Annotated in this window: 47 protein-coding genes, 1 tRNA gene and 1 pseudogene (2 of these 49 cut by a window edge); 17 read left to right on the top strand and 32 right to left on the bottom strand. The window is 70.1% G+C overall.

Going from position 1 to position 57671, the window contains the following annotated elements; genetic code table 11:
- The 8 genes from IE273_RS25475 to IE273_RS25440 all read right to left on the bottom strand — a co-directional run.
- Positions 1-1107, bottom strand: partial view of an aldehyde dehydrogenase family protein gene (locus IE273_RS25475; protein WP_189817493.1) — the 5' portion only. 435 nt of this gene lie to the left of the window's left edge; only the first 1107 of its 1542 coding nucleotides appear in the window; its start codon is at positions 1105-1107; the stop codon falls past the left edge of the window.
- Between the two features lie 368 nt (positions 1108-1475).
- Entirely contained in the window at positions 1476-3041 is a 1566-nt protein-coding gene (locus IE273_RS25470; protein WP_189817492.1) for a long-chain-fatty-acid--CoA ligase, read from the bottom strand.
- 140 nt (positions 3042-3181) lie between these two features.
- Positions 3182-3475: an acyl carrier protein gene (locus IE273_RS25465; protein ID WP_229887510.1), complete on the bottom strand. Its 294-nt coding sequence runs from the start codon at positions 3473-3475 to the stop codon at positions 3182-3184.
- A gap of 411 nt (positions 3476-3886) precedes the next feature.
- On the bottom strand, positions 3887-4258 hold the full coding sequence (locus IE273_RS25460) for a nuclear transport factor 2 family protein (RefSeq protein ID WP_189817491.1): 372 nt from the start codon (positions 4256-4258) through the stop codon (positions 3887-3889).
- Between the two features lie 187 nt (positions 4259-4445).
- A complete protein-coding gene (locus tag IE273_RS25455; RefSeq protein WP_268257518.1) occupies positions 4446-5285 on the bottom strand; it encodes a helix-turn-helix domain-containing protein in 840 nt (279 codons plus the stop codon).
- A gap of 76 nt (positions 5286-5361) precedes the next feature.
- A complete protein-coding gene (locus IE273_RS25450; protein WP_014668945.1) occupies positions 5362-5532 on the bottom strand; it encodes a hypothetical protein in 171 nt (56 codons plus the stop codon).
- Positions 5533-5571: 39 nt separating this feature from the next.
- Entirely contained in the window at positions 5572-6570 is a 999-nt protein-coding gene (locus IE273_RS25445) for a bifunctional lysylphosphatidylglycerol flippase/synthetase MprF (protein WP_189817489.1), read from the bottom strand.
- 44 nt (positions 6571-6614) lie between these two features.
- Positions 6615-6705, bottom strand: a tRNA-Arg gene (locus IE273_RS25440).
- Between the two features lie 671 nt (positions 6706-7376).
- Here IE273_RS25440 and IE273_RS25435 point away from each other — a divergent pair.
- The 3 genes from IE273_RS25435 (at position 7377) to IE273_RS25425 (ending at position 10288) form a co-directional block, all read left to right on the top strand.
- Positions 7377-8144, top strand: a complete 768-nt coding sequence (locus IE273_RS25435) for an AfsR/SARP family transcriptional regulator (protein ID WP_189817488.1) — start codon at positions 7377-7379, stop codon at positions 8142-8144.
- Between the two features lie 122 nt (positions 8145-8266).
- Entirely contained in the window at positions 8267-9379 is a 1113-nt protein-coding gene (locus IE273_RS25430) for an FkbM family methyltransferase (RefSeq protein ID WP_189817487.1), read from the top strand.
- A 135-nt stretch (positions 9380-9514) separates the two neighbouring features.
- Positions 9515-10288: a thioesterase II family protein gene (locus IE273_RS25425; protein ID WP_189817486.1), complete on the top strand. Its 774-nt coding sequence runs from the start codon at positions 9515-9517 to the stop codon at positions 10286-10288.
- An 83-nt stretch (positions 10289-10371) separates the two neighbouring features.
- Here IE273_RS25425 and IE273_RS25420 read toward each other — a convergent pair whose 3' ends face one another.
- A complete protein-coding gene (locus IE273_RS25420) occupies positions 10372-13446 on the bottom strand; it encodes a type I polyketide synthase (RefSeq protein WP_189817485.1) in 3075 nt (1024 codons plus the stop codon).
- Between the two features lie 55 nt (positions 13447-13501).
- Positions 13502-13720 carry a hypothetical protein gene (locus IE273_RS25415; protein WP_189817484.1) on the bottom strand — a complete coding sequence of 73 codons (219 nt, stop codon included), beginning with the start codon at positions 13718-13720 and terminating at the stop codon, positions 13502-13504.
- Between the two features lie 250 nt (positions 13721-13970).
- Between IE273_RS25415 and IE273_RS25410 the strand changes: the two genes are divergently transcribed.
- Positions 13971-14378 carry a lipocalin-like domain-containing protein gene (locus tag IE273_RS25410; RefSeq protein WP_229887509.1) on the top strand — a complete coding sequence of 136 codons (408 nt, stop codon included), beginning with the start codon at positions 13971-13973 and terminating at the stop codon, positions 14376-14378.
- Between the two features lie 204 nt (positions 14379-14582).
- On the opposite strand, the gene IE273_RS25405 is transcribed toward IE273_RS25410, so the two are convergent.
- Entirely contained in the window at positions 14583-14831 is a 249-nt protein-coding gene (locus tag IE273_RS25405; RefSeq protein ID WP_189817483.1) for a hypothetical protein, read from the bottom strand.
- A 621-nt stretch (positions 14832-15452) separates the two neighbouring features.
- Between IE273_RS25405 and IE273_RS25400 the strand changes: the two genes are divergently transcribed.
- From IE273_RS25400 to IE273_RS25380, 5 genes are all read left to right on the top strand, one after another.
- The gene (locus IE273_RS25400) at positions 15453-16301 is read left to right on the top strand and encodes a phytanoyl-CoA dioxygenase family protein (protein ID WP_189817482.1); all 849 of its coding nucleotides are present in this window, start codon (positions 15453-15455) and stop codon (positions 16299-16301) included.
- 1 nt (position 16302) lies between these two features.
- Positions 16303-17547, top strand: a complete 1245-nt coding sequence (locus tag IE273_RS25395; protein WP_189817481.1) for a radical SAM/SPASM domain-containing protein — start codon at positions 16303-16305, stop codon at positions 17545-17547.
- A 2-nt stretch (positions 17548-17549) separates the two neighbouring features.
- Positions 17550-17978, top strand: coding sequence for a hypothetical protein (locus tag IE273_RS25390; protein ID WP_189817480.1), 429 nt, complete (start codon positions 17550-17552; stop codon positions 17976-17978).
- Between the two features lie 16 nt (positions 17979-17994).
- Complete coding sequence (locus IE273_RS25385) at positions 17995-19974, top strand: carbamoyltransferase family protein (protein WP_189817479.1); 1980 nt, start codon at positions 17995-17997, stop codon at positions 19972-19974.
- Positions 19975-20068: 94 nt separating this feature from the next.
- A complete protein-coding gene (locus IE273_RS25380; protein WP_189817478.1) occupies positions 20069-20437 on the top strand; it encodes a VOC family protein in 369 nt (122 codons plus the stop codon).
- 416 nt (positions 20438-20853) lie between these two features.
- On the opposite strand, the gene IE273_RS25375 is transcribed toward IE273_RS25380, so the two are convergent.
- From IE273_RS25375 to IE273_RS25290, 18 genes are all read right to left on the bottom strand, one after another.
- The gene (locus tag IE273_RS25375; RefSeq protein WP_189817477.1) at positions 20854-21432 is read right to left on the bottom strand and encodes an HAD family hydrolase; all 579 of its coding nucleotides are present in this window, start codon (positions 21430-21432) and stop codon (positions 20854-20856) included.
- A 163-nt stretch (positions 21433-21595) separates the two neighbouring features.
- Positions 21596-22801 carry a DegT/DnrJ/EryC1/StrS family aminotransferase gene (locus IE273_RS25370; protein ID WP_229887508.1) on the bottom strand — a complete coding sequence of 402 codons (1206 nt, stop codon included), beginning with the start codon at positions 22799-22801 and terminating at the stop codon, positions 21596-21598.
- Between the two features lie 212 nt (positions 22802-23013).
- Positions 23014-23388, bottom strand: a complete 375-nt coding sequence (locus tag IE273_RS25365) for a VOC family protein (protein WP_189817476.1) — start codon at positions 23386-23388, stop codon at positions 23014-23016.
- A 103-nt stretch (positions 23389-23491) separates the two neighbouring features.
- Positions 23492-25009 (bottom strand): AMP-binding protein, encoded by a 1518-nt coding sequence (locus IE273_RS25360; protein WP_189817475.1) that lies wholly within the window; start codon positions 25007-25009, stop codon positions 23492-23494.
- 2 nt (positions 25010-25011) lie between these two features.
- Positions 25012-26355, bottom strand: coding sequence for a methylaspartate mutase (locus IE273_RS25355; RefSeq protein WP_229887507.1), 1344 nt, complete (start codon positions 26353-26355; stop codon positions 25012-25014).
- A complete protein-coding gene (locus IE273_RS25350) occupies positions 26318-26821 on the bottom strand; it encodes a cobalamin B12-binding domain-containing protein (RefSeq protein ID WP_189817474.1) in 504 nt (167 codons plus the stop codon). Before IE273_RS25350 ends, IE273_RS25355 begins: the two co-directional genes overlap by 38 nt.
- A 209-nt stretch (positions 26822-27030) precedes the next feature.
- Positions 27031-27975, bottom strand: a complete 945-nt coding sequence (locus tag IE273_RS25345) for an NAD-dependent epimerase/dehydratase family protein (RefSeq protein ID WP_189817473.1) — start codon at positions 27973-27975, stop codon at positions 27031-27033.
- Positions 27976-28294: 319 nt separating this feature from the next.
- The gene (locus tag IE273_RS25340; RefSeq protein WP_189817472.1) at positions 28295-29197 is read right to left on the bottom strand and encodes a sugar phosphate isomerase/epimerase family protein; all 903 of its coding nucleotides are present in this window, start codon (positions 29195-29197) and stop codon (positions 28295-28297) included.
- A complete protein-coding gene (locus IE273_RS25335; protein ID WP_189817471.1) occupies positions 29194-30789 on the bottom strand; it encodes a condensation domain-containing protein in 1596 nt (531 codons plus the stop codon). The genes IE273_RS25340 and IE273_RS25335 overlap by 4 nt, the downstream gene beginning before the upstream one ends.
- A gap of 78 nt (positions 30790-30867) precedes the next feature.
- Positions 30868-31629, bottom strand: coding sequence for an ABC transporter permease (locus tag IE273_RS25330; RefSeq protein WP_189817470.1), 762 nt, complete (start codon positions 31627-31629; stop codon positions 30868-30870).
- Between the two features lie 2 nt (positions 31630-31631).
- Entirely contained in the window at positions 31632-32408 is a 777-nt protein-coding gene (locus IE273_RS25325) for an ABC transporter permease (protein ID WP_189817469.1), read from the bottom strand.
- Positions 32405-33376: an ABC transporter ATP-binding protein gene (locus IE273_RS25320; protein ID WP_229887505.1), complete on the bottom strand. Its 972-nt coding sequence runs from the start codon at positions 33374-33376 to the stop codon at positions 32405-32407. Before IE273_RS25320 ends, IE273_RS25325 begins: the two co-directional genes overlap by 4 nt.
- The gene (locus tag IE273_RS25315; protein ID WP_189817468.1) at positions 33373-34659 is read right to left on the bottom strand and encodes an ATP-grasp domain-containing protein; all 1287 of its coding nucleotides are present in this window, start codon (positions 34657-34659) and stop codon (positions 33373-33375) included. Before IE273_RS25315 ends, IE273_RS25320 begins: the two co-directional genes overlap by 4 nt.
- Positions 34649-34891 carry an acyl carrier protein gene (locus IE273_RS25310; RefSeq protein WP_189817467.1) on the bottom strand — a complete coding sequence of 81 codons (243 nt, stop codon included), beginning with the start codon at positions 34889-34891 and terminating at the stop codon, positions 34649-34651. Before IE273_RS25310 ends, IE273_RS25315 begins: the two co-directional genes overlap by 11 nt.
- A gap of 76 nt (positions 34892-34967) precedes the next feature.
- The gene (locus tag IE273_RS25305) at positions 34968-35690 is read right to left on the bottom strand and encodes a hypothetical protein (protein ID WP_189817466.1); all 723 of its coding nucleotides are present in this window, start codon (positions 35688-35690) and stop codon (positions 34968-34970) included.
- Positions 35680-36735 (bottom strand): GNAT family N-acetyltransferase, encoded by a 1056-nt coding sequence (locus IE273_RS25300; RefSeq protein WP_189817465.1) that lies wholly within the window; start codon positions 36733-36735, stop codon positions 35680-35682. Before IE273_RS25300 ends, IE273_RS25305 begins: the two co-directional genes overlap by 11 nt.
- The gene (locus tag IE273_RS25295; RefSeq protein WP_189817464.1) at positions 36732-37784 is read right to left on the bottom strand and encodes a glycosyltransferase family 9 protein; all 1053 of its coding nucleotides are present in this window, start codon (positions 37782-37784) and stop codon (positions 36732-36734) included. Before IE273_RS25295 ends, IE273_RS25300 begins: the two co-directional genes overlap by 4 nt.
- Positions 37781-39265 (bottom strand): GMC oxidoreductase, encoded by a 1485-nt coding sequence (locus IE273_RS25290; RefSeq protein WP_189817463.1) that lies wholly within the window; start codon positions 39263-39265, stop codon positions 37781-37783. Before IE273_RS25290 ends, IE273_RS25295 begins: the two co-directional genes overlap by 4 nt.
- Before the next feature lie 447 nt (positions 39266-39712).
- Between IE273_RS25290 and IE273_RS25285 the strand changes: the two genes are divergently transcribed.
- Both IE273_RS25285 and IE273_RS25280 read left to right on the top strand, forming a co-directional pair.
- A complete protein-coding gene (locus IE273_RS25285) occupies positions 39713-41902 on the top strand; it encodes a PfkB family carbohydrate kinase (protein ID WP_189817462.1) in 2190 nt (729 codons plus the stop codon).
- Positions 41903-42110: 208 nt separating this feature from the next.
- Positions 42111-43223: a helix-turn-helix transcriptional regulator gene (locus IE273_RS25280; protein WP_189817461.1), complete on the top strand. Its 1113-nt coding sequence runs from the start codon at positions 42111-42113 to the stop codon at positions 43221-43223.
- A 252-nt stretch (positions 43224-43475) separates the two neighbouring features.
- On the opposite strand, the gene IE273_RS25275 is transcribed toward IE273_RS25280, so the two are convergent.
- Positions 43476-44465: a methyltransferase gene (locus tag IE273_RS25275; RefSeq protein WP_229887503.1), complete on the bottom strand. Its 990-nt coding sequence runs from the start codon at positions 44463-44465 to the stop codon at positions 43476-43478.
- A 242-nt stretch (positions 44466-44707) separates the two neighbouring features.
- Here IE273_RS25275 and IE273_RS25270 point away from each other — a divergent pair, with 242 nt between their 5' ends.
- Positions 44708-45313 (top strand): class I SAM-dependent methyltransferase, encoded by a 606-nt coding sequence (locus IE273_RS25270; RefSeq protein WP_189817459.1) that lies wholly within the window; start codon positions 44708-44710, stop codon positions 45311-45313.
- Positions 45314-46405: 1092 nt separating this feature from the next.
- A complete protein-coding gene (locus IE273_RS25265; RefSeq protein WP_189817458.1) occupies positions 46406-46702 on the top strand; it encodes a helix-turn-helix transcriptional regulator in 297 nt (98 codons plus the stop codon).
- A 130-nt stretch (positions 46703-46832) separates the two neighbouring features.
- On the opposite strand, the pseudogene IE273_RS25260 reads toward IE273_RS25265, so the two are convergent.
- Both IE273_RS25260 and IE273_RS43775 read right to left on the bottom strand, forming a co-directional pair.
- Positions 46833-46925 (bottom strand): annotated as a pseudogene (locus tag IE273_RS25260) (IS5/IS1182 family transposase); the annotation flags it as partial.
- 105 nt (positions 46926-47030) lie between these two features.
- Complete coding sequence (locus IE273_RS43775) at positions 47031-48077, bottom strand: LuxR C-terminal-related transcriptional regulator (RefSeq protein WP_229887501.1); 1047 nt, start codon at positions 48075-48077, stop codon at positions 47031-47033.
- 499 nt (positions 48078-48576) lie between these two features.
- On the opposite strand from IE273_RS43775, the gene IE273_RS25250 reads away from it, so the two are divergent.
- The 4 genes from IE273_RS25250 to IE273_RS25235 all read left to right on the top strand — a co-directional run.
- Positions 48577-50217 carry an alkaline phosphatase D family protein gene (locus tag IE273_RS25250; protein ID WP_189817457.1) on the top strand — a complete coding sequence of 547 codons (1641 nt, stop codon included), beginning with the start codon at positions 48577-48579 and terminating at the stop codon, positions 50215-50217.
- Positions 50218-50674: 457 nt separating this feature from the next.
- Positions 50675-53599, top strand: coding sequence for a helix-turn-helix transcriptional regulator (locus IE273_RS25245; protein ID WP_189817456.1), 2925 nt, complete (start codon positions 50675-50677; stop codon positions 53597-53599).
- Between the two features lie 110 nt (positions 53600-53709).
- Positions 53710-53883: a hypothetical protein gene (locus tag IE273_RS25240; RefSeq protein ID WP_189817455.1), complete on the top strand. Its 174-nt coding sequence runs from the start codon at positions 53710-53712 to the stop codon at positions 53881-53883.
- A 155-nt stretch (positions 53884-54038) separates the two neighbouring features.
- A protein-coding gene (locus IE273_RS25235; protein WP_189817454.1) for a S8 family peptidase crosses the window boundary here: on the top strand, positions 54039-57671 show its 5' portion. It continues 27 nt past the right edge of the window; the window shows 3633 of its 3660 coding nt (coding positions 1-3633); its start codon is at positions 54039-54041; the stop codon falls past the right edge of the window.

Below are 57671 nucleotides of genomic sequence, written 5' to 3'. Positions count from 1 at the left end.
TTCCAGGAACAGACCCGTGTCCGACGGGGAGCCGTCGGTCTCCAGCCGCCGGGCGCCGTGCACCACGCCGGCGCCCTTGGACAGGGCGTCGCGGACGTAGTCGAAGAAGCGTTCGCTGCGCAGCACCGGTGACAGCAGGGCCTGTCGGTCGTCCGGCAGACCGGGGCGGATCTGTTCGGCCAGCGCCTTCACCCTGGCGAGCAGTTCGTCCGCGATCGCCGGATGCGCCAGCACCTGGTTGGGGACCATACAGATCTGGCCCGAGCCGAAGAAGCACTCGCTGATGGCCTCGGCGGCGGCGTCGAGGTCGGCATCGCGCCATACGATGAGGCAGTCGTTGCCGGCCAGTTCGAGAATGGGCTTCTTCCCGACCGCCAGGCACTCCTGCTCCAGTTCCAGCCCGCGGGTCACGCCACCGGTGAAGAAGATGTCGTTGATCTGCGGACTCTTCAGCCAGTGTTGCAGCACGGGTCCCGGCCGGGCGCAGAACACGTTGAGCGTTCCGTCGGGCGCGCCGATCTCCTGGAGCGCCGGCAGCACCAGCTCCCGCATGGCGAACATGACACCGAGCGGCGCGCTACGCGGCGCCCGGAGCACGACGGTGTTGCCGGAAAGCAGCGGGAGGATCCCGAACAGGGCGCTGCTGGCCGGGGCGTTCTGCGGGGGATTGACGGCGACGACGCCGTCCGGCAGCCGGCGCAGGACCATCTGCCGGCCGCCGTGCTCGAAGCGGTGCTCCATCTGCTCGGCACACCACCCCAGCGTCTCCTCGCTGAAGATCTCCAGCAGCCCTGCCACCTGCCACTCGGCGAGCTTCCGGGGGGTTCCCTCGGCGGTCAGCAGGTCGATGAAGTCCGCGTGGCGCTCGTGCAGCCGCCGGCGGATGCCCTCACCCAGCTTCATCCTGGTGCTCAGTGGCATACCGGCCCACTGCCGTGCGGCCCCGGCCGCGGCCTCGGTCGCCCGGACGACCGTCTCGTCGTCCGCCACCGCGCACCGGCCGACGACGAAGTCGGCCGCTTCCGTGACGTCCGCCTTGCCCCGTTCGAGTCTGCGCTTGAGAGTGAGGCTCTCGAAGACGTCGTCGAGGATCGATGCCGTGGTCACCGTGTATACGTGTGAGTCCGAGGGCACATCTTCGCCGCCCACGAAGGAGTGGTACGTGGGGATGTCTGTTGTCGAAGTGTCGCAACCACCGGCGACGGAACCGTGACGGAGCACGGTCGAGGAAGCCATGTCCGGCTCTACCCTTCCGAGTGAAAACGAACTATCCGTACCGCGCGTGGATTTCCTGCACACCGCGCGGAGCATTCCGCCCGAAGAGGACGTCGATCCGGCTCTCGAAGAATCTCACCGGTTGCAAATCGTTGCCCAGTCAAACACGACTCGGTGCGGGAAAGAAGACTCGCTGGTGCCGACCGACGGCCGGAATCAGCGGGGCGTCAGGCACTCATCAGCGCATTCCACGCCGATGTTCAGTGCACGCGGCTCTCTCTGCCCTGCCAGAATTGCTCGCGCAGATCACGGCGGAGAATCTTGCCCATCGAGTTGCGCGGCAGTTCATCGACGAACTCGTACTGCGTCGGGATCTTGTAGTCGGCGATCCGCCCCTTGAGGGAGAGCATCAGCTCCCGGGCCCTGACCTGCTGGTCCGGCAGCAGTTGGACGCAGGCGCGCAGTGCCTCGCCCCAGGACTCGTCCGGCACTCCGATCACGGCCGCCTCGGCCACCGCGGGGTGTTCCCGCAGCGCCTCCTCCACCTCCGCGGGGTAGACGTTGGCCCCGGCGACGATGACGACGTCCTTGATCCGGTCGCACAGGTAGAAGTAACCGTCCTCGTCGACGTAGCCGGCGTCCCCGGTACGGAGCCATCCGTCGACGAGCGCCGCCTCGGTGGCCGTCGGGTTGTTCCAGTAGCCCAGCATGACCGCGGGCGAGCGCACCCAGGTCTCGCCCACGTCACCGACGGGCACTTCGCGCCCCTCGGCATCGGTGATCCGCAGCTCCACGTCCGGGCAGGGCAGGCCGGCCGACTTCAGCCGCGGGCTGCCCGGCACATGTGCGGCGGGCGGCAGCAGCGTCACCGCGTTCCCCGCCTCCGTGGCCGAGTAGGCCTGCACGAAGTCCGCCCCGATGACGTCCAGACACTGCTTCAGCAGGTCCTGCGAGATGGGTGACGCGCCGTAGACCACCTTGCGCAGCGTCGCGAACGCCGCGCGGTCGGCCGCCGGCTCCGCCAGCATCATCTGCAACATCGCGGGGGCCGCGAACGTGGTCGTGATGCCCAGCTCCCGGATGAGCCGCACGGCCTCCTGCGCGACGAAGCTCCGCATCGCCACCATCGTGGCACCGGCGCAGAAGCCCTGCATGGACCAGTTCAGGCCCGCCAGATGCAGACCGGACAGGCTGATCAGGCTCTTGTCCTCGGGGTACCAGTCCACCCAGTCCAGTCCGGCCCGGCGCAGCGACAGTCCCAGCGCGAAGAAGCTCCGGTGCGGGATGACGGCTCCCTTGGGGGCCCCGGTGGTGCCGCTGGTGTACACCTGGGCCACCGGGTCGTCGGGATCGGCCTCCAGGGCCAGGTCCTCATCGGGCCACGGCGCCTTCCAGGCGAGGAATCCCGCGCCGCGCTCGTCGGCGGTGTCCATGACGACCACGGTCGCGAGGCCGTCCAGCTCCTTGCTGAGCGTCGTGGCGACGTCCGCGTACTCGCGTTCCGCGAAGAGCAGCTCGGTGCGGGAATCGCGCAGTACGTGGGCGATCTCCGGTTGCGTCAGACGCCAGTTGAGCGGGACGAGGACCGTCCCGGACTTGGCGCAGGCGAACGCTATCTCGAAGTAGTGGTGGGACTCCTTGCCCAGATAGGCGACTCGTGAGCCCCGGCTGAGCCCTGCGCCGAGCAGGGCACGGGCGCTGCGGTTGCTCTCCTCGTGCAGCTCCCGGTAGCCGACGGTGACGCCCTCGGCGATGATCGCCGGGTGGTGGGGCCGGTGCCGGGCGTGGTGGCCGGGTATGGCGTCCAGTGTGCGCAGTTCGTGCACGGTGAAAGTCCTCTCCCAGGACGGGGCGTTCACGCTCCCCGACCGGCGGGGCGTGTTCCCGGCTCGTCCGGAGGCCGGGGAGTTCAGGGGCGGCAGGGGTGCGCCGGGCGTCGCGCCGGGGCGAACTCTGTCTGCCGGGGCTAGCTCTCGTACAAGTCCTTCAGCACGTCCTGTAGAAGCGGGTCGGCCGGGGCGGCGGACGAGGCCGGCTGCTGGGCGGGCGCGGGTTCCGGTGCTCCGAAGAGGTCGGGCAGCCGGTCGTGCCTGATGTGCTCCAGCACCGCCTGCACCGTCGGCTGGTTGAACAGGAGGTTGCCGTCCAGTTCCACGTGCAGGATGTCTTCCAGACGCTGCTTCAGTTTGGTGAGGCTCAGCGACGTGAGACCCAGGTCGAAGAAACTCTGGTCGTGGGGGAGGACGTCTTCGTCGGCCATGAGGAGCGACTCTTTGAACTCCGTTTCCACGATGTTCTCAAGTGCCTCGGCGCGATCGGACCGGGGCAGGTCCGAAAGCCATTCCACGGTGGTCCGGGAAGAATGTGGTGTCCATTGCGTCATGCTGGCTTCCTCCGTGGAACACGCCGGTCGTGGAACACATCCCGCGGTGGGCCGAACGAAATTCGACAGTCCACGGGCTGGCTCCATCAAGCCATGGGTGAGGATGTGCGTCCAGAGCGGAGCCCGGCTTGGACGCACAGGCGTGGGAGCGTCGTCAGGGCCGCGTCAGCGGGTCTCGCCGAAGGAGGGCGGGAGGATCCCTTCGAGCGGCCGGGCGGCCGGGCACACGACGGTGCCCGGCTGGGGAATCCCAGCCGGGCACCGGTGGAAGTGTGTCGCGCCGACCCCTTACTGGCCCGGGTCGATGTCCATGAACTGGTAGTTGGTCAGGATGCGGTCGGCGGCGTCCACGGTGATGAACTCGGTCCCCACCGCGGCGACGTCACCGCCACCCGTGGGAACCATGTGCCAGACGATACGGATCGCGTCGTGGTTCTTCAGGTGGCTGTGCACGGTGAAGGAGAACCCCTTGGAGACGAAGTCCTCGTAAGCCTCGTCGATGGCCTGGGCCACAGCCTCGTGGCCCCGGTACTCCTGGCCCACGTTCGCGTAGTGTCCGTCCTCTGCCCACAAGTCGGCGACGGCCTTCCGGCGCGCCCCTGAATCGGTCTCGTTCCACACAGCGGCGTAACGGGTCACGAACTCGTCGCTGGAACCCAACGTTCTTTCCTCCTGGTGAAATTTTCGGATTACCGCACAGGGCGGCAATGCGCGACGGGGCCTCTTTCGCTCCCGGCGCCCGGCCCATGCTGGCAGCGTTCCGGGTGCATTGTCGATTACCTGCGAGGTAATTGCGCAGCGGCGAATTCCGGCCGACGGCTGCCTTGGGCCGATCGGCCGGCGTACGTCAGCGGTCCGGCCGTCCGACAAGGCTGCGGAGCGTCTCCGCCGTTTTCGAGTCGGCCGGATGATACGTGGCCAGCATGAGACGGTTCTGCTCGGAGGACGCGGCGCCGAATACCGTGATGGCGGTCGTGAAGTTCAGCCGGGAACCGAAGGCCTGGAGCGACAGGGACGGAGGACTGGCCGGGGCGGGGCCGTTCCGGTACGCGCCGGTGAGGCGGAGGGAAGAGGCGCCGGGCGAATGGTAGGAGGAGGTCTCGTTGTAGAGGGAGGCCAGTTCCCTGTCGTTCGAGACCTCGGCCACGTTGCGGATGAACCGGAGCTTGTCCTCACGCCACCCGCGGAAGTCGACGATCCTGGTCGCCAGCCCGTCGGGATGCAGACCGACACGGACGAGGTTCACCTTGCCGTCCAGCAGTTCGGGCGTCACCAGATAGGACAGCAGAAACGAGGCCGTGCTGTTGGACAACACCACGTTGTACTGGGAGTCCAACGCCACACCGGGGAACGGGTCGTGCGCTCTCAGGACGCGCTGGGCATTGCCGAGCAGCGTGTACCTCTCGGTGCTCCCGGCCGAGGGCTCGCCGCTGAGGGGCGCGTATCCCGCCGCCAGCAGGATCGTGTCCGCCTCGGCGACAGGCATGCTCAGCGCGCCGACCAGCCTGAGCAGCAGACGTCGGCTCGGCCGCGCCCGGCCGGTCTCCACGAAGCTCAGGTGTTTCTGCGAGATCCCGGACGCCAGCGCGAGCTCCATCTGGCTCATGGCGCACTTCCGACGGCTCTTGCGAAGCAGCCCGCCAACCGTCGGAACATCCTGAGTGCTGTGTGCCGACTCAGCTGTCATGGAGCCATCGTACGTGGACCCCGGCCGGCCGGGACAGGTCGACCGAGGTCCCCGGGGGTGCGCGCCCGGCCCCGGGTCACCCGGTGTGCGAGGGTGTCCCGTCCGTCTCGGCGAGGATGTCGTCGAGCGCCCACAGTGCCCGGTCGGCCGCCGCGATGGCCTCGGCGCTGTCCGGGTCACCGGCCAGGGCGAAGAACGTGTTGCACAGGTGCGACTGAGCTTCGGTCAGCCGGTCGGTCTCGGTCATGTGCCTTCCCCAGTGTTCGGGCGGATCGGGGGGTTCGCGTCAGACGGCCTTCGCCGCCTTGAACACGTGGACGAGCCCTCCGGCCTGTGCCCGGCCGTGGAAGGCGATGTACTCGGGCAGTACGGCGTGCGGGGCCCACTTCTGCTTGTAGGCGAGCTGGCTCTGGGCCGGGTAGACCGCGTCCCCGTACTCCCAGAGCCACTGGAGGAACCAGCCGAACGCCGCGCTGGCGTTCGGGGACTCCGTCTCGGGCACGAGGCTGGTGAAGGGCGTGAAGCCGAAGTGCAGCCACTCCGCGCCCTCCGCCGTGAAGGTGCTGATCGCCGCCTGGTTGATCGACTCCATGATGCCGGGCACATCACCCGGAAGCCTGCGGCTGAGGTCGTGCAGCCAGCCCGGCCGGCTGCCGTACGCCGGGGAGTAGGAGATGTAGCCGACGACCTGTCCCTCGATGAGCCCCACGAACAACCGGCGGTGGTCCTGTGCCGGGCCGCCCATCTGGCCCACCAGGAACTCCAGTTCGTGGGCGTGCTCGCCCTTGCTGCCCAGCCAGGCGCGGTCGACGGCAGCCACTCCGTCGGCCCATTCCTGCGAGGTGCCCTCGACCACCGTCAGCCCCGCCCGGGCCGCACGGGCGATCTTGTTGCGCAGCTGCATGAACCGGGTGCCGCGCAAGGTGAACCGGGCCAGGTCGACGGCGTAGGAGGCGCCCACCTGGTTGACCGTGAATCCCTCTTTGGCGTAGAGGCCGACCTCGTTCTGCTGCACCTGGACGGACACGACCCCACGGCCCTGTTCGGCGGCGAACTCGACGAAGCTCCGCAGCAGTTCGGGCGCGCGGTCGGCCGGTGCGAACGGGCCCGCGAACTGGACGAGGAAGGGGCCGGAGGTGCGATAGACGATCACTCCGTCAAGGCCCGGGACGGAGAAGTAGGAGTTGCCGCTGCTGAGCGCCAGGAAGGCGCTGGGGTTGTCTCCGTGGGACGAGATGGCTCGGTGCACGTCGTCCAGGGTGAGGGCTGAGGTTCCCGCAGTCATCTTCGCTCGTGTCTCTCCGTGTGGAGGATGGACGTCGCATTCTGCGGAGAGGGCAGGATTCGAACCTGCGCGGACTGCTGGAGCCCGACCGGACCAGAGGTCCGGTCCCCGATAGGCCACTCCGGGCACCTCTCCTTGCGGTTCGTCGGCCGGTTTCCCTTCCGACGGGTCATATCCTGCCAGCAGGGCCTGACGAGGCGATGACGCGCCCCTGACGTACCGCCGGGGGGAGATCACCGGCGGTCAGCAGACACATATGCGGGGCGACGGCAGCGCGCTGCACATGTATCTGTAAGACCGGTCTTCGGAGCGCGCCGGCACAGCGCCGCCTGGAGCCGGCGACCGGCCGGCGGGCCGGCGGGGAGTCGGGGAGTCGGCGACCGGCCATCCTCCGGCCCTCCGAACCGGAGGGCGGGACCGGGACCGAGCCGCTCTAGGTAATATTTATGTAATGTCCGAGGTCGCTCAGGGGTCATCCGACTCGGCCACAACGACACCTGTCAGCCATAGTTCCCCTCGATTCGGAGCCATGTGCATACGTATCCTTCGCACTGGGTACACACTGCTCCCCCCTCCGAGCTCTGCGTGACTGCTACTACCACGGAGGTAATAGACACACGTGTGGCGTGTATTGCAGCATGCCCGTGCAGGATGCCCGCGCTGGGAGACGACCGCCCGGCAACGACAGCTTCACGAAGCCCGGATCGTGCCCACCTGGCTGGTCTGGCATGCGGTACATGGACTCGATTCGAGGGACATACGTGAAATTTCGCGTTCTGGGTTCTCTGAGCACCATCGGCGAAACCGTGACGAAGCCAGTCGAGGGCGCGCGCCAGCGGACGCTGCTTGCGCTCCTCCTCATCAGCCCGAAGAATGTCGTCACGAAGGACCAGTTCTTCGAAGAATTATGGCGGGACAAGCTCCCCGGCGCTCCGGACAACGCGCTCCAGGCCATCGTGGCACGGGTCCGCAAGGTACTGGCCAGTGAGTTCGGTGAGGATTTCACCCGGATGAACCTGGTGACGCATCCGCACGGTTACTCACTCGACGTCGAACCCGACCAGGTCGACGCACACGTGTTCTCGAGTCTGACCGCGGAGGCCGAGGCGAGGGCTCATCTGCATCCCGAAGCGGCTCGCGACCTGCTGGACCGGGCGCTCGGCCTGTGGCAGGGGTCAGCACTCCAGGGAGTGTCCGGCGGGCTCATCTGCGAGAGCGCCGCGACACAGCTGGAGGAGATGCGGCTGTCCGCCATCGAAGCCCGGATACGGCTGAACATCGAGATCAGCGGTCACGCCTCGGTGATCAGCGAGCTGAAGAGGATGACGTCCCTGTACCCCTGGCGGGAGCAGCTGTCGGAGCTGCTCATGATCAGTCTGTACCGGACGGGCCGCCAGGCAGAGGCCATCGAGGCGTACAACCACCTTCGCCGCCGGCTCGTCGACGGCTTCGGACTGGAACCGTCGCAGAACCTGACGAAGTGCATGATGGCCGTACTGCGGCAGGATCCGGGACTGGGCGAGCCCGCCCGGAACACGGTCCACAAGAAGGCCGTGAGCGCGCTCGTCCGGTGAAACCGGCCGTGCGCCACATGACGGTGCCCCGAGCCCGCCGGCTCTGCCGAAACCCCCATCGCCCCTTCCGGACGGGTGCCTCGCGGCGCCCGGACCGGCCCCGCTCTCCGAGGAAGGCCACCGTGCCGAACAACAGCGATGTGACCACCACCGATTCGACGGACGCCACTACGCGGGTGCATGACCTGCTCCTGCGCTTTCCCGGCATCGCCCGTGCCCGGGTCACCCGTGACGCGTCCGGGGACCTGCGGGCCGAGGTGCTCGGATGGGACGCGCCGGCCTCCTCGCCGTACACGGGCCCCCTCGCCGAACTGGACATGCACAACCCCGACGAGGTGCAGTTCCTGCACGACGAGATCTTCGTGGGCGAGTCGTACCTGGACGGCGGCATCGTCCTGCGCCAGGACGCCGTGGTCTTCGACGTGGGCGCCAACATCGGGGCGTTCGCCCTGTTCGTCGGAGCCCGGTGCCCCTCCGCGGAGGTGTTCGCCTTCGAGCCGGTCACGGACATCCACCAGCAGCTGCGGCGCAACCTGGACCGTTACGGCGTCCGGGCCAGGATGTTCGAGGCGGGACTGTCCGACCGGGACCGCGAGGTCACGTTCAACTTCTACCCGGACCTGTCCATCATGTCCTGCCGGTCCGACTACGCCAGCCTCGACACCGAGAGCGAACTGGTCAAGCAGTACGTGCAGAACGCCAGGGAGAGCGGCTCCGCGGAGCGCGAGGAGCACCTGGCCCGGGTGGAATCCCTCGTCACCCGGGACTTCGAGCGGAGCGAACGGCGCTGCCGGCTGCGTCCGCTGTCCGCGGTGCTCGACGAGACCGGGGTGACCCGCATCGATCTGCTCAAGATCGATGTCCAGCGTTCCGAGCTGGACGTCCTCCTGGGGATCGAGGACCGGCACTGGCCGCTGGTCCAGCAGATCGTCATGGAGGTGCACGACGAGGTCGGCACCCCGACCGAGGGACGCCTTCGCCAGACGCAGTCCATGCTGGTCGAGCACGGCTTCAAGGTGAGCGGCTCGGAGGTCGAACTGCTGCGGGGAGCGGGCCGCTACACCGTGCGGGGCATACGGCCCGAGTACGCCGAGGACCCCCGCCCGGTGGTGGCGCGGACCGGCAACGCCAAGGCGCTCCGTCCCGAGGAGATCGTCTCCTGGCTGGCCGAACGGCTTCCGCACGACCTCGTCCCCCGTGACATCACCTTGGTCAGTGAGCTGCCGTCCCACTGACCGGTTCCCGCGACGACGCGACCGCGGCGCCCGGACGGACCTTCGTCCGGGCGCCGCTTCCACCTCCCACCGGTTCGCGGAGGTCGCCCGCGGTCAGGACCGGTTCCCCGCACAGACGAATTCCACGGAGGCCTCATGGGTCACGATGACGGACGGGCCTCGGGCCGCTGGTTCCACGCAGGCCCGCAGCGGCCCGATGCCACCGTCCGCCTCTACCTCTTCCCGCACGCCGGCGGATCGGCCGCCTCGTACGCACGGTGGGCGTCACTCCTCCCCCACGACGTGGAGGTGCGCACCACGCAGCTCCCGGGACGGCAGGAACGCCGCTCGGAGACGGCGTTCACCCGCCTCGACCCGCTCATCGAGGCGCTGTACGACGAAGTGGAAGACGATTGGGACGGGCGGCCGTTCGCCTTCTTCGGGCACAGCATGGGGGCGCTGCTGAGTTACCGGCTGACCCTGGCCATGGAAGCGGAAGGCGGCCCGAGCCCTGCTCTGCTCGCCGTCTCGGGTTGGGCGGGCGTCGCACACCATCCCACCGACGTACCCATCGCGGACATGTCGGACGAGGAGTTCACCGGCGAGGTCGAACAGTTCGGCGGGCTGCCCCCGGAGGTGCTCGACGACCCGGAGATGCGCGCGCTGGTGCTGCCCGCGCTGCGTGCCGACTTCCAGGTGCTCAACGACTACCGTCATGACGCCGCACCGGTCCGGTGCCCCCTGGTGGCCTACTGCGGCCTCTCCGACCCGTTGCTCGCCGGCGACGCGATGGCGACCTGGTCGGCGCTCAGTCCCGCGTTCCTGGGCCTGACCCGGTTCCCGGGATCGCACTTCTACATCTACCAGCACGCCTCCGCGATCGCCACCGATCTGGGCCGGCACCTGCGCGCGTCGGCGGAGAAGAGCTGACCGCGTCCCCACACCGGTCGCTCGTGGCTGTGGCCCGTACCCCTCCCCGGGGTACGGGCCACAGCCGCGAGCGACGGCTTCGGTCAGCTCTCGGCACCGCCGTCGAACCGCTCGCCGAGGAACGCCGCGAGCAGCCGGGGCGTCGGGTGGTCGAAGACCGCCGACACCGGCAGGGTGACGCTCAGCGCCGCTTGCAGACCGTCGCGCATCTCCACGGCGGCCAGCGAGTCCATGCCGAGCTCGGAGAAGGTGGCCGTGGCGGGCACTTCGGTGGCATGGGCGAATCCCAGCGTGATCGCCAGGTGCTCCCGGACGAGCACCACCAGGGCCGCCTCACGCTCTTCGGAGCTGAGCCCGGCGAGGTCCTGCGGGGTGACCGAGGCGGGCCGCGGCGCCGGGACGTCCGGTGCGGCCTGAGGCGACGGCTCGCTGTCGGCCAGGTGCCGGCCGCGGTCCGTCGGGAGCCAGTACCGCCTGCGGTCGAACGCGTAGGTGGGCAGGTCCACCTTGCGACGGTGCGTGGCCGGGCCGTGGAAGTCGCGCCACGCGAAGGACAGTCCGGCCTCGTAGAGACCGGCCACGGCGTGCAGCAGCGCCTCGTCGTCCTCGGCGCCCTTCCGCAGACTGGGCAGCCAGACCTGGTCCTGCGCCGCCTTCGCCGACCGCTTGGCCAGCGCGGTCAGGGTGCGGGCGGGGCCGATCTCGATGAACGCGTGGTTGCCCCGGCGTTCCACCGTCCGCATCCCGCCGAGGAAGTCCACGGGAGCGGTGATGTGCCGTACCCAGTACTCCGGGCGCGAGACCTGCCGCCACCGCGCCATCTCCCCGGTGATGTTGGAGACGAAGGACAGCTGGGGTTCGTGGAACTCGATGTCCTGCAGTTCCGCCGCGAAGGCCTCGGTGACCTCCTCCATGAGGGGGGAGTGGAAGGCGTGCGACACCGACAGCTCGGTGACGTGCACCTTCCGCCGGAGCAGTTCGTCCTTCAGCTCGTCGAGGGAGGCCCGGGCACCGGACACCACACACTGGGTGGGGGCGTTGCGGGCGGCGATGGCCAGGTCGGGGTGGGCTTCGAGGAGCGGGGCGACCTCGTCGGCGGCGACGCGGACCGCGAGCATTCCGCCGGGCGCCGACACGGAGTCCATCAGCCGCGCCCGTGCCGCCACCAGCCGGACCGCGTCGGGCAGGCTGAACAGCCCGGCGACGGCGGCGGCCACGACTTCGCCGATGCTGTGCCCGATCATCACGCTGGGCCGCACGCCCCACGACAGCCACAGCTGGGCCAGCGAGTACTCCAGCATGAACAGCGTGGGCTGGGCCCAGCGCGTTCGGTGGATCTCCTGTGTGTCCCCGTCGTCTCCCAGCATGATGGCCTTGACCGATTGCCCCAGGTACGGCTCGAACAGCGCGTCGATCTCGTCGACCTGTTCACGGAAGCGCGCGTACCGCCGGTACAGGCCGGCCCCCATCCCGGAGTACTGGGCTCCCTGCCCGGCGAAGAGGAAGGCCACCTTCCTGCTGATGTCGCCGGCGTCCCCCTGCTCACCGCTCAGCCGCACGAGCCGGTCGGCGAGCAGGGCGGTGAGGTCCTCGCGGTCGCGCACCACGCCGCTGACGCGGTGGGCGAAGTGCGCCCTGCCGATGTTCGCCGTGTAACAGATGTCGCCGACGTCGAGGTCGGGGCGCTGGTCCAGCAGCTTCTGGTACCGGTCGAGCTGGTGTTGGAGCGAGACCGCGCTCTTGGCCGAGAGGGTGAAGACGTGGCGGTCGCCGTCGCCCGGTCGCGGGCCCGGCTCGGCGGAGGCGGGCGCCTGCTCCACGATGGCCGCGGCGATGGTGCCGGTGAAGCCGAAGGAGTTCACGAGGGCGCGCCGGGTGGTGGCCTGCCAGGGGCGGTTGCTCGTCGGAACGTCGACCGGGTAGGCCGTCCACGGGATCCGCGACGACGGGGTATTGAAGTTGGCCTGGGGGAAGTAGCTGCCGTCGCGGAGCTGGGCGACGGTCTTGAGCACGCCCCCGACTCCGGCGGCCGGCTCCATGTGCCCGATGTTGGCCTTGTGGGAGCTGACCACGACGGGAGCCATCGAAGTGTGCGAGTCGCGGAACACCTCGCTGATCGCTCCCAGTTCGATCGGGTCGCCCAGCGGGGTCCCGGTTCCGTGCGCCTCGACGAACTGGATGTGACCCGGTTCGAGTGCCGCCGCGGCCAGGGCCCTGCGCATCACGTGCTCCTGGGCGCTGCCGTTGGGGACGTAGAGGCCGGCGCTCTCGCCGTCCTGGCCCACAGCGGTACCGCGGATCAGCGCGAGCACCCGGTCCCCGTCCCGTTTGGCGTCCGACATGCGCTTGAGCACCAGGACGCCGCATCCCTCGGCACGGCCGTAGCCGTCGGCGCTGTCGTCGAACGTCTTGCAGCGCCCGTCCGGGGACAGCGCCTCCAGATCGGCGAAGAGGACGTTGGTACGCGGGTGGTGTATCACGTTGACGCCACCGCACAGCGCGATGTCGCACTCGCGTCGGCGCAGCCCTTCCACCGCGTAGTGCAGCGCCACCAGCGAGGCGGAGCAGGCGGTGTCGATCGTGATGCTGGGACCGCGCCAGCCGAGGAAGTACGACAACCGGCCGCACAGGCCGGCGTGTGTGACGCCCGGCGCGACACTTCCGTCGAGATCCCGCATGGCGATCCCGTCCAGCTCCATCGCGTAGTCGATGTTGCTGGCCCCGATGTAGACCCCGCCGTTGCCGTGCCGCAGGGTGGCCGGATCGATGTTGGCGCTCTCCAGCGCCTCCCAGGCGGTCTCCATGAGGAGGCGCTGCTGGGGGTCGATCCAGGCCGCCCCCTTCGGGGATATGTTGAAGAACCTGGCGTCGAAGAGGTCGATCGCGTCGAGGAAGCCGCCTCCCTGCGGTACCGGCTGCCCCAGCTTCGACAACTCCTCGTTGTCCCAGCGGTCGGAGGGCACCGGGACTGTCGCGGTGCCACCCTCGCGCAGGAATTCGGTCAGTTCGTCGAGTGAATTGCTCCCGCCGGGAAGGCGCACGCCGGCGCCGACCAGAGCGATCGGCTCGTACTTCTCCAGCAGCAGTCGCCGTACGAGTTCCGCCTGTTGCGGGTCACCGGCCTGGTTCTGGGCAGCGCCGGATCCCTGAACGGACATTGGCTTCACAGTGTCCATAACCTCTCGTCACACTTCTGCGGAAGCGGCCGCGAACTCACGGCCGGTCCGTGATGGCGCTCCGGTCGGGCAGTTGAAGGTCGAGAATCTGACGCAGCATCTGGGCGTACGAGGTCAGCGCCCCCTGCATCGGTTCGGCCTCCCAGCCCGGCTCAGGTGCTACGCCCGTCACCGCGCAGGACAGCCGCGGAGAGCCGAACCCGGACTCCGTGCGGTCCTGGCCGGTCACTCCATCGGGTTCCGGATCGAACACCACACCCACCTCCTGCGCAGTGAACCTCGGTCGAAATTCCTCGCACGGCGATCTCAAGCAGCGTTCCCAATTCCCCCTGCCGGATTCAAACACGACCCGGCCACGGTGCGGCGGGAATCGGTCCCCCGAACACCCTGAACATCAGCACTGTGTCAGCAACGCGTCAGTCCTGACTGGCACCATGTCACGGGTAACGCATTTGATGGATGTCAACACGATGAATAAGAGCCGGAGGTCGGCATATATGGCAGACATGGCCGCAGCCGATTTGGTCGGGGTGTGGGAGCTTTCCGCCTGCTACGAGCGTGACGAGCACGGAGGCATGCTGGAAGGACCGCTCGGCCCGAATCCCAAGGGGCGCCTCATGTACACCGCCGACGGCCACGTCGCCGTGACCATGATGAGGACATCGGGCACCGCCTCCTCGTCCGTCCCCATGGACGCCGTGGGTTACGCCGGCACCTGGCGTCTGGCCGGCCGGCAGGTCGTCCACACCATCGAGGTCACCAGCCCGGTGTCGGGCTGGGCCGGTTCCGACCAGGTACGCGATGTCGAGGAGCTGAAGCCCGGGTCCCTGACCCTGGCGGGAACCGATGTCATCGACGGCAAGCGCCGGACGGCCGTACTGGAGTGGTCCCGGACACCACCGCAGGACCATTGATCCCACCGGGCCGGGCCGTAGGCCCCCGCGGCGCTCGTGGCCGTCGGGGGCCTACGGCCCGTGGGCTCGCGGGCGCCGCGGGGGCCTACGGCTCCGGGGAGCCGTAGTGGCAGAGGCTGTCGTGAGCGTCGGTCCGTGATCCACCCCCGCCCACTCCCCCGGCCAGCGGGGCTCCCCCTTCACCGGCCGGCCCGAAGCCGCCGGTCAGTGGTGGCTCGGTGAGGGGTTCCGAGGATCTCCGTGGACCGCGGCCCGCTGGTGGTCCACCGATTGGCTGAGCGCGCAGCCGGCCGCGACGACGAGCGCACGCGCTGCTCCGAGTGCCTCGCGGATCTGTTCGACCCGTTCCTGCCGCACGGCATCCGGCGCTTCGGCCCGCACCAACAGCAGGAACGCCTCCAGCGCGCTGAACCGGGCCTCCGCCAGGGCGCCCGAGCGGTCTATGGAGTCCATCCAGGACCTGACCGTCCGACAGATGCAGGGATCTTCCCGTGCCGGGGAGCAGCAGCCTCCACGCTCCTCGGCATCTGTTGCACACGTTTCCCCTTGGCGCGGGTGCACGACCTGAGCACTGGGCCGGCACAGCCGCGCGTCTGTGTTTGCCATGTCAAGCCTTCTCGGTGTGGAGGAAGCCCGGACAGGTGGCCGGCGCCTGGCCCATGAGTGCCACCCCGTGGTGCCTTCCTGCTCCTTCTTCTGCCCCATGTCGTCGCCGGTGATGCCACCCGATACGTGTCATCGCCTACACGGATCACACAGCCATGCACGCCGGGCAGAAGATCGAATCACGCAACTATAGGTGTGCGTCCCGTCCGTGCGACAGGTGCAGATTCGGCCACACATGACGACGCCGGCCCGGTCCAGGAGCCCCGTCCACCGAAAAACGTGTCTGTCGACCGGTTCGCCGGTCGCTCGTTCACACGTACTGCTGCACACACCTGCCCATGACAGCTTGTGGTCGTGCAACATCGTGATGATCGCCAACCGTGGACGGGTACCACCGGCTGCTGAAAACTCGATCCCCAGTGTCGCGCCACGAAGACGAAGTGCGTTCCATGAGGGGAGAAGGTCACATTGCCTGGTAGTGCGATCGACATCGACGACGTGATCGGCAAGGTGCGGACAACGGGGTACGCGGTGCTTCCGGGCGTCCTCTCGCCCGAGGAGACCCGGCGCATCAGAGAAACACTGCACCGGTTGTCGGAGCTGGACGACGAAACCTACGGCGTCGAGCGCCTCGTCGGGATGCGGCAACGCGGCGCGCTGCGCAACCTGGCCGCCGCCGACGATGTCTTCCACGGCCTGCTGGAGACCTCGTCCGCGCTCGACGTCGTCGACGCGTTCCTGGGCCCGCAGGGGATACTCAACTGCTTCGACGCCCTGATCCTGTTCCCGGGGCAGGGCCGCTACCCGTGGGACTACCACACGGACCTGATGGACGTCACCGGTGTGTCCTTCCCGCCCGACAGGATTCCCGGTGTCAATATCCTCTACTTCTTCGACCGGGTGCGCGAGGAGAACGGCGCGACATGGGTCGTCCCCGGAAGCCACCTCACCCTCGCCGACGAGCCGGACCCCGAGGTGATGGCACCGCTGTCGGTGCCGCTGGAGGTCGAACCCGGTGACGCCGTCGTGTTCGACGCGCGGATCTGGCACTGTGCCGGCACCAACGGCACGGACATGCCACGCGCCCTGATCAAGACGTTGTTCACGGCGCCCTGGTACCGGCCGCAGATGGACTTCACCCGCGCCGTGCCCGAGGACGTGCTCACCCGGCTCAGTCCGCGCGCCCGGCGGTATCTGAACGTGCACAACGTACCGCCCACGACCGTCGACGAGCTGCGGTGGCGGCTGTCCCACGGTGACGCGGTGAACGCGGAGGAGGCCAAGGTGGACACGGTGGACAAGGTCGCGGAGGTCTGAGGTGTACCTGCTGCCATTCTTCAGCTACCGGCAGGTCGGCGACACCGTCGTCCTCACCAACCACATCAGCAAGAAGCAGGCCGTCGACACGTGGGCGACCGTGGAGGCACTGGAGGCGATCTACGACTCGCCGTCCGCCTCGATCGGCGTCCCCGAGGTCGCCGAGGAGCTGGACCTGGTCTTCGCGGACCGCGACGCGGCCAACCGGTGGCTCGACAGCGGTCCGTCCCGGCAGGCGGGCCGGCTGCCCAAGATCGAGCAGATCGAGCTGACCAACCGCTGCCCGTACACCTGCAAGATGTGCCCGCGCACCTTCGAGATGGACCGCGGCCTCGGCGACATGTCGCTGGAGCTGTTCGACTCGATCATGCGCCAGGTCAGCGGTGACACGAAGTTCTGCGCACTGCACCACTTCGGGGAGTCCCTGCTGCACAGGGGCATCGGCGAGGCCATCGCCATCGCGCTGAGCCACGGCGTGCACACCGGCCTGTCGTGCAACCCGCCGAGTCTGCTGCCCAAGCGGGCCGAGGCGGTCCTCAAGGCGGGCCTCGCGAACATGGTGCTGTCGCTGGACTCCCTGGACCCGGACGTCTACAAGTCCATCCGCGGCAGGGCGGCCCGGTTCGACATCGCCGACCGCAATCTGCGCGAGCTGGTGCGGTTGCGCGACGAGGGCGGATACGACACCAACCTCACCCTGCAGATGATCAACATGCACGCCAACAACGAGGAGGCCGAGCAGTTCCTCGCCTACTGCGAGGAGCTGGGTGTCGACCGCGGTGTGGTCATCCGGCTTGAGCGCTGGGACTTCGGCGACGAGCTCGTGGCCGAGCTGGGCGAGCACACGTCGGCCGGCTACACCGAACCGTGCACCCGGCCGTGGAACTCCGTGGCCATCCTGTGGGACGGGCGCGTCGTCCCGTGCTGCCACGACTACAACGGCGAGAAGGTGCTCGGCAATCTCCAGCACGAGACGCTGGAGGAGATCTGGGCGAAGCCGGAGGCGCTCGAGTTCCGCTCCCGCAACACCGAGATGGCCATCTGCGCCAAGTGCGCGTTCGGCCAGTCGTTCCGGGAGGCCAGGCGGCAGAAGGAGGGCTTCCACCGGTTCCACAAGGAGGTCACCGAGCCGGGTGGCGCGCAGTGGGAGTGGTTCAATCCCCGCCTGCTCGACTCGGGCAAGACCAGGGCCTGGTACGACGGCTTCGACGTGCTGCCGGCGGTGCCCCATGAGACGGGAGCGTGAACGTGGACGAGACGCGATCGACGGCGCACGGCGCGCAGGTGAGGTTCGAGTCGGCCGATCTGGCCGCCCGCGCCGTGCTGCTGCGGGGATGGGCGTACGCCGACGGCGAGCTGGACGTCGTCGGCCCCGTGCTGGGCGCGGGTCGCGAGCCCGGTGAGCAGGCAGCCGCACGGGACACGTGGCAGTCCGTGGAGAAGCCGGACCCGGCACACGCCCTGGGACCGGTCCGTTCGGTGGTCGTGCTGACCACGACCAGCGATGCCACCGTGTCCATCGCCCACGGCGGCCAGGCCTGGTGGCCCGCCGCGGACGGGGAGCCGTACGCGTGGACCGTGCGGCTGGGTGCGGGTGCGCAGGTCGTGGTCGACGGGCGCTCCGCCTACCGGGTCGACGAGGGCAAGGCCACTGCACTGCGCTGGACAGCCGCGTGACACGAGGAGTCAGTACATGATCACATTGGGTATCACGGGCAGCTTCTCCGATCTGGCCGGGACCTTCATGCCCGACGTGCCGGAGTACCTGTTCCACGATTCCGCCGCGGCCCTGGTCGTGGACGGGACGGTGGTCGCCGCGGTCGAGGAGGAGCGTCTCAACCGGCTCAAGCACTCCAACCTGTTCCCCGCCTCGGCGGCGAAGGCCTGCCTGGAGCTGGCCGGCGTGCGCGCGGAGGACGTCGACGACGTCGCGTTCTTCTTCGGGGAGGACTACGCCGACCTGGAGGTCGGCCTGGAGTACCTGAAGGTCCCCGATGCGCCCGTGCTGTCCGCGCGGGAGCTGCTGACGACGCGTCTCACCGACGCGCTGGGACGGGAGTTCCAGCAAGGGGACATCCACTTCACCAAGCACCACCGCGCCCACGCGTTCGGTTCCTTCGCCGACTCGGGGTTCGACAGCGCTCTCGCGGTGGTCATCGACGGCAACGGCGAGGCCGAGGCCGTTTCGGTGTTCGAGTGCACCGACGGCGGCCTGAAGCTGCTGCACAGCTATCCCGACCGGCACTCGCTGGGCCATCTGTACCTGGCGCTGCTGCCCTTCCTCGGCTTCCGCCGCTTCGACGAGTACAAGGTCATGGGACTCGCGCCCTACGGTGACCCGTCGGTGTACCGCGACTGTTTCCGCCCGCACTACGAACTGTCGGACGGCGGCGGGTACACCATGGACAGCGGCGCCGTGGTGAAGCATCTGCTGCACGCCGGGTTCAAGCCGCGCAGGCGCGGTGAGCCGATCCGACAGCAGGACTCCGACCTGGCGGCGGCCCTCCAGGCGACGCTGGAGGAGGTGGAGCACCATCTGCTGAGCCACTGGGCGCGGCAGACGGGGGCCACCCGGCTGTGTCTGTCCGGTGGCGTGACCCACAACTCGACGGCCAATGGCCGCGTCCTGCAGTGGGGCCTGTTCGACGAGGTCTTCGTCCACCCGGCCTCGCACGACGCGGGCGCGTCGGCGGGTGCGGCGCAGCACTGGCAGGCGGAGGTCACCGGCGGTCGCCGGGGCAAGGGGCTCGTCAACGCCTTCCTCGGGCCCGACCTGGGCGACCGGGACGTGGTGCGGGCCGAACTGGCCGGGTGGAGCGCCTTCGTGGACGTGGAGGAGATCGCGCCGGGTGAGGAGGCGCGGTACGCGGCGTCGGCGGTCGCGGCCGGCCAAGTCGTGGGCTGGGCGCACGGACGGTCCGAATTCGGGCCACGGGCCCTCGGCCACCGCAGCATCCTGGCCGATCCCCGCGACGCCGGCAGCCGCGACCGGGTCAACGCGATGATCAAGAAGAGGGAGGGGTTCCGGCCCTTCGCCCCCGCGGTCCTCGCCGAGTCCGCGCACGAGGTGTTCGACCTCACCGCCACCAAGGCGCGCCTGGACTTCATGGGCTGCGTCGTGGACGTCCGCCCCGAATGGCGGGAGAAGCTGCCCGCCGTCACCCACGTGGACGGCAGCGCACGCGTGCAGACCGTGCACCGGGACACCAACCCGGTGATGTGGGAGCTGATCGACGGTTTCCGCGCGGCCACGGACGTGCCGGTGCTGCTGAACACGTCGTTCAACAACTTCGCCGAGCCGATCGTGCAGTCGGTCGGCGATGTGCTGCGGTGCCTGGTGACCACGACGCTCGACCTGGCCGTCGTGCCCGGCCACGCGGTCCGGCGCAAGCCCGGGTTCCGCGCCGTGCTCCACACCGCGGACGTGGTGCTCCACCCGGCGACCCGGCTGCGCGTGGTGGCGACGGCGGACGGCTCGGTCGAACGCATCGTGTCGTTCCGTACCCAGGGGGCGAAGCCCGTCTCCGTGTCGGAGCCGGTGTTCGGCCTCCTCCAGGCAGCCGCGTCGGAACCGACGTCGGCGGCGGCCCGCGGACTGCCCGCCGACGAGGAAACCCTGGACACACTGCTGCTGCTGTGGGAGCACCGGGTCGTGGACTTCCGGGTCCGCTGACGCGGCGCACGAAGAACCATCGGGGGGCGTCCCGGCGGGATCGCCCCCCGATCCGTACCCCGGACCCCCGTCCGGCCCCTGGGAGGGAGACACAGTGACCGACCTGCGTTTCGACAGCGTCCGCCTCGACGTACAGGACATGGACGCGGCCGAGGCGTTCTACCGCGACGCCTTGGGCTTCGAGCGGGTGTTCCGCTACGACCTGCCGGACGGTGTCATCCAGATGATGGCGCCCGGCGGCCGGCTGCCCGGCGTCGAACTCACCATGCTGCGCGATCTCACACCGGTCGCCAGCGCCACCGAGCACGTCGCGTTCCTCGCTGACGACGTGCCCGCATGGGTCGAGCGGGTCCGCCGGCTCGGCTACAAGGTGGTGCGTGAGCCGTTCTCCATCGAAGGGGAGACGATGGCGTTCGTCGTCGACCCCGACGGCCACCGGATCGAGCTGAAGCACTTCAGCTAGCGTCCCGATGACGGGCTTGGCGGCGCGTCCCGCCGCCAAGCCCCGGAACGTGGCCGTGCCGGAGTCCTCGGGCCGGAGCGGGATGGCCGGTGGACATCGGATCGAGGACACCCGCGGTGAGCAGCCGCGGCGCGACGTGGAAGTCGACGTGGCGCCTGGACCGGCGCGCGGGTCGGCGCGTCCCGCCGCCAAGTCCCGGAACGCGCCGGGCCTCCCGAGGCAGAGGTGTCTCCCAGCAGGCGCTCGCGGTAGCCGGTCCGGCCGGCCGGGCACCGGCTGTGGGCGCCGCGGGGAACGCCGGTCCGCCCGCCCCCGGAAGTCGATGCGGTCCGTGCCGCAGACCCCCGCGGCGGCCAGGGTTCTGTCCGACGACCTCGCCCGCGGAGGTCAGGGCGCGCGCGATGCCCTCGAAGCGCTCAGATACCGGCCAAGCCCGCCTTCCGGAGCGCCTCGCGGGTGTCCACCGCGTCGGTGAAACGGACACCGGTGCCACCCAGCGCCGCCACCGCGTCGGTGTTGACTTGTTTGTCGTCCACCAGCAGCACGTTCCGCAGTGGCGTGTTCGTGGCGTCCGCCAGCAGTTCGAAGAACCGGGGCGACGGCTTGCGCACGCCCAGCCGGCACGAGGCGAACACGTCCACGTCCAGGCCGTGCAGGTGGTCCCGTACCACCTCGTCGATCCAGTCCGCGTAGTTCGACCCGATCACGACCGTGTGGGCGGCGGTGCAGTCGGACACCAGGTCGCGCATGCCGTCGATCCAGGCGTAGCCCGCGCGGCGCACCCGGTGGAACTCCTCGACGTCCCAGTCCAGGCCGCTGTCGACGAGACTGCGCCAGTAGTCGGCCTCGGTGATCTCGCCCCGTTCCAGCCGGTGGTACACACCGTCCGGACGCACCGCCTCGAACTCGGCGAACGTCAACCCGCACGCGGCCTCGTGAGCGCGCCGGAACGGATCGGTCAACAAGGTGTCCATCAGGTCGAAGACGATGAGCACGGTTCTCCTCACGGGGGCACAGCGGGATGACCTTGATCGCGCGGAGCAGGTCGCGGCCGGGCTCCAAGGCCGAGCTGGTCCCGCCCGGCGCAGCGCCGCCCGGACCGCACATCGGCCGGAGGGCGGTGTCGTCCGCGGTGGCCGGGACGGCACCGCCCTCCGGTCATCCGATGGCGGTGCGCAGCAGCACCTCGCGCACTTTCGCGGTCTTCGCCGCGGCCTCCTGCGGGGTGTCGAGCACGGTGACCTCGCCCAGCGTGCCCAGATAGCCGTCCACCACGCCCACGCTGAGTGCGACCGACCGGGACAGCAGGTCGTCGGTGCGCGGCAGGTCGCCGGGGGCGGCGTTCCGTATCCGTCGCTCGCCGTTCGCGTCGGTCCGGGCGAACTCGGCGTGCAGCTGGCCCGCGCGGGCGTAGTTGTGCTTGGTCGAGGCGTCCAGGGTGGACCCGCCCAGTTCGCGCGCGAACGCCGCCGCTCGTACCGGATCCTCGAAGATCAGGACGTGCGCCGTGCCGCACCAGCCCTCGTCGTGGATGACGCGGTGGCCGACGCCCGGCACACCGTCCAGTCCCTCGCGCACCACGGCCGCCAGGCGGCGGCAGTGCTCCAGTGCGCGGTCGAGCTTGCGCACCTGTGCCAGGCCCAGGGCGGCGGCCAGCTCGTGCATCCGCAGGTTGATCCCCATCCGCGGGCCCTCCTCGACCAGGCCCGCCCGGTCCGGCGCGAACCCGTGGTCGTGGAAAGCGAACGCCTGCCGGTACACCTCGGACGACTCGGTGACCAGCAGGCCACCGTCGCCCGTGGTCATCGTCTTGCCGGTGTTGAACGAGAAGGCCCCCGCCACGCCGATGGTGCCCAGCCGCCGGCCGCGGTACGAACCGCCGCACGCCTGAGCGCAGTCCTCCAGCAGGGGTATGCCGTCCGCGACCGCGAGCAGCCGGTCCAGGTCGGCGGGTGCGCCGATCATGTGCACCGGCATGATCGCCTTGGTGCGTGGGGTGAGCTTCGCCGCGACGTCGTCCGGAGCCAGCGTCAGGCTTTCGTCGATCTCGGCCAGCACCGGCCGGGCGCCGGTGAAGAGCACCGCCGCGATGGAGGCGATGAAGGTGTAGCCGGGCACGATCACCTCGTCCCCCGGGCCGACGCCGAGACCGGTCAGCCCGGCCACGAGCGCCGATGTGCAGCTGTTCACGGCCAGGGCGTGCGGGCTGCCGAGCAGTGCGGCCATCTCCCGCTCGAACCGCATCGTCTTGGACACGGACGACTCGTCGCCGAAGCGATAGCGGGAGAGGTGGCCTTCTCGCAGCGCCTCGATGACCTCCTGCTCCTCGGCATCGTCGATCAGGTACCAGCCTGGACCGGGCACCGTGGCCCTCCGATCTGTCGGGGTTCTCTCAACGTGACGGCTGATGGGGTACGGCAGCGTGGCCGTGTCGCGGCGTGGCCGGCCGGCTCATACCCGGCTCCCGCTGTCGTGGATGACGTCCTTCAGGCGGCCGAGCCTGCGCGCCTGGTCCAGCTGCCATGGGTACGGGCCGTGCCTGGCCGGATGCGGGTGTGAGACTGCGGTGCGTCGAGTCACCGGCCGGCGAAATCGTTGAGCTCCACGAGATGCCCGTCGGGATCGCGGACGAAGGCGACGGTCTCGTCACCGATCTGCCACGGCTCCCTCACCACCTCGTAGCCGAGAGCGCGGACGTGTTCCAGCAGGCCGTGGACGTCGTCGACGGCGAACGCCAGATGTTCCGTCGCACTCGGGCGGGGCTCCAGCCCGGACTCGAACCACAGCTCGACTCCGGGTGGTGCTCCGCCGGGACCCATCTGCAAGATGACGCCGTTCTCGGTCTCGTACCGGACGATCCGCCGCAGTCCCAGTGCCTCCGAGTAGAACCGTTCGGCCCTCTCGATGTCATGGACATCGACCCGGAGGTGGTCGAGACGCACTCCTACCACGGGATTCCCTTCTCGGATGGCTGCGTTGCGGAACATGACGGCCGGTCACGCCGGCCGTGTTCGGCCCGGGTCGACGACGCTTCCCTGGACACAGCCCCAGTACTCAGTGTGATGTCGTTCGCTCTTCTTGCCGGCCGGTCCCGGTGAGTCGGCCGAGCAGTTCCCGTCGGTCGATCTTGCCGTTCGGATTGAGCGGGATGCGTTCGACCAGCCGGAACTCGTCGGGAGACTGGGGCCCCAGCTGGCGCCGGAGGTGTTGGCGCAGCTCCGCCAGCGGCAGCTCACCGTCGGTTTCCAGTGCGAGGACCACGGTTCCGCCCGCGTCCGGGGCCAACTGGAAACAGCAGGCCAGGCGGACCGAGGGCTGGGCGATCGCGGCCTGTTCGATCGCCGCCAGATCGACGAAGACTCCTCGCCGTTTGACCTGTGAGTCCGTCCGGCCCTTGATGACGAGGTTTCCGCTCTCGTCGAGCTCACCGATGTCCTGGCTGGTGAAGGTGGTCAGGCCGGCGGTGCGGCGCAGTGCGGCGTGGTCGGCCTCCGTCGCCGTGCCGTCGAGATAGCCCAGGGAGCCGTACGGTGTCTCGATGGCCACTTGGAACGACGCGCCACCGCCGGGCTCGTCCGCGCTGCGCAGGGGCAGTTGCCGCAACCGGGTCTGGGGCAGCGGTCGTCCGGCCGGTTGCGGACCGGGCGTCGGATTCGGGGGCACGGCGTACCAGAACTTCGCCAGGGTCGTCTCCGAGGGACCGTAAAGGTTGATCACCCTCGCGTCCGGTGCCACTGCCCGCCACACCTCGACGTGGTGGGAGTGCAGGGGTTCGCCGGCGAACAGCGTCCACCGAAGCCGGTCCGCCCGCCGGTGCTGGGCCGCTGCCGCCCACCGGGCCGCGAGACTGGGCACCACGTGCACCACGTCGACGTCATGGTCGGCCAGCCACGGCACCACGGCGGACGGGTCCACCCGTGTCACCGCCGGGGCGACGACCAGCTCACCGCCACCGCACAGTGCCAGTCCCAGTTCGCGGAAGATGACCTCGAACGTCGGTGGACTGATCATCGCCACCCGCTGGCCCGGTTCCAGGCCAAGCAGCTGACGCTCCCACTCCAGGAAGTGCAGCACGCCCGCCTCCTGGGAGACGATGCCCTTGGGCGGTCCCTGGGTGCCGGAGGTGAAGCCGACGTAGCCCGCGGCCTCCGGCAGGGTCCGCGGGTCGAACTCGGTGGGCAGGTACTCGGGCGTGTCCTGAACGCGCATCGTGAGCGCCGGCCGGGCGGCGCGCAGCACCTGGTCGCGCCGTTCCGCCGGCTGGTGGGGGTCCATCATCAGCGGAACCAGGCCGGCGGCCCGGGCGGCCAGGTAGGCGGGAGCCAGGTAGGCGGGGTCGGCCACGCCCAGTGCCACCACGGTGCCTGGCCGGCCGCCGTGGCGACGGAGATCGTCGCTCCAGACCATCAACCGGTCGTCGAGCTCACCGTAGGTCATCGAGGTCTTCGCACCGGAGACCGCGCGGGCCTGCCGCCGCTCCGCCGCGACCTCGCGGACCCGCCGCACGAGAGCGGATTCGACGCTCGGGCGCGGATGGGCGTTCCGGTAGCGTTCCGAAGCTGTCTGGCTCATGGTCATCCTTCTCGGCGGGAGGCGGTGGAGTACGGGCTCGCTGCGGCGGAACGGTCCGCGACGTAGGAGAGCGCGGCCAGGAGCTGGGCCGAGGACATCGGCGAGTCGTGGTCGGGCTGGGGGCGAACCGGCATGGCCCCGGCCCGCGACCAGGCGAGCCTCCCCCGCGCGTCGATGAACGACCGGGAGTTCCCGGCGTTGTCCGGGTGCAGGCAGTACGGCACGTCGAGCAGTCCTCCCCGCATCGCCTCGACGAGCGCGCGGCCGACGTCGTCCGACAGCTCAAGGACCGCTTCGATCAGGGCACATGCTTCGTGCAGCACCTCGTTGTCGCTGCCGTCGTCGCCGTCGTCACCGTCGCTGTGGTCGCCGCCGCCCATCGGTCCCGGCCCGTCGGCGAACCGGCCCGCCTCGTCGAACCAGTCGGCCGCGGCGCGCAGCGCCTGGGTGTTGTCCGCGATGGTGGGGATACGGTGTGCCTCGGCGGCCGTCTTCACGATGAGCCGCTCGACACCGCCCTGCGCCGCCAGTCGGACGGACTGTTCGGCCAGCCGCATCGCCCCTGACCGCGTGGCCGGGAAGAGTCCCATGTAGGTGTAGAGCACGACGTGCCAGTCCACGTCGGACAGGTGTCTCCTGGCGAGTGTCCGCAATGCCGCCAGCGCCTGGAGGTCCTGTTGGTGGTTGGTCTGCTGCGCATAGCTCAACGACACGCTGCGCAGTCCGTGCCGGCGGAAGAACAGGGCTTCCAGCACGCTGACGGCGACCAGCAGGGACGGCGGGCACAACTGGCCCAGCAGGCATCCGCCGAACGTTTCCAGGTGGGGCTCGGCACCGGGCCGGCGCAGTGCGGCGAGCTCCTCGCAGCAACGGCGCCAGTTGTCGACGGCACGCCGCACGGGAAGCCGGCCGTACGGAAGGCAGTAGGACAGGGGGCCGCCCTCCGTCGCGTAGAGGCCGACTCGTGACATCGCTCGGACGATGTCGAGCGGGTCGGGACTGCCGTGTCTGACCTGGATCTGGAAATCCGGGCCGGCCAGTCCCAGCGTGACGCCCAGGGTCACGTCGGGATGGAGACTGACGATCGGATAGCCGTTCAGCCGCTCGCCGTTCGCCAGTGCGGCCTCGATCGCCCGGTAGTCGCCGACCCTGGTGTAACTGTCCAGGGTGATCGTCCCGGCCGTCGCGGCAGGCAGTCGGGCGACCGCCGCCAGCCCCTCTCGCATGAGGGCGGGATCGCCGAAACCCATCCGGGGCTGGACGACCAGTCGCCCCTGGGCATGAGCACGCCTGACGAACGCACCGAAGTCACCTCCGAACGGTGGCATATCGTTCGGTGTGCTCATCGGGAATCCTTCCTGTTGCCGTGCTGACGGCCCTGTGAACGCCGGCGGCGAAGGCCAGGAACGGAGAGAGGTCGGTGGCGTCTTCGAAGACCGCGGCGAAGCCGGCGGAGAGGAGGAGCCGTTCCCGCTCGACCGCACCGGCCGTCCCGTCGGTTCCGAGCTTCCCGCCGATGACCACCGGGGTCCCGGCGAGGGCGGCATCGGCGCGAATCCGCTGGATGAGGCGCGTTCCGTCACTGGCACCGTGGCCGTTCACCGAGCTGATCACGATCAGGTCCGGTCGGTACCGCCGGCCGTTCTCGATCAGCAACTCGTCCGGCACACAGGGACCGAGGTTGTGGACGTCGTAGCCGGCCTCGGCGAGCACCAGTTCCAGGTAGACGAGGTTCCACGTATGGGAGTCGGAGGACACCGAACTGAGCAGTGCGGTGGGATTCCGTCGCGGGTAGCTGTTGTCAGTGATCATTTTGACGTCTGCCCATCGGGTAGTCGCACAGGGTGAGCGGGCTCGTCGGCCGGCTCGGGGAAGTCCGCCGGACTCGTCGGGGAGCCGACAGAGCCGGGCCTCATACGTCGGTGCCGCGCCGTGCTCGGCGCACACCTCGCGCGGTTCCATGGCACCGCGGCCGTTGCCAGTACTGCCGCGACGTCAACTCGGCGGTCTCCGCGGCACGGTCACGGCTTGCCGGCCCGGAACTCGTCGAACAGCTCCCTGGCATCCCGGCGTATCCGGTTCTGGTCGAGGCGCTCCAGTGTGGGCAGTACCGACCGCAGTTTCGTCAGGTCGGCCCCGGTCCAGTACTGGTACCGGTCGGACAGCGGATTGGCCACCAGCTGGACAGCGAGCGGTGCCCGGACGAACGAGGCGGACCATTCCAGCAGGGTCGCGAAGCTGACCGGTGCGCCGGATCCGAGGTTGTACACCCCGGAGGGGACCGGGGTGTCGATCAACGCGAGGCAGGTACGCGCCACCACCTCGACCGGAACGTAGTCGCGACTGGCGGTGAGGGAGTCGGCGAACAGCCTGATGGGCACGTCGGCGGCGGCCTGGCGCAGCAGTTGGGAGAGGATGGAGGCCATCGCGCCCTTCTGCTCCTCGCCGCTGCCGAAGACGTTCGTGTACCGCAGCCCGACCCAGTTCAGGTGCTCCGGCGCCTGTGCCATCTCCTGGTCGAGCCGGAGCTTGGACTCGGCGTAGGGGTTGAGCGGACCGGAACACCGGTCGGCGCCGGCGTCCTCGGCGATCAGTGTCCCTGGGGGGAAGGTGCCGTAGACGCTGTGCGAGGAGGCGTAGACGAACCGCGCGCCGGATGACGCGCAGGCCGCGGCCAGCGCGACGGGAGCGTCGACGTTGACCCGTCGCAGCAGGTCCCGGTCCTGTTCGACGGTGCTGCTGATGCCGGCCTGGTTGACGACCGCGGCGAACCGGCCGGAGCGGATCTCCTCCAGTACTCGCCGGTCAGCCAGGTCGGTGCGCAGCACCCGGGCGCACAGCGCCACCTCTTCCGGCGCCGGTCTGATGTCCAGCGCGGTCACCTGCCATCCCGCCTGGGCAAAGGCGATCGCGCAGTGCCGGCCGATAAATCCTGACGTTCCAGTGATCAGAATCTCGTCAGGCATTCGCAACGCCTCCATCCGATTCCGCAAGATTTGGCGAGCCAACCATAACACGATATCTACGCGGGAAAATGGCCTCAGATTGGCGCTTATATGCAATCCCCGGCTTGACTTTGAAAGGTATCGTCTCCCCGCCGGCTCTCTGTTCTCCGCAGCTGATTTCGGCGTGTGCGAGCACCCGCTGACCTGCGGCAACCACACTTCTCCACAGTCCCGTCGCGCAGCAGCAAAAGGGAATTGTCCAGGACTTCTCGGTTCTCGATCCGGATGTGGTCGGCGGCGGTGCCGGAGCCCGCGTTTCCGGGCCGTAGAAATCGCCGAGTCAGCGGGCGGAATTCTGCTGACGTAGGTGTGAGATCTGGGTGCGGAGCCAGTCCGCGGCCTGGGCGAAGGCGGCCGTGCGGTGCTCCCGCCGGGCATGCGGTTCAAGGGTCAGCGGACCGGAGTAGCCGTTGGCGGCCAGGCCGGCGAGCAGGCCGGGCCAGTTGACCGCCCCGGTGCCCAGCGCGGTGGTCTCGTAGGCCCGGTCGTAGTCGTGGTAGCGGACCCACGGTCCGTCCGGCTCGGGCCGGGTGGTGTCGGCGTACCGGATGTCCTTGACGTGCAGGTACTCCACGTCCTCGGCCAGAACGTCGAACGCGTACGGAAAGGGCTCGACGCCCGCGCAGTAGAAGTTCGCCGCGTCGAAGTTGAGCCGCAGTCGCGGGCTGCCGATCTGGCGCACCGCGGCGCGCAGGGCGTCCGGGCGCCGGGTGAGGTCGCCCCGGTAGCGGTCGCGCCCGAACGCGTCGAACTCGTTCTCCAGCACCAGGGTCACCCCGAGGGATTCCGCCCGCCGCAGCACGGGTTCCAGGTTGCGGGCGAGGACCTCCGCTGTGCGCCGGTCGTCACGGTAACCCGGTGCGCCGAAGTACGTGTTGACGACAGGCGCGCCGACCCGGTCGGCCAGCTCCAGCGCGTCGATCAGCCGTGCCCGGTTGCCCGGGACGTCCTCGGTCTCCGCGTTCTCCACACCGACCGAGACCGCGACGACCCGTCCGGACCAAGCCGCCAGGCGGGCCTCCGCGTCGCCACCGCTTTCGGTCCGGAGGTTTTCCGGGCTCCAGAGCTCGATCGCCGTTACCCCGACCTCGTCGGCGGTGCGCAACAGCGTGTCGAGCGGTTCGTCCCGGAACTCGGTCCCGCTGATCGCGATCTGCGGATCGAACGTCATGGCGTCGGTCACAGCTGAACCCCCACTTTGCCCACTTCCCCCGCCACCGCTTCCTCTATTTCCGGCGGCGGACCGAACGCGGCACTCCGGGCGAGCACGCGCGCCAGTTCATCGGTCTGCTCCTCGGTCAGGAAGGTCGGCCACGTGGTGAGTTCGAACACGAGGCGGTCCCCGCGGTCGAGGATGCGCAGGTCGAGTGGGGCGCTGGACTCCTTGGCCATGGGGATCGACCGCAACCGCGCCTTGCCGGAGGGGAAGTCCAACTCCATCTGGTACAGGTTCACGCTGAAGTAGATCCACGGCGTCCAACCGGCGTCGAACCACGCGCTGCGACCGCCCAGCACCAGCGAGGGCGGGGTCATCTGCCAGCCCAGTCCGCTGAGCAAGCGCTCTTGGAAGCTCGCAGCCGCCTGCTCGGGCGTCTCGCGCTCCGCGACGTCCACGGACAGCCACAGTTCACGCACCGGTGAAGCGACCAGCTCCGAGGTGCCGAGCAGGTCCCGGTTGAGCGACTGCACGATGAGCGGCACCTGGCTGACGCCCATGACCGTTCGAACCGCGTGCAGCAGGTGACCGGCGAACAGCGCGAACGGGGTCACTCCCTCGGCCGCCGCTCGCTCCAGCAGCCGACGGCGGGACTCCGCGCCGACCTCGAACCCGCGGTGGGTCCACCGGTCCGGCGCGGCGCCCAGCCCTGCGGCCGTTTCCGTCGCCGGCCAATGCGGTTCGAGCATCTCGGACCAGAACTCGGCGGCGCTCTTACCGTCATCGGCCAGGACCTGACGTTCTATCGAGCACCATTGGGAGAGGGTCAGGCCGGCGGGGTCCGCCAGGGGCAGGCCCGCACAGAGCCGGCCGATCTCCAACAGGAGCATACGCAAGGACAACAGGTCGCTCATGCTGTGGTCGATGACCATGCAGAGCAGGTCGACATCCGCACGTCGGATCAGGGTGACCGCCGCGAGGGGGGCCTTGGTGCGGTCGAAGAGTCGCTCCCTGAGGCGCAACACCATGCGGTCGAGCTCTCGGTCATCGGCGTCAGGGGCGTCCACCACCTCCAGCGGAATGGAGGCCGCCGGGTCGAGCCGAGCGAGTATCACGTCCCCGCTCCGGTGCAGCGACACGCGCAGCGCCTCATGCCGCTGGACCAGCGTGTCCAGGGCTGAACGGAGTACGTCGGCGTCCATCGTCCCTGCCGTCAGCTCCACGGCAGCCCATGTCGGGACGGGCGTCCGCTCCCAGTCCGGGCCCATGCGGCGGGCCAGGTGGTTGGTCATCATCGGCGCCAGGAAGTACTCGCCCAGCGCCGCGGGGCGAGGCGGCGGGGGCGCCTCGACACGCTTCAGATCGTCCAGGAAGACGACCAGATCACCTACGTTCGAGTGTTCGAAGACCGCGGCCAGCGGGATGTCGAAGCCCAGTCGCTCTTGTAGCCGGGCCACCATCGAGGCGACCGCCATGGAGTCGAGGCCGATCGCGAAGAAGTCGGTCCGGTCGTCGATCCGTGCCAGGTCGACCTGGTGCGTCGACTCGATCAACGCCGCGCGAACCGCGGCTCTGATCGTCTCGTGGGTCACGGAAGTGTCGGTTGGTCGGAGGTCCATCGCAGTCAGGTTCCCTTCCGCAGTTGTCGTTCTCGGTGCACCGGCCGGCGTCGACGGCCAGGTGGTGCGTTCCGCGGGTCAGACCGCGAAGTCGTTGCCGGTACGCCGCGCCCGCATCGCCTGCACCCTGAAGGCCACCGCGGCCAAGACGGCCCAGCCCACGCCGACCACCGCCTCGCGGACGACATCCGGGAAGTACGGGGTGCCGGCAGCGAGCGCGCGAACGGCGGCGACGCCGTGCGTCATCGGCAGCACCGCGCCGATGGTGTCCAGGACCGGCAGCTGCACCACCGCGGTGACGAAACTGCCGGCCGCCAGCATCAGCCAGCTCAGCGCGTTGCCGAGCAGCACGTTGGTATCCAGTCGGGCGGACAGCGAGGCCACGGCCAGGCCTGCCGCGGCGCTGGAGAGAATCATCAGCAGGAAGATCGGGAAGGCCCGCAGAAGCCACACCGTCGACGCGCCCAGACCCGTCAACGGGCCGACGATCACCACGCACAGCAAGTAGACCACTACCGCGTCCACGACCCACGGGACACTCCGGGCGGCGTTCAAGCACGTGATCGACACATTGGCCATCCGTACCCGGGAGGTCGTGCCCCAGCGCTGGTCGAGCGTGGACACGTCGGACAGCCCGATGATCGTGGACAGAGTGATGCTCAACGCAACCGCTCCGGGAAACGCGTACGCCGCGCCGTTTCCCCTCACCTGGCCGATGAGCACCCAGAACAGGCACTGGAGCACGGCGCGCGGCCACGTCGTGACGAGGGAGAGCCGCCAGGGATAGGCCACGAGGTGCTCGGCGTAGGAGAGTCGGGCCACCGTCACGTAATTCACCACAGCTACTCCAGATCCAATGTGCCGTAGACCCGGGCCCGCCGGGACACGTAGCCGAAGACCCGGTACCCCGCGAGGGCGTAAGCGGCGCTGAGCAGGAGCGTCAGGCCGAAGTAGCGCAGGTCCGGGTCCCCTTGGGCGCAGGAGACGAAGAACTCCATGGCCCAGCGGAAACTGATCAGCCAGGAGAGGAGGCGGACCGGCCGTGGAAACAGGCTGAGCGGGATCAACAGACCACTGAGGAGGTACACCGGGTACATCAACGCGCCGGAGATCTGCGAACCGTGCCGGCTCACCAGGAAGACGCAGGACAGCAGCACGCCCACCGCGGTGCCGGAGAGCAGGACGACCACCAGGCCGGCCACCACCCATACCGGCGGGCCGAGGTAGACCGGCTGGCGCAGGACGGCGAGTGTCGCGCCGACCGTGGCCAACACCGAGGCCGCCGACAGCAGGCTCGACCCGAGCGACTTGCCGATCAGTACGACCAGCGCGGACCGGAGCCCGAAGAGCCCCGGCGCCAGTACGCCCTCGACCCGCTCCAGTTGCAGGATGATGGCACCTCTCCAGACCGTATTGGTCCACAGCGCCATCAGCACGATGCCGGACACCACCCGCGCGGCCGACACCGGATCGCTGGTCGAGTTCAGGTTCACCAGCAGCAGCACCGCCGGTTGCACGACGCCGAAGACCACGGTGAACTTCCACGCTGTCGCGTAGATCAGGAACTGGTGGCGAGCCGTACTCGCGAGCGCCGCCACTGTCCCTGTGCCGCGCGTCACGCGGATCGTCCGATCACCGGGGCTTCGGCGGCGGACCCGCCGGCCAGACGGGCGAACGCCTCCTCCAAGCGCATGTCTTCGACGCGCACCTCTCGCACCGTGAGACCACCGAACAACCGGCCGATCTCGGTGAACACATCCGCGTCCCACTCCCGCAGACGCAGGGCGGCCTCCCAGTTGTCCACCTCGTGGCGCACCCTGATGTCGACGAGTGGGGACGCGGACAGGTCGGGCAGCGGTCCCTCCCCGCGGACGAGGATGGTGGCGACGTGATCGGCCAGCGAGATGAACTCGCCGAGTTCGCTCTCGTGCTGGACCGTCCCCTCCCGCAACAGAACGACCCGCTGGGCGAGACGTTCGACGTCGAGCAGGTAGTGGCTGGTGAGCAGGACCGCGACCCCCTCGCCGCGCAGTGCCAGCACGGTGTCGCGCAGGCTCTGCGCCTCGTACGGGTCGAGGCCGACGGTCGGTTCGTCGAGCATCAGCACCGAGGGACGGCCCAGCAGGCCGATCGCCAGGTGCAGCCGCTGGCGCATGCCTTTGGAGTAGGTCTCGACGCGCCGGTCGGCCACCTCCGTCAGGTGCACCTGCTCCAGCACCTCCGCGATGCGCGCGGTCAGCCCGCGTCCGCCCAGTTCGCGCAGCGTCCCGAAGTAGCGCAGGTTGTCCCGTGCGTTCAGCCTTCCGTACAGGCCGCGGTCTCCGCCGAAGGACACCCCCAGTGCTCCGCGGGCCTGGCGGGCCTGGGAAACGACTTCGAATCCCTGGATCCGGGCCGTTCCCCGGTCGGGCGTCAGCACCGTGGACAGGATCCGCAGCAGGGTGGTCTTGCCCGCGCCGTTGCCACCCAGCAAGGCCACGATCTCGCCCGGCGCCACGGTGAAGGTCACATCGCGCAGGACCGTGACCTCGGTGCCGCCACGGCCGAACGAGCGGCCGATTCCGGCGACTTCGATCGCCGGCTTCACGAGCTGACCTCCTCGTCCGGGCGCACGCGCAGGTCACGCTGGATCCGGCGGAACTCGGCGTGGTCGGCTTCCACCTGGTCCAGGTCGCGGTGTGCCAGCAGCGCCCAGCCCTGGTTCATCGTGGACATCAGCCCGGTGGATCGCTCGACGCGGTCTCCGTCACGAAGGGGCAGGTGGACGTGCCGGCAGCTGGGGAGGAACCGCACCCGGTCGAGGACGGCCGTGTTGCTCACGACACCCGACTCGCGGAAGACCAGGTAGACCCCGCGCACCCGACGCTTCAGGGTGTAGTCCGTCTGGTCGGACGTACCGCCTCGGAGGCTGTGCACGTAGCGCGAGAGCGCGCTGCCGCCGGTGGCCAGCTCGGTGGCGCCCGCCAGGCCGGCGCCCGACAATCGCGCGCCCGTCTCCATCAGGACCGGGCCGTCGTCGGTGAGCAGCACCTCGGTGTGGCAGGGGCCGAAGCGCACGCCCAGCGCGTCCAGGACGCGGCGGACGTAGGCGATCAGCGCGGGATTCTCGGGTGAGTCCGCGGGCAGGAAATCGGTGCTCTCGTAGACCGCGAAGCTGTTGCCGACCGACACCTTGTTGTACCGGCACACGTTGGTGACATCGTGACGTCCGTTCTGGGTGAAGGTGTCCACCACGTACTCGGTGCCGTGCATGCGCCGCTGTATCAGGACGGTCTGGTTGACCGCACCGAGCAGATTCCGCGCCCCCAGCAGGTTCCGGACCGCCGCCGTGAGATCGCCGCCCCTGGGCACGAGAGTGAGCCCGTCCGACAGCGAACTGCGGGCCGGCTTGACCACCAGTTCACCGGTCTCGACCGAGAGCCCTGCCGCCTCGGCCGCCTCGGCACAGCCGCGCCAGTCGTCGACCGCGACCGTGGGGATGGTCGGGATCCCGGCTGCTTTCAGGGTCCGCATCATGACGGCCTTGTCCCGGCGGGCCACGGAGCGCTCCGGGTCGTTGGCGAACCCGGGTGTGAGCCGGGCGGCGAGCGCGTCGGCGAATTCGACTCCGCACTCCGCACCGGGCAGCACGGCGACCGGGCGTATCCGGCCGATACGGTCGAGCACCTCGGCCAGGCCGAGGTCGGCCTCGGTCGTCCCGGCGTGGTCGGCCGCCGTGAAGGTGCGCGTGTACGCCGGGTCCGGACGTGGCGTGGTGAGCACCGCGTGGGTCGCGAACCCGGCTCGGCGCAGGGTGCGGCCGAGCGCGACCCCGGAGGAGTACGGGTCGACCAGGACGACGGTCCTGTCCTGCGCGTGGTCAGACGGCACGGGCTGCCTCGCGGATCCCGGCGTGCAACATGTTGACGGTGGGTGTGGTGAACACGTCGCTCATGTCGACCTGCACGCCCCAGCGTTCCTCCACCTCGACCACGAGTCGCGCCGCGGTGATGGAGTCACCTCCGGCCTCGAAGAAGTCCGTGTCCCCGGACAACTCGGGCACGCCGAAGATTTCCGCACACAGCGCGGTGAACTCGGCCAGGGTCGGCCCGTTGACCACCATGATGGATCTCCTGTCTCACTGTCTGTCTGTTCCCCGCCGTCGACACGACCGAGGTCGGCCTCCGGTCTGTCGCGGCTCAGGACCTGAGGACACTGGCCAGCGCGTCACTGGTCAGCGACGCCGTGAAGAACTCCGCCCGGTCGACGTCGATCGTCTCGTGCTTGGCTGCACAGTCGGGTTCGCACGGATGGTCGCGGGCCACCATGTGCAGTTCCTCCGGGCCGGCCGGCAGCTTGTCCGGATCGCACGCGGCGGTGAGGTGGGCGAACCAGTCGGCCTGCATTCCGGCCAGCCGGCCGGCCACCGTTCCGAAGTTGTGCGGTGGGCCGGCGTACGACTCGGCCATCGCCGCTTCCAGGTCCGGCAGCCACCGGCGGACGACGTCGCGCACAGTGTCGGCATCGGCGTCGTAGCGCGCGGCCGTCTCCGCCGGGAGCTCGATCTTGGCCAGGGCGCCCCGCAGCCGGTCGGCGACACCGCGCGCCACGGTGTGCTCCGGGTTCAGCGCCACCAGCAAGGGCGGCCGGCGGTAGCGCGCGGCCAGGTGCCGGGCGATGGCGGTCGCACCGCAGTAGGACACGATCGTGCCGACGTCCTCGTCCGCGAGCCGGTCGAACAGTTGCCCGGCGTACTCCTCGATCGCCGTCGCCCGCGGCCGGAACTCGTCGAGCAGGTACCGGGTGGCGAAGCCCAGGCTCTCCAGTCGCATCGCGCGGACGCGTCCGGACGTCCCGCTGCCCGGGAACTCCAGCACGACAGTGGTACGGACGGACTCGGCCCCGGCACGATCAGTGCTCATTCTTCTTCTCCTCAGCCGATGCGAGGTCATCGGGCATCAGGTCCAGAAGCAGCGCGTCATGCCGTCCGGCCGGGCCGGGCAGGTAGGAACGCAGCCGTCCGACCGTGCGGAAGCCGACCTTCTCGTAGCACCGCAGGGCGCGGTCGTTGTCGGCATCGGACAGGAGCGCCACCCGTGCATGGCCGGCCGCGAAGACGGCGGACGCGAAGACGGTCAGCGCCGTCGTGCCGAGACCGCGGTCGCGGTCCTCCGGCGTGGCGATCACGATCTTCGGCCGCACCGTGTCGGAATCGTCGTCGACCTCGTACTCGATGAAACCGACCGTCCGCTCGTCGTCGATGATCTGCAGACAGCGTTCGTGCTGGAAGCGGGCCAGGTCCTCGGGTCGGGGGGACTGGTCCCACCACCGTCGTACCTCGGGATCCCCGAACGCCCGCCGGAACAGCGCCAGGTCCTCGGGAACCGTCCGGCGCAGGCGGACCGGGCCCTGTGCGGCCGTGCCGTCGTCGAACAGCGCCGCTCCGGGCCGCACCAGCGCCGGGGCGCACGCCTCGATCAGCTCCTCCAGAGTGTCGAGGATCGCGGCGGCCTCCTCCACCTTGGGGTCCGGGAAGTACCGGCACGTGGGTACGTCGAGCGCGCGCTCGTCCAGGAACGGTTGCCTGCCCAGCACGATCAGCGGGCGGCCGGTGTCCAGCGCCAGCGCGATCTCGCCCAGCGTCCCGTACCGGCCCTCGAAGGCGATGACGCCGTCCCCGGCCCAGTTCAGGATGTTGCTGCGGGCCAGGTCCATCGAGGTGGGCAGCGCCCAGGTCGTGGCGGGGGTCGCGTCGTCCAGCCGGTTCCACTTGAGCAGACCGAGCGTCTGTCCGCCCTCCGCCACACAGGCGAGCTGCGCGACCTCGGCGATACCGCCTTCCCCGCCGGTGACCATGCCGTACCCGCGCCGCCCGATCTCAGCGCCCACAGCCTCGGCGAGCGCCAGTGAGGTGGTGCCGGCGTTGCCGGACCGTCCGCCCAGGACCGCGATCGCACGATTCCTCATGACGCTGCCGCCTCTCCCCTGCCGTGGTGACCGGGCGCGCTCACGTCGGCCGGATCGAGACGATTCAGCGCTGCGCGCACGTCAGCCGCCGTGACCCCGTCCCGGCACACGTCGAAACACCCCTGGTAGTAGTTGGCGCACGTACCGTTCACGCGCATGAACTCGCACTCGCGCGCGGGCTGGCTCTGTACCGCCCGGAACCGGCCCGGGACCGCCACCGGTGACCAGATCCGCGAGTCGGTGACGAGGTAGAGCCCGACTGTCGGGCAGCCGAGCGCCGCGGCCAGATGCAGCGCCAGCGAGTCGTTCGTCACCAGACGGGACAGGCCGCCGATCCAGTCCCGCAACTCCGTCGTCGTCTCCGGCAGGCACAGCGTGACCTGGTCCGGATGACGGTCGGCCAGCTCCCGGGCGATCGCCCGCTCCGCCTCGTGCGGCCCCGAGCACACCTCCACCGGGCCGATGTCATCGATCAGCTCGGACCACCGGGACGCCGGCCAGCGCTTGGACTCGATGCTGGCGCCCACGCAGATGCCGGTCAGCCCGGGTCGCGGCCTCCAGGAGGAGGCGAGCCAGGCCGCGGTGACGCCGTCGGTCGCCACCCCGTGCCGACGGAGGTGAAGCTCGCTCTGTGTGCCGAACGGCTGGAGTTTCTCCTCGGCGCTCAGCTCGTGCAGGTCCCAGCACTCGATACCGAGACCGGCGGCCGACTCCCGGAAGGCGAGGTAGTCACCGTCGTACCGCACTTCCTCGTACCGGAGATTGATGATCAGCGTGACGTCGTGCTCCTGGCAGAACTCGACGATGGCCGGCTGGTCGGCGGGGCGGAACCGCCGCCAGAGGGTGGGCAGGGTGGCGATGGGGCCGCGCAGTCCGAGCGGTTCGCGCACCCAGTCCGCCTCCAGTACCGCGTTCGGGGGTGACCAGTACCGCAGACCGGGCAGCGTCCGTTCCACCGCGGCCAGCAGCGGAGCGAGGATGATGCCGTTGCCCAGCCCGCCGTTGAGGAACAGCAGCGCGTTGCGGTGTGCGGTCGGGCGGGCGTTCATCGGCTCACCTCGGTGAACTCTCCGGCCAGCCGGGCGGCGAGCGCGAGGATGGTGAGCGCGGGATTGGCCGCGCCGGTGCGCGGGAACGTCGCCGGGCCGCACACGTACAGACCGCGTACGGCGCGCACCTGGGCGTGCTCGTCCACCAGCGCGCCCCCCAGGGGCAGCGTGCCGGCCTCGTGCTGTTCGGAGCCGAGCGGGAAGCTGTACGTCACCGGCCGGCCCGGCGTGTCCATGGCCTCCCCCGCGGCGACCCAGTCGGCGAGGTCGGTGGCGCCGAACTCCTCGAACTCGAGCGGGCGCCCGGTCGGGCCCGTCTGTTCGTCGAGCAGCCGGTGCATCCGCCGCAGTTCCTGCCGCTGGGCTGCGATCACCTCCTGGTCGGCGGCGCCGAGACGGCCGGCCACGCATGTCCGCCAGGGCAGCTCCGGTCCGGGCTCGCACCACACCTGGCCGCCCGGATCGCGCGTCTGCTCGCCCATGAGGTAGCAGTCCACGACCACGAGGCCGTGTCCGTTCCGGTGAGCGCTCAGCATGAGGTTGGAGCGCGACTCCGGGGGAGCCGCGGCGCGGAAGAGTCCACCGGTGTCGGCGAGTCCACGGATCGCGTCCGGCACGGCGGCCGGGTCGAAAGCCGTCACGAAACCCTGCGCCAGTTTGTCGACCAGGCCCGGCAGCACGGCCGGCTGGGCACCGGCCGGCGTCACCGCCTGGAGCACCAGCCGGCTGTTCTCGATCGTGCCGGCGGCGAGCACGACCCTCCGTGCCTCGATCACCGTCCGCCGGCCGTCGTTCTCGGCCACGACCCCGGACACGGCTCCGTCCGGTCCGCTGGTCACGGCGACCACCTGGTGGTCACAGAGCACGGACACGGTACCGGGCTGCTGCTCGCCGGGCCGCGGCTCCAGGGGGGACCACGCCCGCCAGCGTGGGGAGTTCTCGGCGGCGAGCACCGCCCGCGGCACCTCGGTGAACCGGCGGTCGCCGAGCTGGAACTCGCGCTCGGACGTGAGGGGGCCGCCCATCCACTTCTCCAGGTCGGCGATGACCCTGTCGTAGAGCGACGGACCGCCCTGCCAGGCATCGGTCAGCTCGGTGATGACCTCGGGCGGCCAGGAGGTCGGCTCCAGCGCCCATGGCTCGACCGGCAGCGTGACGCCACCCCAGTAGAGGGCCCGGCCGCCGAGCCGGCGGCGTAGGCCCGAAATTCCGTCGAAACCCGTTCCGGCGGCACGGTAGGGCTGACTGAAAAAGGGGTCCGACTCCGGTTCCAGCCAGAGTTGGTTGGCCTTTTTCTGGTCATTCTCCCAACGGAGGTGGTCCGGTCCGGCATCAGGACCCGCCTCGATCACCAGAACGGCTAACGGATAGGTGGCGGCTATCCGGTGCGCCAGATAAAGGCCGGCGAGTCCGCCGCCGACGACAAGGATGTCGACCGATGCCGGATGATCGCCTCTCGCAATGATGTAAGGAGTACTCATCAAACTCCTATAAATCGAGGCTAGCACCGCGGTCGATTGCCTCGTATGTCACTTCACAGTGCTGCCCGATGGGCACTTGACCAGGAACCATACACGGGGAGGGGACGTATTCATTGAACTTGAGGGCCAGGTTCCGCATGACCCTCACCCCGAATGTGCAAAACGACGCAATTCGGACCATGACGCCTTTCCCCACCCCTGCTGTAACACCGGCGCCAGACTCAGGTGAATTGGCTCGCAAATCCTATTCCCGGTGGCCAGGCCGCCTTCCTTGCTCTACGTTCGGAAAACGCCTGCTCGGGCAACGAACAGCAACCCGACCACGATCCTCGCGCCCGTGACGACAGCGTCGATCATGGTCGATCCGCGAAAGACCATGATGCGAGCGGTGCAGTGCACGGCTTCCGGACCAATCTGCTGATGTTGTGTGTCACCGAGGGAGAAACCATGGCCGCCAAACCGGCTTCTACGGACGATGGTCATCGCCATCTCAACGGCCTGGCGCAGGCGCTGGCTGGTCTCGATGTCGAACGGATCACGCGCTGGGGCAGTGAACTCGCCGACCGGCTCAGCGCCGGACGGACCCTGCTCGTCGCGGGCAACGGCGGTTCCGCGGCCGAGGCCCAGCACCTCACCGCCGAACTCGTCGGGCGGTACAAGCGCGAACGGCGGGGGGTCGCGGCGATCGCCCTGCACGCCGACTCGTCGACCGTGACGGCGGTGGCCAACGACTACGGCTACGAGCAGGTGTTCGCGCGCCAGGTGGAGGCGCACGCGCAGCCCGGCGATGTCCTCCTGCTGCTGTCCACGTCGGGCCGCAGCGCGAACCTGTTGCGCGCCGCCGAAGCGGCCCGTGCCGCCGGAGTGACCACGTGGGCCCTCACCGGCCCCGGTCCCAGTCCGCTGACCGAACTCGCCGATGACGCGGTGACGATCGACGCGGCCACCACCGCCAATGTCCAGGAGTGCCACCTCGTGGTGGCGCATCTGCTCGCGGCGGCGGTCGAGGAACACCTGGTCGAACAGCAGGCGGTGGACACGCCGGCGGTGCCCGCCGTTCCGGAACCGCCCGCGCTGCCGGCCCCGGTGGACGGTCCGACGGCGGCATTGCCCGCCCGGCGGACCGGCACCGCGAAGCGTCTGCGGGTCGTGGTGGTCGGCGACACCCTGCTCGACCGGGACAGCACCGGCTCGGTCAGCCGGCTCTCCCCGGAGGCCCCGGTCCCGGTCCTCGCCGACCTCGATGTCGCCGAGCGGCCAGGCGGCGCCGGTCTCGCCGCGGCCCTCTCGGCGACCGGCGGCGTCGACGTGACGCTGGTGACCGCGTTGTCGCAGGACGTGTCAGGCGCTGTGCTCCGCTCGCTGTTCGACGACGCCGGCGTCCGGGTCGTCGATCTCGGCCTCAGCGGACCCACACCGGTCAAGTCCCGCATCCGCACGCACGACCGGACCCTGCTGATGCTCGACGAGGCCGGCCCGGCCGGCGAGATCCTCTCGAACAACCTGGAGGACGTCGCCGACGCGCTCGCCACGGCCGACGGCATCCTCGTGTCGGACTACGGTCGAGGGGTGGCCGCGCTGCCCGGGGTTCGCCGGCTGCTGGCCGAATCGACCGGCCGGGTACCGACCGTGTGGGACCCGCATCCGCTGGGCGCGAGGGCCGTGCCCGGCGTCCGGCTGGTCACCCCCAACAGCCGTGAAGCGGCAGGGCTCACCGGTCGGCAGAGCGTCGCCGGCCGGGACGATCTGACCGTCGACATCGCGGCGGCGCGGGACCTGCTCGACCAGTGGCGGGTCGAGCAGGTGGTGGTGACGCGGGGCATGCGGGGCGCGGTCCTGATGCAGCGCGGTGCGCACACACCGCTCGTGGTCAACAGCCGGCGCGTCATAGGTCATGACGCCTGCGGCGCGGGTGACCGGTTCGCGGCGACCACCACCATTCAGCTGGCCGGTGGCGCCACACCGGCAGCGGCGGTGGCGGCGGCGACCGAGGCGGCCACCGCCTACGTCGAGAACGGGGGCCCCCGGTACGTCAGCGATCGTCCGGAGCGGAACCGCTCGGGAGCGGATGACGACGCGCTGCTCCTGGCCCGCCAGGTGCGGGCCGCCGGCGGTACGGTGGTGGCGGTCGGCGGCTGCTTCGATCTCCTGCATCGCGGCCACGCCGCGATGCTCGAAGAGGCGCGTCAGCTGGGAGACTGCCTGATCGCCTGCATCAACGACGACGAATCGGTGGCCCGGCTCAAGGGCCCTGACCGGCCCGTGCTGTCCGCGGCCGACCGGGCCGCGATGCTGCGCTCGCTGCGCTCGGTCGACGCGGTGCTGGTCTTCGGCGAGGACACCCCCGAAGCCGCACTCCAGTCACTGCGGCCGGACATCTTCGTCAAGGGGGGCGACTACCACGCGACGGAGTTGCCCGAGTCCGAGACGGTCCGCGCCTGGGGCGGGCACGTGGTCACCGTGCCCTTCGTGGACGGCTACTCCACCACCTCGCTACTGGACAAGCTGATCCCGGAACTTCCCGACTCGGAGTCCCCCCGGCCCTGGAAGTCGTTGATCTCGATCCAGTGGCCGTCGGGTTCGAGCAGGAACGCCACTGCCTCCCCGCCGGTGCGGCGTGGCTCCTCGGCGATCTGATCCCCGAGGACCCGGGCATGCGCCACCGCTGCGGGCACACGAGTCCGACGCCCGGCGCACACCGGCGCCGGCTGGACGATCAACCGGTACAGAGCACCATCTCCCTTTGTCCCACGACGCCCGGCCGTCCGCTCGACGATGTCGTCACCCGACGACACCGGGAGGTTCACGAGTGACGGGCTCGTGCGACGCGGGGAGAAGCCGACGCATGGAAAGAGAACTCGTGTACGACGGAAATGGTCGGGAAGGGGCGACCGACTCCCCGCGCACCAGTCGGCCGTCGCAAGCCGACACGACGATGCTGCTGCCACCGCGCCTTGAGGAACACGCCTACCAGGTGTACGACTGGGTCCTGGAGAACGGGGAGGTCGACTACGCGGCCATGGTCCCCGCCCTCGGCCTCGGCCCCGGCGAGCTGCGGAACGCCGTGGAGACGCTGGTGGACTGGCGGCTGCTGCGCGAACTTCCCGACCGGAGCGCGATCGTCGCCGCCCGGCCCGATGCGGCACTCGCCGAGGCGATGGTGCCCTTGGAGAACGCCATCACCCGGTACCGGCTGGAGGTCAGCCGGACGCGTGACGAGTTCGACAGGCTGATGTCCATCTACCTCGTCGCGGGCGACCACAGCGCCACCGAACCGCTCACCTGCGCCGACGACCTCCACGACGCGCTGAGCGGCCTCGCCGGTTCGTGTACGCGCGAGGTGCTGGTCGCCAACCCCGGCAAGGACGCCGTGCCCAGAGCACTCCGGCAGGCGTTATGGGGCGAGATGGGACCACGTGCCGAGGTGTGCGACGGGGTACGGGTCCGGGTGATGTACCAGCATTCGTCACGGCGCGATGCCACCACCAGAGCTCATACCTCGGCGGCCCGCCGGGCAGCCGCCGAGGTGCGCACCGTCGGCGAACTGCACGACCGGATCGTCGTGTTCGACCGGCAGGTCGCGGTGCTCATCGGCGACGGTGTGCAGGGCGGCGTCGTCATCCGGGAGGCGTCCGTGGTCGACTTCCTGGCGCGGGTGTTCGACCGGTCCTGGGAGCAGGGCCTGGACTTCGCGGGCGAGGCGGGGAGACAGCACGAGGTCCGCGAGCTGGCCGACAGCGTGCAACAGGACATCGTCAGACTGCTGGTCCAGGGCATGCGGGACGAGGAGATCGCCCGGCGGCTGGACATCTCGGTGCGCACCTGCCGCAGGCACATCGCGAAGGTCATGGAACGACTGAGGTCGGAAAGTCGTTTCCAGGCCGGCTACTTGCTGCGCAAGCGGGGTTGGGAATTCCTGATCAACAGCTCCGACGACCGTGCCGGAGACGCCGGGTGACGGGTATCCACCGCAGGACACGCTCGGCCCAGGAGATACGGGCGGTGCGGCCGTCGGCGCCCACTCAGCCGAGGAGTGGGCAGGCCGACGGTGACGTGCTTCGGGGCGGCTGTCGTCCCGCCGGCCGTGGTGGCGGCCGAGCGGGTCAGCCGCATGCCGTCGGCGTCGGTGGCGTGTGCTCCACCCGCGCAGCGGGGCATGTGGCGACAGAGCTCACGGTGGCCAGTGCCGCGTACGACGGAGGGGCGCCGATCAGCCGCCGACCTCCAGGACCACATGACTCTTACCGGGATGGCGTAGCGCGGTCAGGCCCACGTCGGCCAGATGTCGCGCATACCGCTCCTCAAGGCTGGAGTGGACGACGGCGAGCAGCCGCCGGCCCGCGGACGCGCGGCGTGCCAGCCCGCGCATGAGAGCGGTGGTCCTGGCCACGTCGATGTGCGTGGGCACATTGCACACCGTCAGCGCGGTGTCCTCGATCTCCGTCGGGTCCGTGCTGCACACCACCTCCAGCGGCACGCCGTTGGCCTCGGCGTTGCGGCCGGCCAACCACAGTGCCACGCTGTCCACATCGGTGGCCACGGCCCGATCGGCCACCCCGGCGCGCACCAGACCGAGGGCGAGCGGACCGTAACCGACACCGACATCGGCGATGGTGGACACGTGGGGCTGCCGCAGTGCCACATCGAGCAGATGAGCCGTGCCCTCGTCGATGTGGCCCGGCGAGAAGACGCCGTAGTCGGCGGCGAACGTCAGTGCGTGGCCGTCCATCAGCGCGGTGAAGGTACGCGGCTGGGGCGGCGTGACCTCAGTGGGCGGACGGCCCGCGATCCGGTACAGCTTGCCCGCGCGGGAGCGGCTGACGTCCCGCCAGCCGAGGTCCGTGAGCAACGCGGGTAAAGAACCGGCGCCCTGCTGCTTCGTCAGGAACCAGGCCGCCGTGCCGTCGTCGGTGACCAGATGCCGCGCCACCAGCCAACTCAGCGCGGTGACGAGCGCCTTGCCCCGGTAGGTGGGCAGATGAACGTCGACGAGCGGCGCGCGGGGAAGATCGTCACGGACCATGGCCTCGTGAAGCCCGAGCACGACGGCACCACCGCGGCGCGCCCCCTCCGACAGACCGTCGGCGGTCAGGGCCACGACACCGTCGCCGGCCGAGACGGCGGCGTCTGACGGATCGCCAACCGCCCATCGTGACAGGGACGTCAGGGACTGCGCGGTGCGTTGCTGTTGCGTTCGCATGACCAACGTATTCTAGCCTCGATCCTCGCTTCGCGTGTGGCCGGCCGAGCCGAGCAGGCGGAGCGAAGCACGTGATCCGCGTGCCGTCGGCAGCTGTGATCTTCAACTGGGCGCCGGGACGCGGTCGTTCCTTCGGCAGCCGGGTGCCATGAGTGATCGGCGGCGCCGTCCGCCCAGCCGGATTCCCGTGGGGACTTGGTCCGATCACCCGGCTCAACTTCTCTGCGTGCCATGATCGATGCATGTCTCACTACTTCACAACTCCCGACGACAAGGGCATCGGCAAGACGTCGTCCGTGCCGCTGCGTCTGCCGTACGGGCCCGTGGAGGAGGTGCAACTCCTCACCGCGCCCGGCGTCTTCTCGGCCTCGCGCGTCGACCCCGGTACGTCCGTCCTGCTCCGCGCGCTGCCCCAGCCGCCTGCGCGGGGGACGTCCCTCGACATCGGGTGCGGCTACGGCCCGCTCACCGTCGCCGTCGCCGGGGCCTCACCCGATTCGACGCATTGGGCCATCGACATCAACGACCACGCGCTGGAGCTCTGCCGCCGGAACGCCGAGCGGCTCGGCCTGCGCGGGGTACGCTGCGCCCGCCCGGAACACGTCCCCGACGACGTGCGCTTCGACTTCATCGTCTCCAATCCGGCCATCCGCATCGGCAAGCCGCAGCTCCACGCCATGTTGCGACACTGGCTGGATCGGCTGGTACCGGGCGGCAAGGCGTACCTCGTGGTGCACAAGCACCTGGGCGCCGACTCACTCCAGCGCTGGCTCAGCGAGCAGGGGTGGCCCACCGAGCGGTACGCCTCGCAGAAGGGCTTCCGCATCCTGTGCTGCACCACCGCGTAGGACGGCTGACCGATGACGACGCAGGCTCCCCCGGCCGACGGCGCCGGCGCGGGGCGAGTTCCCGCTGACGAGGCCGGTGGCTGAACGCGACTCCGGACGGCCCCTGGTCCGCGACCCGGCCCTGCCCTGCCCCGGCGCCCGGTGGAGCGCCTTGAGCAGGCCCTTCGGACCTTCGGCGCGTACGATGCCGTCCCGGGCGCCCCGGACACCGCCCAGCGACCCGCTCCCGTGCCGACCGTCCAGGCGGCCCCGGAGGCCCAACTCCTCGCCCTGCACCGCCGTTCGTCTCCGGTGCCCGCAACGGCCCGACCGCCCGCCCGATCGACGCGGCGCCGGTCCCGCGTCCGGCCCCGGCGGGACACGGTCTCAGTCAGATTCGGCCACGGAAAGAAGTGAGGCTTGAGAAACCCTTTGTCACACGTATCTTGCCAACGCGAGTGGTCTGTCTCTACGTGTGCGACAGCCCCGTCGTTCCCCGCGGGCGGTGTGGTCGACCGCTCACGGCTCGGGAACCGGGGCGCGACCTGGCGTGACAGCCGCGACTGGGCGCACGTGGCCTGCATCGGGGCGCCACACCCGCACCGAGTCGCGTAAGCGGACCACACGCCCACCCCGTCTCATTTGCGTGCTTAATGCAAGCAAAATCACCTTGACCGAATCTCATCGATCTTCGGTGTTTCACACGTTGCTGTTCAAGCAATGATCTGAGTGGCCGCCCCAGTGGCACAGCACAGGACCTTCCGAAGAAGATCCAGTTTCTCATACTTCGAAGCGAAAGGCTGGCCGGTGACATCACGGACTTTTGAGCAGGGGAGCCGCGTACTTCATTCCCGGCCGGAATGCGCGACCTCGTGTCACGCCGTTCCGACCGGGCATCGGAGGGAAATTTTCTGACAGCCCGCCCGAGAAATCCCCGAAGTCCTGAGGACGGTCTCCATGATGCGAAGGGTCAAAGAATTGCGGTATTCGAACGAGGACGACTTCCGTGGCACAGCCGCCACTTCGGCAGCGACAGGCGGGCGGGGGGACGCACCGTCGTCACAAGCGCCCGTCGGAAGCGACCGTCGGTCCCTGCGGGCTGCCGCTATGCGAATGGCCGAGGAACGCCTGCGAGAAGAGGATCTCAGCCCCACCGTGATCGCTCAGGAACTGAACGTATCGGTCCGCACACTGCACCGGTCGTTCACCGGGACCGGGGAGTCGATCATGGGGTATGTACGTCGTCGACGCTTGGAGCAGGCACGGGAAGCCCTCCTCTCCGGCCACGGCGAAGTCAGCGTGTCCGAGGTCGCCCAGCGCTGGCATTTCGCCGACAGCAGCCACTTCATTCGCGCATTCCGAGTCCACTTCGGTATAACTCCGGCGCGCGTCTTACACTTGAACGGCTGACACGAAGAGGCGCATCGGTCCGGGCCGCGGACAGAGCGCGGTCGACGGTGGGCGGGGGCCGGCGTGAGCGCGCGGCCCGGTGGGCGTCCGAGCGGCGTCGTCACCCACGGACCGGCGCCCCTGTGGGCCCGCAGCGGCGATCACCCTCGCGGGTGACGACGAGCATGGTGGCCCATTCGACCAAGGCGTGCGGCAGGTCGAGTGCGGCAGAAGACGGAACCAACGTGGCTCCTGCGCCTGTGGGGTTGAGACGTCGAAGACCTCCCCCGACGGCACGGGAGCCTCGTGCGTTGCGCACCTCCGGCATCATCCGGCCGGATCACCGGGCTCAGTCGCGGTCGGCCATCAGGAATCCCGCTTGCAAGCGGCTCTCCGCACCGACCTGTTCGACCAGCTCGGCGATGTGCCTGCGGCACGTCCGCACCGATATCCCCAACCGGCGGGCGATCACACCGTCGTGCGCGCCCTGGACCAGCAGGTGGAGGATGCGGCACTTGACCTCGTCACCGGTCAGCGCCTCGACGTCGGGCTCGGCCTGCTCGGTCAGCGGCACCGCCTCCGACCAGTGCTGTTCGAAGGCGCCCCGGAGCATGTCCAGCACCGTGGTCTGCCGGACCACGACCGCGCCGCCCGCCCGGTCCCCCGTGGCCGGAATGAACGCGGCGTGCTCGTCGAGGAGGATCAGGGGGCCCGCCACCTGGGGGACGACGCGCACCAGCGCTCCGGCACGAGCGGCGGTCGAGGCGCCGCGCCGCGCCGCCCAGTCGTCGTCCAGCACTTCGGCCGCGCACACCGCCCGCACGCGCACGCCGCGCTTGGACAAGGACGCGGTTTCCGCGAGCAGCTGGTCGAGCAGACCGCCGAAGCCGTCCGTCCCGGAGTGCATCAGCAGTACTTCCCGTACGCCGCCCTCGGCGATCTCGCTCATCAGCAGGTTGATTCCGACGCCCTCCGGAATCACGCCGATGGTGTCGCTCCCGCGCCCCATACGGCGCTTGCGGTGCTGCTGGTACATGGACATCAGCCTGCGGAAATCGTCGTTCAGCCGGTCCGCCTCATCGCGGAACTCCACGATCTGCTTCTCCAGCGGGCCGACGATGTTCGCCGCTACGGCATCCGGTCTACCCGCGACCACCCTTCCTTTGCCGTCCGTGTGCAGCAGCCGTAGCCGCAGGAGCCGTTCCAGACATTCGTTGAAGCGGGGAAGACTCAGTCCCAATTGCCCGGGAATCGCGTCGATTTCGGCGCGTCCCCGGTCGAGGACCCATCGATAGACGACCCAGCTCGTGTCGTCCAGGGTGGAAATGACGCGTAGTTCGCTGTACCCCTGCTCCGCACCCGGCACGACACCACCCAGTTCCTCTTGGAGAGACACGTGGCCCCTGGTTTCAGCCCACCGACGCTGGATCGTTACCCGCGAGACCGGTTGGCGAATCCAGGGACCGGCTTCCCGCTGTGGAACGGGGAACGGATGTTCCGTGATTGAAGACGCAAGAGGGTATCGGGTCGTGACGGCCGCCCTCGGCGGCGTCCTCCTCGCCGACGTGGGCACGTCGCGGTCCTCGACGCGATGCGCGGCGCCCGGTCCCCCGTGCGTCGACACGTGTGGAAGTGGCCGCGTATGGGTCCTCGCCATCAGGTGGTTCCGCGTCGACCGGTGCAGCTCGTTGATCGCGACGGGGCGGCGACCCTGAACGTGGCCGGGCTCGTGGAGCCGGGCGTGCTTCAGGCAGGACGGTCCGATGTCACGCCCGGTTCCGGAACTCATCCTTCCGCCATGTGAACGTCATGAGTCTGCCAAGCTCTTGCCCCGTCGCGGTAGTCGCGGCGGGGTCAACTGCCCCCTGCATTCACCGCGACAGGGGAGAGACCGGATGACACCCGCAGCCCGCCCGTCCCAGCACGCCCCCGAACTGCGCGCCGCCGCCCGGCACCTCGGCCGGCGCCGCTTCCTCACCATGACCGGCGCCGCCGCCGCGCTCGCCTTCGCCGTGAACCTGCCCGCCGCCGGCACGGCCGCCGCCACCGAGCTCGACGCCCGGAGGATCACCGACGACCCCTTCACGCTGGGCGTGGCCTCCGGCGACCCGCTGCCCGGCTCGGTCCTGCTGTGGACCCGGCTGGCCCCGCAGCCGTACCAGCCCGACGGCGGACTGCCCGCGCAGCGCGTCACCGTGCACTGGGAGCTGGCCCACGACGCGGACTTCCGACGGATCGTCAGGCGCGGCACCGCCCCCGCCCACCCCGAGTTCAGCCACACCGTCCACGTCGAGGTGCCCCACCTGCCGGCGGACCGCGTCTTCTTCTACCGCTTCCGGGCCGGCGCCTGGCTGAGCCCCACCGGCCGCACCCGCACCGCCCCGCTGCCCGGCAGCCGCCCCGCCGCGCTCACCCTGGGCGCCGTCTCCTGCCAGGCCTACGCCGACGGCTACTACACCGCCTACCGCCACCTCGCCGAGGACGACGTGGACGTCGTCTTCCACCTGGGCGACTACCTGTACGAGTACGCCGTCAACGCCACCGGCAACGACCGCGACTACACCGACCGGACCCTCCCGGCCCACTACAACCACGAGACGGTGACGCTGGAGGACTACCGGCTGCGCTACGCCCTGTTCAAGTCCGACCCGGACCTGATGGCCGCGCACGCCGCGCACCCCTTCGTCGTCACCTGGGACGACCACGAGACGGAGAACAACTACGCCGACGACACCCCGGAGGACGGCGGCTCCTCCGAGGAGTTCCTGCTGCGCCGCGCCTCCGCCTACCGCGCCTACTGGGAGAACCAGCCGCTGCGCCGGCCGCAGCGGCCCACCGGCTCCGACATGCGGCTCTACCGCCGCCTGCACTGGGGCCGGCTCGCCCAGTTCGACGTCCTGGACACCCGCCAGTACCGCTCGGACCAGGCCTACGGCGACGGCTGGCAGTACCCCGGCCCCGAGTCCGAGGACCCGGCGCGCACGCTCACCGGTGCCACGCAGGAGCGGTGGCTGATCGACGGCTGGCGTGCCTCGCGGGCGCTGTGGAACGTCGTACCGCAGCAGGTCACCTTCTCCCAGCGGTACAACACCACCGCCACGCCGTCCAAGGTCTCCATGGACTCCTGGGACGGCTACCCGGCCTCCCGCGAGCGGATCCTGGCGGGGGCCGACGCCGCCGGCGTGGAGAACCTCATGGTCCTCACCGGTGACGTGCACGTGCACTACGCCTTCGACATCAAGCGCGACTTCGGCGACCCCGGTTCCCGGACCGTGGGCACGGAGATAGTCACCACGTCGATCACCAGCGGGCGCGACGGCGCGGACCGGCCCGGCAACTGGGCCACCTACCTCGCGGCCAACCCGCACATGAAGTTCTACAACGGACGGCGCGGCTACGTGACCGTCACGCTCGGACAGGAAGCGGCCCGCGCCGACTTCAAGACAGTCCCGTACGTCACCAGGCCGGGCGCACCCGTCACGACCGCGGCCTCCTTCGTCACGGAAGCCGGCGCCCCCGGGCTCAAGCCCGCCTGAACCCGGCGCGGCAGCGGGCCCAGGCCGGGACGGAGTCCGTCCCGGCCGCCTCGCCCGGGTGGCGGACGCCGACGCGGACACGGATCGCGTCGGCGTCCGCATCACGGCGGGCCTGCCCCTCCCCAGCGGCGCCAACGGCACCTCCCGTCGGCCCGCATGACCTCCGGTCCGTGGCCGGGCCCGGTCGGTCCGGGCCGGTTGGCGGGTGTCGTACAGGGTGAGGCAGGTGACCGAGCGGGTGTGAGGAAGGCACCGGCTCACACACACCTGCCACGATCGTGGTGTTAGGCGGACGGCACCGAATGATCCGGTCCGGATCCGGCGGAGTGGTTTACAGTCTTGCAGCCGTCCTTGTCCTCACCGTCCCGCTGGGAGCCGCGGTGCCGCCCCTGACGTGTTCTCCGCGGACGAGGCCGGCGCTGGGTGTGACGGGGGTCGGCTGAGGGGAGACTTCGCGGTGCTCGGAGGGGTCCATGGCAACGGCGGTCGGCTCCCGGCGCTGTCCGCGCCGCAGTTCGTCGGCCGGGAGGACGAGCTCGGCACACTTGCGTCGGCGCTCGGACGTGTCCCCGCGGTCGTGCTGATCGAGGGTGAGGCGGGCATCGGCAAGACCCGGCTGCTGCGCGAGTTCCTGGCGTCCCAGGCGGAGCGGGGGCGGCACGCCCTGGTCGGCGCCTGCCTGGAGTTGCGGGTGCCGTACACCCTCGGGGCGGTGGTGGACGCGGTGCGGGACGGCGTCGACAACGTTGCCGCGCTGCGGCTGAGCGGGCTGGCGGGCGCGCTGAGGCCGTTGTTCCCCGAGTGGGCCGACGACCTGCCTGCGGCACCGGAGGCGCTGGAGGACGCCACCGCCGCCCGGCACCGGCTGTTCCGGGCGTTCGTCGAGGTCCTCGGCCGGCTCGACGTCGCGGTCCTCGCGCTGGAGGACGTCCACTGGGCCGATGAGGCGACTCTCGAATTCCTGCTGTTCCTCGTCTCCCGCCGGCCGCAGCCGGTCAGTGTGGTGCTGACCTTCCGACGGGACGAAGTGCCGTCGGCCTCCCCGCTGTTGCGGCTGTCCTCCCGGCTGCCCTCCGACGCTCGTCCGGTCAGGCTGACGCCGAGACCGCTGGATGTCGGTGAGACCGCCTCGTTCATCTCGTCGATGCTGGCCGGCGGGCACGTCTCGAACGAGTTCGCGGCCTTCCTGCACGCACGCACCGCGGGCGTACCCCTGGCGGTGGAGGAATCGGTGCGGCTGATGCACGACCGCGCCGATCTGATCCGCCGCGACGGCGGTTGGGCGCGACGCCGGCTGGACCGCATCGAGGTCCCGCCGACGATCCGCGACGCCATGCTGGAGCGCGTCCAGCGGCTCGGTCCCGACACCCGCACCGTCCTGTACGCGGCGGCAGTGCTCTCCGGTCCGGCCGACCACGCGACGCTGCTCGCGGTCACCGGCCTGCCTCAGGAGCGGTTCGCGGGACAGTCGGCCGAAGCGCTCGGCAGCGGCCTGCTGCGCGAGGACAAGTCCGGGCAGTGGTCGTTCCGGCATCCGCTGGCGTGTTACGCCGTGTACGACGCCATCCCGGCCGGGGACCGGCGTGCCATGCACCTGCGGGCGGGCCGGACCCTCCAGCGGTGGCCGGTGCCCCCGGTGGCGCAGCTGGCGCGGCACTTCCGGCTGGCCGGCGACGCCGAGGCCGCGTGCCGGTACACCGAGGAGGCGGCCGACCTCTGCCTCCAGTCCGGGGACGTGGCCACCTCGGCGCTGCTGATACACAGCCTGGTCGCCACCGTCCCGCTGCCCGCCGGGGTACTGGTACGTCTGGTGACGAAGATCCAGTTCCAGGCGCTGTCCGGCTCCGACCCGTACTCGGCGATCATCGCATCGCTGCGTTCGGCTCTCGCCGGCCAGGTCCTCACGCCGGTGGAGCAGGCGTCCGTCCGCTTCCAGATCGGCCGGGTCCTCATGGTGGCGGGCGAGATCGAGGCGGGTCGCGGCGAGATCCTCACCGCGATCGCCCATCTGCCGCCGGGCTCCGCGGAGCAGGCGCGCGCCCGTGTGCTGCTGGCCCTGCCCCTGGGGAACGCGCGGCCGGTCCGGGAGCACCTGCGGTGGCTGGAGGAGGCGCCGCCGCCGGCGCGGTCGATGGCTTCCCTCGACCGGCTGCACCTGTCGGTGGAACGCGCGTTCGCGCTGCTCATGCTGGGTGAGGAGGCCGGATGGGCGGCGGCCCGGGAGATCCCGGACGACGTCCCGGAGCCGCGGGCGGCGTCCATCGTCGCGATCGGTCACACGAACGTCGGCGAGGAGGCGACGCGGTGGGGACGGTACGAGGAGGCCAGGGCACGACTCGCCAAGGCCCGCACCCTCGCCGAGCGCCACCAGCTCCTGGACTACCTCGACAGCATCGCCTCCTCCCAGGCCCACCTGGACTGGTTCACCGGTGCCTGGTCGCAACTCGCCGAGCAGACGGCGCGCCTGCTCGACGACGCCGGCGGCGTACGGCTGAAGGACCGGTGCGAGGCGGCGCTCGTGGCCGGGTTGCTCCAGGCCGCCTGCGGAGACCGGGAGGTGGCCAGGGAGCGGCTGGCTTTCGCCGGGCGCGACGACCAGCAGCGCATCGAGGCCGTGGCGGCACTGGCCCAGTTGTGCCTGCGCGACGGCGACGTCGACGAGGCGCTCCGGCTGACCGACCCGCTCGCCGAGACCGCCGTCGGCGGCGGCCCGTGGTCCCGTGCCGTCGAGTTCGCCCCCGCGCGCACCGCCGCCCTGGCCGCCGCCGGCCGGCTCGGAGCCGCCGCGGAGGTGGTGAACGCTCTCGACGGGGCCCTGGGCGACAGGGACGCGCCGGCGGCCCAGGCGTCCCTCGTGCTGTGCCGCGCGATCCTGGCGGAAGCCGACGGCCGCCGCACGGACGCCGCCGCGCTGTTCGCCCGTGCGGCCACGGCCTGGGAGGCGCTGCCGCGGCCGTACGACGCTCTGCTCGCCAGGGAACGCTCCGCCCGCTGCCTGCTCGCCGAGGGCCGGGACGAGACCGCGCTCCCCGCGCTGTCGGACATCGCGCGGGCGCTGTCGGAACTCGGCGCCTCCCGCGACGCCGACCGGATCGTCCGGTTCCTCGCCGGCAAGGGGTTCGCGGTGACACGCGGGCGGGGACGTCCCGGCTACGGCAACCGGCTCTCGCCGCGTGAGCTGGAAGTGGCCCGGCTGCTGGTCGAGGGGCTGACGAACCGGCAGATCGCCGACGCCTTGGGGGTGTCGGTGCAGACGATCGCCAGCCAGGTGAAGTCGGCGATGCGCAAGATGGACGTCACCTCGCGCACGGCACTCGCGGTCAGGGTCGTCGAGTCGGGTCTCGTCGGCGACCCGGACCAACGGCCCGCGAGCGACGAGTGAATTCGGCACGGCGTTCGGAGGACGACGAAAAGTCCCGTACCGAACGGCGGGATTAAATCCCGCATCTGAGCGATCGTGCCGGCCCCCGGCACGATCGCACACTCATTGCCATGCCGCCCGCCGAGCCGCCGACGCCCGCCCCAGCAGACGTACCGCCCGCACCGGAACTCCGTCCTCAGGACGAACCCGTGCCGGCCGGACCGCCGTCCGACCCGGCGGACTCCGCCACCCCGCACACCGAGAGGGCCGGCGCCGACGACGACGCCGAGTACGAACCCCTCTGACGCAGGGCCCCTGGCGCGAGGCGTGGAGCAGCCCACGTCCGCCGAGCGGCCGGCGTCCCCGTGTGCACGCGAGGGCCGGTCGCCGACGCGCCGCACACCCCTGGCCCGGACCTGTTCCCACCTTCCCCGTCATTCCTCTCAAGGGAGACTCATCGATGAGGTCAAGCGCACGAACGGGCGTCGGCAGACGCTGGGGCGCGGTGACCGTCGGTCTGACCGTCCTCGGCATGCTCGTGTCGACGACGACGGCCCACGCCGCCGCCCCGGACCGGCAGCCGCCGCCATCCGGTGCCGCACGGACGGACAGCCCGACATCGGCCGCCGACAACCCCCTGGCTCGATTCGTCTCCGCGTCCGGCGGATCCGTGCCGGTCACACTGATCACCGGCGACACCGTGGACGTCGGTGTCGACGACGGCGGCAAGCCGGTCGTCCGCGGCACCGAGAGCGCGCCCCGGCCCGATGGACTGCCGGTCGTGTTCCACACCCTCACCCGCCAGGGCAAGGTGTACGTCGTACCGGACGACGCCCTCGCGCTGGTCGGCCAGGGACTGCTCGACTGGTCGCTCTTCGACCTCGGCCAGTTGGTGACGCTCGCCGCCGCGGGTGGGAAGGACACCGTGCCGGTGCTCGTCACCTACACCGGCACCGCCGCGGCCGACAAGACGCGCAAGGTCGCCGGGGCGTCCGGCGGACGGGCACTTCCGAGCATCAACGGCCGCTCGATGAAGATCGCCGACGACGGACGGTGGTGGCAGGGGGTACGGGGCAAGACGGCCTCCACACCGGCCGCCGCCCGCTCCGCCGGTTCCCTGACCGGGGTCAAGAAGGTGTGGCTCAACGGCCTGTCCCACATCGACCTCGAACAGTCGGTACCCCAGATCGGCGCGCCCGTCGCCTGGGAACGCGGCTACGACGGCACCGGCGTGACCGTGGCGGTGCTGGACACCGGGATCGACGCCACCCACCCGGACGTGTCCGCGAGCATCGCCGGGGAGGCCGACTTCACCGGCAGTCCGCACGGTGCCAAGGACGGGCACGGGCACGGCACCCATGTGGCGTCCACGGTCCTGGGCAGCGGCGCCGCGTCCAAGGGGCTGCGCAAGGGCGTCGCACCCGGCGCCAAGCTGCTGGTGGGCAAGGTCTGCGACGACAACGGAGAGTGTCCCGACGACGCGATCATCGCGGGCATGGACTGGGCCGCCCACTCCGGGGCCAAGGTCGTCAACATGAGCCTGGGTGGTGAACCCACCGACGGCACCGATCCGATGAGCCAGGCGCTCAACGAGCTCAGCCGCAGCACCGGGACCCTGTTCGTGGTCGCGGCCGGCAACTCCGGTTTCGTCGCCCAGAAGGTCGTCACCCCGGGCTCCGCCGACGACGCCCTGACCGTGGCGGCCGTCGACAAGAACGACGAGATGGCGCAGTTCTCCAATCGGGGGCCGCGCATCGGGGACGGCGCCGCCAAGCCCGACATCGCCGCTCCGGGCGTCGACATCGTCGCGGCGCGCGCCGCGGGCACGGCCATGGGCACGCCGGTGGACCAGTACTACACCACGGCCAGCGGGACCTCGATGGCCACGCCGCACGTCACCGGCGCCGCGGCCATCATCGCCCAGCAGCATCCGGAGCTGACCGGTCGGCAGATCAAGGCACTGCTGATGGACACCGCCTCCGACCTGGGACACGACATATACGCCCAGGGCACCGGTCTGGTGGACCTGGCGACCGCGACCAATCCGCGGATCGTCCCGAAGGGGAACCTGAACTTCGGCCGCCTGGCCTTCCCGCACTCGGCGCGGACGAAGCGGATCACGTACACCAACCGCGGCGACAAGGCGATCACGCTGCATCTGTCGATGCCGGTCTCCTTCGGCGACGGCAAGCCGGCCGCGGCGGGTCTGTTCACCCTCGGCACGGACACGGTGGTCGTTCCCGCGGGCGGGTCCGCCGAGGTGCCGGTGACGCTCGACGCCAGGGTACTGGGCGCCGACGGGCCCTATGGCACGTACAACGGGCTGCTGAGCGCCCGTGACGACTCCGGCGCGATACGGCTGAACGCACGGATCCACACCTTCGTGGAGGCCCAGAAGTTCCCGCTGACCGTGCACGTCGTCCCTCCCGCGGGTGCCACGGACGTCCGTTACGGGACCGCCACCTTCATGCCGGTCGACGACCAGATCCACCTGCACGCGGGCCAGGTCGCCGAAGCCGGCGCGGACACCGTGACCGAGCAGCTCTTCCGCGGCACCTACGCGGTACAGATCCCGGTCACCTGGCGGAACGCGGCCGGTGACGTGCAGCAGGCCACACCGATCGCACCGGAGGTGAGCCTCACCGAGGCGACCACGGTCACCCTGGACCTGCGCAAGGCCGAACCGCTGCGCGTGGAGTACCCCGAGGCCACCGAGACCTACAACGCCACCGACTTCGTCAACCGGGTCTCGGCGACCGGGGCGTGGACGATGGGCGCGTCGTCGGCGTTCGACTACAGGGCCACCGAACCGAACCGGTGGGTGCTGCCCACCGGCAAGGTGAGCGAAGGCTCCCTCACCCACGACTTCTACACCTCGGGGACGACTCCCGTCGTCACCATGCGCGCCACCGGCGGCGGTGCCTCCGCCGACCTGTCCGCCCGCTACGTGACCCCGGACGCCGCGCTGTCCGAGTCGCAGGGGTGGCTGCGCGACAACGGGGACCCGAGCACCCGGCAAGCCTCGATCCCGGTTCCCCGGCTGCCGGTCGAGGGACACCTGCCGGTGGTCCACGCCGGCACCGGGTCCCCCGCCGAACTCGCGGACGTGGACGTCCGGGGCAAGCTCGTCCTCCTGACGCCGACCGACATCTGTCAGGGCACCTGCGACTACCCCGAGCTCCGGGAGCGGGTGGCCACCGCCGCCTCCGCGCACGCCGTCGGCGTACTGGTCGCGGCACCGGGCCTCATCTCGCTGGGCCGCCCCTCGGAGTTCGACCAGTGCCCGGACGGGCCGCAGAGCTGTCCGGCGATCGAGCCGTACGCCGCGCTGCCCATCGTGAGCGTGCCCTACGTCCAGGCCCAAGCCCTGATCCAGCGGATCAAGGCTGGCGGGTCGCACGTCCGGATCGGCCTCGGCGGCAGCGTCGTGCCGAGGGCGTACGCCGCCACGTACCACGAGAGCGGACAGCTCCGGCCGAAGGCCTACCGGCTCGGGAAGGACGATCTCGACCGGGTCGACCTCTCCTTCCACGCGGCACGGCCCGGAGAGGTGCACCAGCTGAGCTGGCTCCAGTCCCTCCAGGCCGGCACCGCCTCGTCGCAGGTGTCCCTGCCGCACCCGTCCACGCAGCGGACCATGACCGCCTTCGTCAAGCGGGAGGACAACGCCATCAGCCGGTTCACCGCGTCCTGGGCCGAGCGCGGGGCGGACCACTTCCTGACGCACAACCGTACGGAAATGAACGACATGGTCCTCACCGGCAGGAACGAGATCCACTGGAACGCGGGGCCGTCCGTACCGGGGGCCGTGCCGCAGGTGCGCACCGCGTCGGGCTTCTCGGTCCAGGACGGACCGTGCTCGGGTTGCCGGCAGGGCGACACCTTCTACCCCACCCTCTATCTGACGGACAGTGGCGGCGGTCGCCAGGCGCTGATCGGCATCGTCGACGACGAACTGCTCCAGCACCAGTTCATCGATCTCCCCTCCTGCGGGACGGCCCCCTCGCCGACCGTGCCGAACCTCGACTCCACCTGCGACTTCAAGCTGCTCAACGCGTCCGGTGACGAGATCGGGCGTCACACCGAGCACCTC

It is taken from the genome of Streptomyces olivaceoviridis, assembly GCF_014650115.1.
Classification (GTDB): Bacteria; Actinomycetota; Actinomycetes; order Streptomycetales; family Streptomycetaceae; genus Streptomyces; species Streptomyces olivaceoviridis.
The sequence above is the reverse complement of the archived record's forward strand: the minus strand, read 5'-3'. Positions and strand labels throughout refer to the sequence as shown.

Coding starts and splice junctions, on each gene's coding strand:
- IE273_RS25465 (WP_229887510.1), bottom strand. CDS start 3,475: ATGGCCGACGAAGACGTCCTCCCCCACGACCAGAGTTTCTTCGACCTG.
- IE273_RS25455 (WP_268257518.1), bottom strand. CDS start 5,285: ATGACAGCTGAGTCGGCACACAGCACTCAGGATGTTCCGACGGTTGGC.
- IE273_RS25450 (WP_014668945.1), bottom strand. CDS start 5,532: ATGACCGAGACCGACCGGCTGACCGAAGCTCAGTCGCACCTGTGCAAC.
- IE273_RS25445 (WP_189817489.1), bottom strand. CDS start 6,570: ATGACTGCGGGAACCTCAGCCCTCACCCTGGACGACGTGCACCGAGCC.
- IE273_RS25425 (WP_189817486.1), top strand. CDS start 9,515: ATGGGTCACGATGACGGACGGGCCTCGGGCCGCTGGTTCCACGCAGGC.
- IE273_RS25420 (WP_189817485.1), bottom strand. CDS start 13,446: ATGTCCGTTCAGGGATCCGGCGCTGCCCAGAACCAGGCCGGTGACCCG.
- IE273_RS25410 (WP_229887509.1), top strand. CDS start 13,971: ATGGCCGCAGCCGATTTGGTCGGGGTGTGGGAGCTTTCCGCCTGCTAC.
- IE273_RS25405 (WP_189817483.1), bottom strand. CDS start 14,831: ATGGACTCCATAGACCGCTCGGGCGCCCTGGCGGAGGCCCGGTTCAGC.
- IE273_RS25385 (WP_189817479.1), top strand. CDS start 17,995: ATGATCACATTGGGTATCACGGGCAGCTTCTCCGATCTGGCCGGGACC.
- IE273_RS25360 (WP_189817475.1), bottom strand. CDS start 25,009: ATGAGCCAGACAGCTTCGGAACGCTACCGGAACGCCCATCCGCGCCCG.
- IE273_RS25355 (WP_229887507.1), bottom strand. CDS start 26,355: ATGAGCACACCGAACGATATGCCACCGTTCGGAGGTGACTTCGGTGCG.
- IE273_RS25350 (WP_189817474.1), bottom strand. CDS start 26,821: ATGATCACTGACAACAGCTACCCGCGACGGAATCCCACCGCACTGCTC.
- IE273_RS25345 (WP_189817473.1), bottom strand. CDS start 27,975: ATGCCTGACGAGATTCTGATCACTGGAACGTCAGGATTTATCGGCCGG.
- IE273_RS25335 (WP_189817471.1), bottom strand. CDS start 30,789: ATGGACCTCCGACCAACCGACACTTCCGTGACCCACGAGACGATCAGA.
- IE273_RS25310 (WP_189817467.1), bottom strand. CDS start 34,891: ATGGTGGTCAACGGGCCGACCCTGGCCGAGTTCACCGCGCTGTGTGCG.
- IE273_RS25305 (WP_189817466.1), bottom strand. CDS start 35,690: ATGAGCACTGATCGTGCCGGGGCCGAGTCCGTCCGTACCACTGTCGTG.
- IE273_RS25300 (WP_189817465.1), bottom strand. CDS start 36,735: ATGAGGAATCGTGCGATCGCGGTCCTGGGCGGACGGTCCGGCAACGCC.
- IE273_RS25295 (WP_189817464.1), bottom strand. CDS start 37,784: ATGAACGCCCGCCCGACCGCACACCGCAACGCGCTGCTGTTCCTCAAC.
- IE273_RS25290 (WP_189817463.1), bottom strand. CDS start 39,265: ATGAGTACTCCTTACATCATTGCGAGAGGCGATCATCCGGCATCGGTC.
- IE273_RS25285 (WP_189817462.1), top strand. CDS start 39,713: ATGGCCGCCAAACCGGCTTCTACGGACGATGGTCATCGCCATCTCAAC.
- IE273_RS25280 (WP_189817461.1), top strand. CDS start 42,111: ATGGAAAGAGAACTCGTGTACGACGGAAATGGTCGGGAAGGGGCGACC.
- IE273_RS25275 (WP_229887503.1), bottom strand. CDS start 44,465: ATGCGAACGCAACAGCAACGCACCGCGCAGTCCCTGACGTCCCTGTCA.
- IE273_RS25270 (WP_189817459.1), top strand. CDS start 44,708: ATGTCTCACTACTTCACAACTCCCGACGACAAGGGCATCGGCAAGACG.
- IE273_RS25265 (WP_189817458.1), top strand. CDS start 46,406: ATGGCCGAGGAACGCCTGCGAGAAGAGGATCTCAGCCCCACCGTGATC.
- IE273_RS25250 (WP_189817457.1), top strand. CDS start 48,577: ATGACACCCGCAGCCCGCCCGTCCCAGCACGCCCCCGAACTGCGCGCC.
- IE273_RS25240 (WP_189817455.1), top strand. CDS start 53,710: ATGCCGCCCGCCGAGCCGCCGACGCCCGCCCCAGCAGACGTACCGCCC.